This is a genomic window from Actinomadura physcomitrii (assembly GCF_008923205.2).
Classification (GTDB): Bacteria; Actinomycetota; Actinomycetes; order Streptosporangiales; family Streptosporangiaceae; genus Spirillospora; species Spirillospora physcomitrii.
Map to the genome: position 1 here is coordinate 1 of NZ_WBMS02000061.1, position 54,609 is coordinate 54,609.

52 protein-coding genes and 2 pseudogenes are annotated in these 54,609 nt (G+C 69.6%); 28 read left to right on the plus strand and 26 right to left on the minus strand.

The features are described from left to right. On the plus strand, window positions 1–223 hold a 223-nt coding region (locus tag F8568_RS42905; protein ID WP_268896533.1), incomplete at its 5' end, for an acyl-CoA dehydrogenase family protein. 224 nt (window positions 224–447) lie between these two features. Here the strand turns inward: F8568_RS42905 and F8568_RS42910 are convergent. The 6 genes from F8568_RS42910 to F8568_RS42935 all read right to left on the minus strand — a co-directional run bounded on the left by F8568_RS42910 (window position 448) and on the right by F8568_RS42935 (window position 6,411). Beyond that, window positions 448–960, minus strand: a complete 513-nt coding sequence (locus tag F8568_RS42910; RefSeq protein WP_151599908.1) for a DoxX family protein — start codon at window positions 958–960, stop codon at window positions 448–450. A gap of 82 nt (window positions 961–1,042) precedes the next feature. Then, window positions 1,043–1,852 carry an enoyl-CoA hydratase/isomerase family protein gene (locus F8568_RS42915; RefSeq protein ID WP_151599909.1) on the minus strand — a complete coding sequence of 270 codons (810 nt, stop codon included), beginning with the start codon at window positions 1,850–1,852 and terminating at the stop codon, window positions 1,043–1,045. 33 nt (window positions 1,853–1,885) lie between these two features. Continuing rightward, window positions 1,886–3,460 carry an acyl-CoA synthetase gene (locus F8568_RS42920; RefSeq protein WP_151599910.1) on the minus strand — a complete coding sequence of 525 codons (1,575 nt, stop codon included), beginning with the start codon at window positions 3,458–3,460 and terminating at the stop codon, window positions 1,886–1,888. A 112-nt stretch (window positions 3,461–3,572) separates the two neighbouring features. Continuing rightward, on the minus strand, window positions 3,573–4,559 hold the full coding sequence (locus F8568_RS42925; protein WP_151599911.1) for an aldo/keto reductase: 987 nt from the start codon (window positions 4,557–4,559) through the stop codon (window positions 3,573–3,575). After that, window positions 4,556–5,434, minus strand: coding sequence for a sugar phosphate isomerase/epimerase family protein (locus F8568_RS42930; RefSeq protein ID WP_151599912.1), 879 nt, complete (start codon window positions 5,432–5,434; stop codon window positions 4,556–4,558). Before F8568_RS42930 ends, F8568_RS42925 begins: the two co-directional genes overlap by 4 nt. Continuing rightward, a complete protein-coding gene (locus tag F8568_RS42935; protein ID WP_151599913.1) occupies window positions 5,431–6,411 on the minus strand; it encodes a TIGR03621 family F420-dependent LLM class oxidoreductase in 981 nt (326 codons plus the stop codon). Before F8568_RS42935 ends, F8568_RS42930 begins: the two co-directional genes overlap by 4 nt. Window positions 6,412–6,730: 319 nt before the next feature. Here F8568_RS42935 and F8568_RS42940 point away from each other — a divergent pair, with 319 nt between their 5' ends. Next, a complete protein-coding gene (locus F8568_RS42940) occupies window positions 6,731–7,906 on the plus strand; it encodes an LLM class flavin-dependent oxidoreductase (RefSeq protein ID WP_151599914.1) in 1,176 nt (391 codons plus the stop codon). Between the two features lie 162 nt (window positions 7,907–8,068). Here the strand turns inward: F8568_RS42940 and F8568_RS47345 are convergent, their stop codons facing one another. The 5 genes from F8568_RS47345 to F8568_RS42960 form a co-directional block, all read right to left on the minus strand. Next, complete coding sequence (locus F8568_RS47345) at window positions 8,069–8,425, minus strand: GMC oxidoreductase (RefSeq protein WP_202126032.1); 357 nt, start codon at window positions 8,423–8,425, stop codon at window positions 8,069–8,071. After that, entirely contained in the window at window positions 8,422–9,744 is a 1,323-nt protein-coding gene (locus F8568_RS42945; RefSeq protein WP_202126033.1) for a GMC family oxidoreductase, read from the minus strand. Before F8568_RS42945 ends, F8568_RS47345 begins: the two co-directional genes overlap by 4 nt. Before the next feature lie 21 nt (window positions 9,745–9,765). Next, a complete protein-coding gene (locus F8568_RS42950) occupies window positions 9,766–11,031 on the minus strand; it encodes a cytochrome P450 (protein ID WP_151599915.1) in 1,266 nt (421 codons plus the stop codon). A gap of 70 nt (window positions 11,032–11,101) precedes the next feature. Beyond that, complete coding sequence (locus tag F8568_RS42955) at window positions 11,102–12,646, minus strand: class I adenylate-forming enzyme family protein (protein ID WP_151599916.1); 1,545 nt, start codon at window positions 12,644–12,646, stop codon at window positions 11,102–11,104. 134 nt (window positions 12,647–12,780) lie between these two features. Then, window positions 12,781–14,007 carry an amidohydrolase family protein gene (locus tag F8568_RS42960; RefSeq protein WP_151599917.1) on the minus strand — a complete coding sequence of 409 codons (1,227 nt, stop codon included), beginning with the start codon at window positions 14,005–14,007 and terminating at the stop codon, window positions 12,781–12,783. A 148-nt stretch (window positions 14,008–14,155) separates the two neighbouring features. Between F8568_RS42960 and F8568_RS42965 the strand changes: the two genes are divergently transcribed. From F8568_RS42965 to F8568_RS42975, 3 genes are read left to right on the plus strand one after another with little or no spacing between them, the layout of a single operon-like run. After that, the gene (locus tag F8568_RS42965; protein WP_151599918.1) at window positions 14,156–14,518 is read left to right on the plus strand and encodes a Zn-ribbon domain-containing OB-fold protein; all 363 of its coding nucleotides are present in this window, start codon (window positions 14,156–14,158) and stop codon (window positions 14,516–14,518) included. Then, window positions 14,515–15,669, plus strand: a complete 1,155-nt coding sequence (locus F8568_RS50825) for a thiolase family protein (RefSeq protein WP_202126034.1) — start codon at window positions 14,515–14,517, stop codon at window positions 15,667–15,669. The genes F8568_RS42965 and F8568_RS50825 overlap by 4 nt, the downstream gene beginning before the upstream one ends. A 37-nt stretch (window positions 15,670–15,706) precedes the next feature. Beyond that, a complete protein-coding gene (locus F8568_RS42975) occupies window positions 15,707–17,275 on the plus strand; it encodes an acyl-CoA mutase large subunit family protein (RefSeq protein ID WP_151599919.1) in 1,569 nt (522 codons plus the stop codon). 165 nt (window positions 17,276–17,440) lie between these two features. Here the strand turns inward: F8568_RS42975 and F8568_RS42980 are convergent, their stop codons facing one another. The 5 genes from F8568_RS42980 to F8568_RS43000 form a co-directional block, all read right to left on the minus strand. Next, window positions 17,441–18,583, minus strand: a complete 1,143-nt coding sequence (locus F8568_RS42980) for an acyl-CoA dehydrogenase family protein (RefSeq protein ID WP_160573970.1) — start codon at window positions 18,581–18,583, stop codon at window positions 17,441–17,443. Next, window positions 18,580–19,848: an acyl-CoA dehydrogenase family protein gene (locus tag F8568_RS42985; RefSeq protein WP_151599921.1), complete on the minus strand. Its 1,269-nt coding sequence runs from the start codon at window positions 19,846–19,848 to the stop codon at window positions 18,580–18,582. Before F8568_RS42985 ends, F8568_RS42980 begins: the two co-directional genes overlap by 4 nt. 54 nt (window positions 19,849–19,902) lie before the next feature. Beyond that, window positions 19,903–21,555: a flavin-containing monooxygenase gene (locus tag F8568_RS42990; RefSeq protein ID WP_328601299.1), complete on the minus strand. Its 1,653-nt coding sequence runs from the start codon at window positions 21,553–21,555 to the stop codon at window positions 19,903–19,905. Continuing rightward, window positions 21,539–22,516: an alpha/beta hydrolase gene (locus tag F8568_RS42995; protein WP_151599922.1), complete on the minus strand. Its 978-nt coding sequence runs from the start codon at window positions 22,514–22,516 to the stop codon at window positions 21,539–21,541. Before F8568_RS42995 ends, F8568_RS42990 begins: the two co-directional genes overlap by 17 nt. 89 nt (window positions 22,517–22,605) lie before the next feature. Beyond that, window positions 22,606–22,980 carry a helix-turn-helix domain-containing protein gene (locus F8568_RS43000; protein WP_151599923.1) on the minus strand — a complete coding sequence of 125 codons (375 nt, stop codon included), beginning with the start codon at window positions 22,978–22,980 and terminating at the stop codon, window positions 22,606–22,608. Between the two features lie 293 nt (window positions 22,981–23,273). Between F8568_RS43000 and F8568_RS43005 the strand changes: the two genes are divergently transcribed. From F8568_RS43005 to F8568_RS47375, 10 genes and pseudogenes are all read left to right on the plus strand, one after another. Beyond that, window positions 23,274–23,711 carry a hypothetical protein gene (locus F8568_RS43005; protein WP_151599924.1) on the plus strand — a complete coding sequence of 146 codons (438 nt, stop codon included), beginning with the start codon at window positions 23,274–23,276 and terminating at the stop codon, window positions 23,709–23,711. A 317-nt stretch (window positions 23,712–24,028) separates the two neighbouring features. Further along, a pseudogene (locus F8568_RS51345) lies at window positions 24,029–24,319 on the plus strand (amidase family protein); the annotation flags it as partial. Between the two features lie 32 nt (window positions 24,320–24,351). Then, entirely contained in the window at window positions 24,352–24,747 is a 396-nt protein-coding gene (locus tag F8568_RS51350; RefSeq protein WP_407924519.1) for an amidase family protein, read from the plus strand. After that, window positions 24,651–24,926 carry a hypothetical protein gene (locus F8568_RS47350; RefSeq protein WP_202126044.1) on the plus strand — a complete coding sequence of 92 codons (276 nt, stop codon included), beginning with the start codon at window positions 24,651–24,653 and terminating at the stop codon, window positions 24,924–24,926. Before F8568_RS51350 ends, F8568_RS47350 begins: the two co-directional genes overlap by 97 nt. Window positions 24,927–25,074: 148 nt before the next feature. Continuing rightward, complete coding sequence (locus F8568_RS47355) at window positions 25,075–25,650, plus strand: hypothetical protein (protein ID WP_202126036.1); 576 nt, start codon at window positions 25,075–25,077, stop codon at window positions 25,648–25,650. A 295-nt stretch (window positions 25,651–25,945) separates the two neighbouring features. Beyond that, entirely contained in the window at window positions 25,946–26,359 is a 414-nt protein-coding gene (locus tag F8568_RS47360) for a hypothetical protein (protein WP_202126037.1), read from the plus strand. Then, the gene (locus F8568_RS47365; RefSeq protein ID WP_202126038.1) at window positions 26,356–27,513 is read left to right on the plus strand and encodes an enoyl-CoA hydratase-related protein; all 1,158 of its coding nucleotides are present in this window, start codon (window positions 26,356–26,358) and stop codon (window positions 27,511–27,513) included. The genes F8568_RS47360 and F8568_RS47365 overlap by 4 nt, the downstream gene beginning before the upstream one ends. Window positions 27,514–27,613: 100 nt before the next feature. Then, window positions 27,614–28,867 carry an ISAs1 family transposase gene (locus tag F8568_RS43025; protein ID WP_202126039.1) on the plus strand — a complete coding sequence of 418 codons (1,254 nt, stop codon included), beginning with the start codon at window positions 27,614–27,616 and terminating at the stop codon, window positions 28,865–28,867. A 446-nt stretch (window positions 28,868–29,313) separates the two neighbouring features. Next, window positions 29,314–30,063, plus strand: a complete 750-nt coding sequence (locus tag F8568_RS47370) for a site-specific integrase (protein WP_202126040.1) — start codon at window positions 29,314–29,316, stop codon at window positions 30,061–30,063. A gap of 178 nt (window positions 30,064–30,241) precedes the next feature. Beyond that, window positions 30,242–30,493, plus strand: a complete 252-nt coding sequence (locus F8568_RS47375; protein ID WP_202126041.1) for a tyrosine-type recombinase/integrase — start codon at window positions 30,242–30,244, stop codon at window positions 30,491–30,493. A gap of 411 nt (window positions 30,494–30,904) precedes the next feature. Here F8568_RS47375 and F8568_RS43035 read toward each other — a convergent pair whose 3' ends face one another. Next, window positions 30,905–31,969, minus strand: coding sequence for a nitrate- and nitrite sensing domain-containing protein (locus tag F8568_RS43035; RefSeq protein WP_151599927.1), 1,065 nt, complete (start codon window positions 31,967–31,969; stop codon window positions 30,905–30,907). A 442-nt stretch (window positions 31,970–32,411) separates the two neighbouring features. On the opposite strand from F8568_RS43035, the gene F8568_RS43040 reads away from it, so the two are divergent. The 3 genes and pseudogenes from F8568_RS43040 (at window position 32,412) to F8568_RS51360 (ending at window position 33,678) form a co-directional block, all read left to right on the plus strand. Further along, the gene (locus tag F8568_RS43040; protein WP_151599928.1) at window positions 32,412–32,621 is read left to right on the plus strand and encodes a hypothetical protein; all 210 of its coding nucleotides are present in this window, start codon (window positions 32,412–32,414) and stop codon (window positions 32,619–32,621) included. A 324-nt stretch (window positions 32,622–32,945) separates the two neighbouring features. Continuing rightward, window positions 32,946–33,290, plus strand: a pseudogene (locus F8568_RS51355) (class I SAM-dependent methyltransferase); the annotation flags it as partial. A gap of 70 nt (window positions 33,291–33,360) precedes the next feature. Next, a complete protein-coding gene (locus F8568_RS51360; protein WP_407924520.1) occupies window positions 33,361–33,678 on the plus strand; it encodes a ricin-type beta-trefoil lectin domain protein in 318 nt (105 codons plus the stop codon). A 1,494-nt stretch (window positions 33,679–35,172) separates the two neighbouring features. Here the strand turns inward: F8568_RS51360 and F8568_RS43050 are convergent. The 7 genes from F8568_RS43050 to F8568_RS43080 form a co-directional block, all read right to left on the minus strand. Beyond that, a complete protein-coding gene (locus F8568_RS43050; RefSeq protein ID WP_151599930.1) occupies window positions 35,173–36,069 on the minus strand; it encodes an alpha/beta hydrolase in 897 nt (298 codons plus the stop codon). Between the two features lie 196 nt (window positions 36,070–36,265). Further along, the gene (locus F8568_RS43055) at window positions 36,266–36,874 is read right to left on the minus strand and encodes a TetR/AcrR family transcriptional regulator (RefSeq protein ID WP_151599931.1); all 609 of its coding nucleotides are present in this window, start codon (window positions 36,872–36,874) and stop codon (window positions 36,266–36,268) included. Window positions 36,875–37,287: 413 nt separating this feature from the next. Next, a complete protein-coding gene (locus tag F8568_RS43060; protein WP_151599932.1) occupies window positions 37,288–38,217 on the minus strand; it encodes an SDR family NAD(P)-dependent oxidoreductase in 930 nt (309 codons plus the stop codon). Next, window positions 38,193–38,648 carry a MaoC/PaaZ C-terminal domain-containing protein gene (locus tag F8568_RS43065; protein WP_151599933.1) on the minus strand — a complete coding sequence of 152 codons (456 nt, stop codon included), beginning with the start codon at window positions 38,646–38,648 and terminating at the stop codon, window positions 38,193–38,195. The genes F8568_RS43060 and F8568_RS43065 overlap by 25 nt, the downstream gene beginning before the upstream one ends. Window positions 38,649–38,729: 81 nt before the next feature. Next, window positions 38,730–39,767: an MBL fold metallo-hydrolase gene (locus F8568_RS43070; protein WP_160573972.1), complete on the minus strand. Its 1,038-nt coding sequence runs from the start codon at window positions 39,765–39,767 to the stop codon at window positions 38,730–38,732. A 692-nt stretch (window positions 39,768–40,459) separates the two neighbouring features. Further along, window positions 40,460–41,116, minus strand: a complete 657-nt coding sequence (locus F8568_RS43075; protein ID WP_151599935.1) for a TetR/AcrR family transcriptional regulator — start codon at window positions 41,114–41,116, stop codon at window positions 40,460–40,462. A gap of 330 nt (window positions 41,117–41,446) precedes the next feature. Beyond that, window positions 41,447–42,064 (minus strand): LysE family translocator, encoded by a 618-nt coding sequence (locus F8568_RS43080; RefSeq protein WP_151599936.1) that lies wholly within the window; start codon window positions 42,062–42,064, stop codon window positions 41,447–41,449. 133 nt (window positions 42,065–42,197) lie between these two features. Between F8568_RS43080 and F8568_RS43085 the strand changes: the two genes are divergently transcribed. The 4 genes from F8568_RS43085 to F8568_RS43100 all read left to right on the plus strand — a co-directional run bounded on the left by F8568_RS43085 (window position 42,198) and on the right by F8568_RS43100 (window position 46,666). Continuing rightward, on the plus strand, window positions 42,198–42,650 hold the full coding sequence (locus F8568_RS43085) for an Lrp/AsnC family transcriptional regulator (RefSeq protein WP_151599937.1): 453 nt from the start codon (window positions 42,198–42,200) through the stop codon (window positions 42,648–42,650). A 353-nt stretch (window positions 42,651–43,003) separates the two neighbouring features. After that, a complete protein-coding gene (locus F8568_RS43090; protein ID WP_202126042.1) occupies window positions 43,004–44,488 on the plus strand; it encodes a FadR/GntR family transcriptional regulator in 1,485 nt (494 codons plus the stop codon). Window positions 44,489–44,785: 297 nt separating this feature from the next. After that, window positions 44,786–45,778 (plus strand): aldo/keto reductase, encoded by a 993-nt coding sequence (locus tag F8568_RS43095; protein WP_151599939.1) that lies wholly within the window; start codon window positions 44,786–44,788, stop codon window positions 45,776–45,778. A gap of 9 nt (window positions 45,779–45,787) precedes the next feature. Then, complete coding sequence (locus tag F8568_RS43100) at window positions 45,788–46,666, plus strand: SDR family NAD(P)-dependent oxidoreductase (protein WP_151599940.1); 879 nt, start codon at window positions 45,788–45,790, stop codon at window positions 46,664–46,666. Window positions 46,667–46,684: 18 nt separating this feature from the next. On the opposite strand, the gene F8568_RS43105 is transcribed toward F8568_RS43100, so the two are convergent. After that, a complete protein-coding gene (locus F8568_RS43105) occupies window positions 46,685–47,341 on the minus strand; it encodes a GntR family transcriptional regulator (RefSeq protein ID WP_151599941.1) in 657 nt (218 codons plus the stop codon). A gap of 142 nt (window positions 47,342–47,483) precedes the next feature. Here F8568_RS43105 and F8568_RS43110 point away from each other — a divergent pair, with 142 nt between their 5' ends. From F8568_RS43110 to F8568_RS43135, 6 genes are read left to right on the plus strand one after another with little or no spacing between them, the layout of a single operon-like run. Continuing rightward, window positions 47,484–48,635: an acyl-CoA dehydrogenase family protein gene (locus F8568_RS43110; protein WP_151599942.1), complete on the plus strand. Its 1,152-nt coding sequence runs from the start codon at window positions 47,484–47,486 to the stop codon at window positions 48,633–48,635. Continuing rightward, entirely contained in the window at window positions 48,632–50,737 is a 2,106-nt protein-coding gene (locus F8568_RS43115) for an acetate--CoA ligase family protein (protein WP_151599943.1), read from the plus strand. The genes F8568_RS43110 and F8568_RS43115 overlap by 4 nt, the downstream gene beginning before the upstream one ends. Next, window positions 50,734–51,114 carry a hypothetical protein gene (locus F8568_RS43120; RefSeq protein WP_151599944.1) on the plus strand — a complete coding sequence of 127 codons (381 nt, stop codon included), beginning with the start codon at window positions 50,734–50,736 and terminating at the stop codon, window positions 51,112–51,114. The genes F8568_RS43115 and F8568_RS43120 overlap by 4 nt, the downstream gene beginning before the upstream one ends. Beyond that, window positions 51,111–51,962, plus strand: a complete 852-nt coding sequence (locus F8568_RS43125; protein WP_151599945.1) for an alpha/beta fold hydrolase — start codon at window positions 51,111–51,113, stop codon at window positions 51,960–51,962. Before F8568_RS43120 ends, F8568_RS43125 begins: the two co-directional genes overlap by 4 nt. Beyond that, the gene (locus tag F8568_RS43130) at window positions 51,959–53,392 is read left to right on the plus strand and encodes an aldehyde dehydrogenase family protein (protein ID WP_151599946.1); all 1,434 of its coding nucleotides are present in this window, start codon (window positions 51,959–51,961) and stop codon (window positions 53,390–53,392) included. Before F8568_RS43125 ends, F8568_RS43130 begins: the two co-directional genes overlap by 4 nt. 60 nt (window positions 53,393–53,452) lie before the next feature. Then, on the plus strand, window positions 53,453–54,313 hold the full coding sequence (locus F8568_RS43135; protein WP_236010058.1) for an enoyl-CoA hydratase/isomerase family protein: 861 nt from the start codon (window positions 53,453–53,455) through the stop codon (window positions 54,311–54,313). A 48-nt stretch (window positions 54,314–54,361) separates the two neighbouring features. Here the strand turns inward: F8568_RS43135 and F8568_RS43140 are convergent. After that, the coding region (locus F8568_RS43140; protein ID WP_160573973.1) for an XdhC family protein at window positions 54,362–54,609 on the minus strand (248 nt) is incomplete at its 5' end.

Below are 54,609 nucleotides of genomic sequence, written 5' to 3' on the forward strand. Positions count from 1 at the left end.
TGAGAAGGTCGCGGACCTGACCTTGGTGTCCTCGGCGTGCAAGGCGCTGGCCTCGGATGTGGCGATGGACGTGACCACCGACGCGGTGCAGTTGCTGGGCGGGTACGGGTACACGCGGGAGTTCCCGGTGGAGCGGATGATGCGCGACGCCAAGATCACCCAGATCTACGAGGGCACCAACCAGATCCAGCGCATGGTCATCGCCCGCCAACTCCTCAAGTAACCCCGGGACGCACCGGGCCCCGCGTCCGATTCTCGGACGCGGGGGCGCGGGAGTTCGAGTATCTTCACGGCCCGTTGGGGCGTCGCCGCCGCGCTGCTGTGGTCGTCGGACGCCCTCGCCGCGGTCATCTCCTTCCGGCCCGCAGGACTTCTCCATGAACTCCGAACGATCCGCTGCCGCGCGGGCAGGTGCTGCAGCGCCGCGATGGGCTGCGGCAGCCGGCCTTAGTTATCGGGTTCGCGGTAGAAGGCGGTCAGCTGGGCGGCGGCGCCGGCGATTCCGAGAAGCGCCGCCAGCGCGGCGGCCTTTCCGCCGTGCGGCTTGCGGTCACCGCGGAGGCCGTGGTCGACGCTCCAACGGCCCGGCCCGATCGCGGCGAGCGCGATCGAGGCCGTCGCTACGTTGGCGACGTACTCCCAGCCCTCGGCGGTGATGAAGAACCCGTTGCGGCGGTGGACGGAGTAGGCGGCTACGCCCATCGTGCCGACGACGGCCGCCGCGGCGAGCGGCGTCGCCGCGCCCGCGAGGAGCGCGGCGCCGGCACCGATCTCCACGGCCGCGCTCGCCTGCGCCTGCAGCCGTGGCTGCCTGAATCCGATGGAGCCGAACCAGCCCGCGGTCCCGTCGAGGGTGCGGCCGTGCTTCACCCCGTGTGCGATCATCGTGCCGCCCACGGCGGCCCGCAGGAGCAGCGATGCCGCCGCCTTGCCCGCGCCGCCGTGCTCGCCCTTGCCCATGATGCGACTCCTTCGCCGTCGAAGATGGGAGGGCCACGGGCCGCGCCGGACCCGTGACCCTCCCCGTATGCGAAAAATCTACTCAGCGGCCCTTGTAGGCCGGCGTCTCCTCCCGGTTCGCGGCCGCGGCCCACGCCGCCTTCGTGTCCTCCGTGCTGCGCAGCAGGTACGCGAACGCGCGCTCGAGCTCGTAGTCCTCGTCGACGTGCATCGCCCGGTGGATCAGCCGCTTGGTGAGGGCCATGGTCAGCGGCGGACGCGCGGCGATCTCGTCGGCCAGGGCGCGCGCCTCCTTCATCAGCGAGTCCGCGGGCACGACCTTGTTGACCAGGCCGTACTCGAGCGCCTCCTGCGCGTTGATCTTGCGACCGTTGAGGATCATGTCCATCGCGCGATGCTTGCCGACCATCTTCGGCAGGTAGTTCGTCGACATCGCGAACGGGTTCACGCCCAGCTCGACCTCGATCGCGCCGAAGACCGCCTTCTCGCTGGCGATGATCAGGTCGCACAGATGCGCCAGCTCCCAGCCGCCGCCGAGCGCGTACCCGTTCACGGCCGCGATGATCGGCTTCTTGAAGTGCAGCAGCACCTTCCACATCAGGCCGTAGGAGTAGTCGTACGCGAGCCGCTGGGGCATGGTCGCGTTCTTGTCGTACTCGGTCTTGGGCTGCGGCTTGTTGCGCAGGTCCGCGCCGGCGCTGAAGGCCCGGCCGCGGCCGGTCACGATGACGACGCGCACCTCGGGGTCGCGTTCGGCCTCGGTCAGGGCGGCCGCGATCTCGCTCTCGGTCGACAGCGGGTCGATCGGGTTCAGCCGGTCGGGCTGGTTGAGCTCCAGCAGCGTCACGCCCTTGTCGTCGGTGGTGACGACGATGCGCTCGTACTCGGTCATTGTTCTCCTTGTCGGTTCCGGACTGCGCCGGTTTCAGATGCTCCGCGTGCGGTCGGCCCAGTAGGGAGCGCGGACCCGCCGCCGGAGAAGCTTGCCGTTGGAGCCGCGGGGCAGCTCGTCGACGAAGTCGATGCTGCGCGGCGTCTTGAACTTGGCGGTGCGCTCCCGGGTGTGGATGATCAGCTCCTCGGCCAGCTCGGGAGTGCCGGAGACGCCGTCGCTGAGCTGCACGACGGCCTTGACCTCCTCGCCCCACTCCTCGTTCGGCACACCGATCACCGCGGCGTCCTCGACGGACGGGTGCGCGAGCAGGGCCGCCTCGACCTCGGCGGGATAGATGTTCACACCGCCGGAGATGATGGTCTCGGCGGCGCGGTCGCACAGGAACAGGTAACCCTCGTCGTCGACGTAGCCGATGTCGCCGACGGTCACCCAGTCGCCGTGCCTTGCCGCGGCCGTCTTCGCCGGGTCGCCCTTGTACTCGAAGGGCGTGACGAGCTTGAAGTGCACCAGGCCCGCGGTACCGGTCGGCTGCTCGTTCCCGTCCTCGTCGAGGATGCGCAGCTCCGCCCCCGGGTAGGGGCGTCCCACGGTGCCGGGCCGGCGCAGCCACTCCTCCGGGCTGACCTGCGTGCCGCCCACTTCCGAGGAGGAGTAGTACTCCCAGACGATCGGGCCGAACCAGTCGAGCATCGCGCGCTTGACGTCGGGCGGGCAGGGAGCGGCGGCGTGTACGACGCCGCGCAGGGATGAGACATCGTAGGCGTCGCGCACCGCCTGCGGCAGGCGGAGCATCCGGTGGAACATGGTCGGAACGAAATGCGCGGCGGTGATGCGGCGCTCCTGGATCAGCCGCAGCGTGTCCTCGGCGTCCCACTTGTCCATCAGCACCACCGTCTGCCCGAAGTGCAGCGCCGCCATGCCGTAGCCGAGCGGGGACGGGTGGTACGTGGGCCCCGTGACCAGATGGGACTCGTCCTCGCCGGTCCCGAGTCCGGAGTGGCCGAAGAGGCGTTCGGAGAAGGTCGCCGCCGCGCTGTCCGCGTCGCCCTTCGGGCGCGGCTTGAGGACGGCCTTCGGCTTCCCCGTGGTGCCGGACGTGTAGTAGAGCCGGTGGCCGGGGCGGCGGTCGGCGGGCGCCGCCGGCGACTGCTCGGCCTTCCACAGCTCGTAGGAGGTGAACCCGTCCGCGATCCCGCCGGACAGCAGCCGACGCTCCACCGGAATGCCGGCCGCTTCTGCGGCCGGACGCACCACGTCGGCGAACTCCGCCTGCGTCACAACGGCCTTGGCGCCGCTGTCACGCAGGATGTAGGCGATCTCGTCGGCGTTGAGGTGCCAGTTGACGGGTGTGAAGTACCCGCCGACCTGGAGCACCGCGGAGAAGACCTCGTAGACGACGTGGCCGTTCTTGAGCACCATCGCCACCACGTCGTCGTCGCCCAACTCGAAGGCGGCGAGCCCGTTCGCGACGCGGTTCCCGTTCTCGTAGAGCTCGGCGAAGGTGGTCAGCGAGCCGTCCGGATCGATGACGGCGGGCTTGTCCCCCAGCGCTTCGGCGCGCTGCCAGAACGACCGCGCGGTGCGTTCTTCAGTCCCGACGCCCATGCACACCTCCATATTTCTTGGATCCAGGATTCCTGACGGCTGGCGGTCGTGTCAACGCATCCGCCCGGCGGTGTGCATCACATCGCCGCCCGGTCGTCGCGCGGACGGCGTCTCACGCGCCTTCTCCGCCGATCGCGTCGATCTCGGCCAGGACGGCGGCGGGCAGGTCGGCGACCGCGGTCGCCGTCAGATCGGCGAGCTGCTCCGGTGACGAGGCGCCGGCGATCACGGCCGTCACCCCCGGTCTCGAGAGCGCCCACGCCATGCAGGCCTGCGCCGGGCGGACGCCCGCCCCCTGCGCCACGGCGGCCAGCCGCTCCCCTCGGCCGGCGACCGCACCGGTTCCGTATCGCCGGGCGACGGCCGGCCTGGACGAGCGCGCCGACCCTCCGGTCAGCACGCCGCCCGCGAAGACCTGGAAGGCCAGGACCCCCACCCCGGCGGCGGCCGCGGCCGGCAGGAGCTCGGCCTCGGCGCCGCGGTCGACGAGGTTGTAGCGGACCTGCACGGAGTCGAACCGCGCGAGCCGTTCCCGCTCGCTGAGCCACAGCGCCCGGTACAGCTGCCAGGCGGCGAACGCCGAGCACCCGATATAGCGCACCTTGCCTGCGCGGACCAGATCATCCAGTGCGCGCAACGTCTCTTCGAGCGGAACGGCGGGATCGAACCGGTGCACCTGGTAGAGGTCGAGGTAATCGGTCCGCAACCGGGACAGGCTGTCCTCGACGGCCGCGATCACGTGCTTGCGCGAGAGCCCCGCGTCCGTCGGCGCGATGCCGCGCGACCACCGCTCCGCGTGGTCGGCGTGACCGGCCGCCACGGCGGCGTGCTCGGCGTCGGCGTCGCCTGGCCGGAGGCCGACCTTCGAGCACAGAACGAGCTGGTCGCGACGTGAGGGCGGCAGCGCCGCGCCGAGGATCTCCTCAGCCCTTGTTCCCGCGTAGACGTCCGCGGTGTCGAAAGTCGTGACGCCGGCGTCCAGCGCGGCCTTCACCACTCTCATGGCGGCCTCCGGGTCGACGGTGTCCCCGAAGGACGCCGTCCCCAGCACGAGGGAGGAGATCGTCAGACCGGACGCGCCGAGCCGGGTGTACCTCATCCGGCGCTCCGCGAAGCGCTCATCTCTTTCAGGACCGCGCCGGCGGAGCGGGCGGCCTCGGCGGCGGCCTTGTCGACCGGCAGCTCCTGGACGCGGGTGGACACCACCTCGACGCCGACCGGTGCGGACACACCCAGCTCGTCCAGTACGCGGAGCAGGCCCACGACGTCCAGGACGCCTTCGCCCGGCCAGAGACGGGCGCTGATCGATTCCTGCAGCAGGGGCAGTTCCGACTCGGCCGGGGCATCGCCGAGCTGGATGGCGACGATCTTCTCGCCGGGGACGTTCCGCAGCGCCTCGGGCCCGTCCGGACCGCGCAGGTGGTGCCACGCGTCGACGACGAGACCACCGTTCGGGCGCCCGGCCCCGCGCACGACCTCCCACGCCCGGCCCACGGTCGACAGGGCGAAGAAGGGCATGTACTCCAGGCCGACGAGGAGCCCGTGGGCGGCGGCGCGGTCGCAGATGCCCGCGAAGCGTTCGACGAGCAGGTCGAGCGGCGGTTCCTGGCCGGCCGGCACGCTCGCGCCGACGTTGAGGTGCCGGGAGCCGAACGCCTCGGCGAAGGCGTAGATGCGGTCCTCGGCGGCCCGGTCGGCGGCCAGCCGCTCCCCCTCGGCCCACCAGCCGTTGAGGAACTCGACCTCCGGCACTCCGATCCCGTGATCGTCGATGATGGTGCGCAGCTCGCGGTCGCTCGCACCCGACTCGCGAAGGTGGTCGTGGTCGAGCACCGTGAGCCCGATGCCCGTGAACCCGGCGGCCTGCGCGGCGGCGACCCGATCGGCGAACGCATGGCGGGCCGGCTCGTTGACGGGCGAGCCCGAGATCGTGTGGTGCGAGGCGATGAGCCCGGTGCCGGCCAGAGCGCTCATGAGCCCGCCAGCCTCTCCACCACCGGCGCGAAGGACTCGATGTCCGCCTCGCGCACCGTGACGTAGTTGAACCCGTAGCGCTCCCGGCGCTCGACGAGCGTGTCGCAGATGCGGGAGACGTCCCCGAGCAGGACGTGGGGATGCTCCAGCAACTCGTCCTTGGGCAGGTTCAGCATGCCACCGGTCTGCGCCGGCAGCGCCGCGGCGGCGCCGTCGACGTCGTCGGTGACGATCGTGAAGTAGCTTCCGATCTCCAGCTGCAGGTCGGCGAACCGGTCGCCCGCGGCCTCGCGGACCAGGCCGACCTTCTCCTCGGTCATCGCGGCGGTCGCTGACCGCGGCCCTTCCGGCCCGAGCTTTCCCGTCGCGTTGTTGAGGTTGAACGCCACGATGTCGGCGACCCGTGCGGCCAGTTGCAGAACCTTGGGCCCGCCGCCGCCGATGGCGATCGGCGGGCTGCCCACGGGCTTGGGGACGCCCTCGAAGCCGGACGCGTAGACGCCGTGCTCGCCCTTGACGTCCACGAGCCCGTCACCGAAGCACGCCCTGATCACTTCGACCACCTCGGCCAGCCGGGCGATGCGCACGCCGGGACGGTCGAACGGGATCCCCATGGCGGCGTACTCCGCCGCGATCCAGCCCGCGCCCAGGCCGATGTCGAGCCTGCCTTCGCTGAAGAGGTCGAGGGTGGCCAGTTCCTTCGCGAGCACGACGGGGTTGTGGTAATCGACGCAGAGCACGCGGAAGCCGATGACGAGTGTCTCGGTGGCCGCCGCCGCGAGCGTGGCGGCCGGGATCGGCGCGACCTCCTGCACGGGGTGCCGCGCCTCGGACATGGCCGGGCCGGGGCCGAGGTAGTGGTCGTTGTAGAGCAACGAGTGGTAGCCGAGCGCCTCCGCGCGAAGCGCGCGTTCGGTGATCTCCTTGGCGGAGCCGCCGCCCCGGGCCATGAGCCCGAACCGGAACGGGTGAACCATGAAGCCTGCCTTCCCATTCGTGTCCCGAGCCGCCGTGCGCGGAATCTCGAAGCACTGTTGACTCACAGAAATCCTGTATGCAGGATACATACACCCGGAAAGCGGGTAAAGGTCGATCGGCGCCCGGCGCGGACGCCACATCGACGCGAGGACGTGCACCTGAAGAACAAAAGTGCCAGGTCATGGATCCAAAAATCCTGGATCCATGTTATGGTCGGCGCACTACGTGAGAGAGAGCGCACTTTCCCGGCGGTAGCGAAGGGGCGCGGCGCCGCCCCGTGCGCACCGTCGTCGACCATCCCCCGAGAGGTGAGCCACCATGCCCTCAGCTCCGCTGCAGTTCGGCCTGTTCCTGCCGCCGTACCACAACCCCAAGCGCAATCCCACGATGGCGCTGGAGCAGGACCTCCAGCACGTCGAGCTGCTCGACCGGCTCGGCTACGCCCAGGTGTGGTTCGGTGAGCACCACAGCGGCGGCTACGAGTTCATCCCCTCCCCCGAGATCATGATGGCCGCCGCGGCGCAGCGCACCCAGCGCATTCAGCTCTGCAGCGGGGTCATCTCGCTGCCGTACCACCACCCGCTCATGGTCGCGGACCGAGTCGTCTTCCTCGACCATCTGACCCGGGGCCGGGTGCGGGTCGGGTTCGGTCCCGGCGCGCTCGTCGCGGACTCGCAGATGATGGGCATGGACTACAACCTGCTGCGCCCGCGGATGGAGGAAGCGCTCGACGCCATCCTCGAGCTGTTGGACACCCCGGGGCCGGTGAACCGCAAGACCGACTGGTTCACTCTCGACGACGCCCGCCTCCAGCTCCAGAGCTACACCCACCCCCGGGTGCCGCTCGCGGTGGCCGCGGCGATGTCCCCTTCCGGCCCGAAGCTGGCCGGCAAGTACGGCCTGGGCCTGCTGTCAATCGGGGGCACCTCCGAGCAGGCCATCGAGCTCCTCGGCAAGACCTGGGACATCACCACGAACGAGGCGAGGGAGCACGGCCAGACGGTCGACCGCTCGGAATGGGCGATCGTCGGCAACGTGCACATCGCCGAAACCGACGAGCAGGCCGTCGAGGACACCCGCTACGGGCTTCACGACTTCATGGCGTACCGGCACGTGGTCACCCCGATGCAGATGATCGCTCCCGGCGAGGTCGTCCCGCACGAGGAGCTCGTCCGCCGCGTCAACGACTCCGGCTACGGCTACATCGGCGGCCCCGAGGGGGCGACCGAGTACATCCAGAAGATCATCGACAAGACCGGCGGCTTCGGCACGTTCCTGCTCACGGCCCACGACTGGGGCAGCCCAGCCGCCACAACGGCGATGTACGAGATCTTCGCCCGTGAGGTCATGCCGCGGTTCACCGGGGTGACCGATGCGCTCAGCCGTTCCTACGAGTGGACCAAGACCCGCAAGGAGGGCTTCAGCGAGCGCTTCCACGCGGGCATCGACAAGGCCAAACAGGACTACGCGCGGAAGCAGCCGTCGGGCTCCTGACCGTGCGCTACCGCGACCCGGGCGGCACCGGCGCGCTGGTGAGGCGGTGCGGGAAGCCGTCGCGGAGCCAAGGTCCTGACGTGATCTCCTAAGGACGCAGAGAAGGCGAGGACGGCCGGCGAAGATTTCGCCGGCCGTCCTCGCCTTTCGGCATGTCGCCTTTCAGTGCGCCTCGCGGGCGAGCGATGGCTCCCGGATCAGGTCCGACGCCCGTTCCGCGACCGCGACCACGGCCGCATTGGTGTTCCCGCTGACCAGCGTCGGGAAGACCGAGGCGTCGACGACGCGCAGCCCGTCTACTGCCCGCACCCGCAGGTCCGGCGTCACGACCGCGCCGTCGTCGGAGCCCATCCGCGCGGTGCCCACGCCGTGCTCGGCACGGAACGTGTGCGTGCGCAGGTAGGCCTCCCACTCCTCGTCGGTCCGCACCGAAACGCCCGGCTTCAACTCGGCGACCACGTGGTGCGCCAGCGGTTCGGCCGCGTAGATCTCGCGGAGCAGCCGCGACGCTTCGATCATGCCAGCAGGTCCGAGCGTTCGCCCAGCAGCTCCATGGAGATGACCGGCCGGCCGCCGGGGTCGTCGGGGCGGAGCCGCACACTGCCGCGCGAGCCGGGGTGCAGCAGGCACGGGTAGGTCGTCACCGACGACTGCGGGAGGAGCTTCATCGCGTTCACGTCGTGGTTGATCGGGCCGTCGAGAGGGTCGCCGTCCGAACCGGCGTCCTCCACCCGGGTCGCGGACGGCTTCCCGACGACGCCGAACGGGCTGAACATCATCTGGTAGCGCGAGGCCCCCGTGTCCGACCGGCCCGCGTAGACCATGGCGTGGCAGGACGGGCTCGCGACCGCGCCGCGCCCGCGCAGCAGGTAGTCCAGTCCGTGCCGCAGCACGCGGCCCGGAGTCAGCTCCTGGTTCAGGGTGCGCATGTCCAGCTGGTGCAGGAAGAGCGTGATCGGGTGCTCTTGAAGGTTGGATCCGACGCCGGGCAGATCGGCGGCCACGTCGATCCCGTTGTCGCGCAGGTGCCCGGCCGGACCGATGCCGGAGAGCATGAGCAGCCTGGGTGTGGCAAGCGTGCCTGCGCTGAGCACCACCTCGCTCTCCGCGCGCACCCGCTGGAGGCGGCCACCGTGGCGATACAGCACGCCGGTCGCCCGGCCGTTCTCCACCAGGACCTTGAGCACCTCTGCGCCGGTGCGCACGGTGAGGTTGCGGCGGCGGCGCGCAGGGGCCAGGTAGGCGCGCGCGGTGCTGTGCCGCCATCCTCGCCGCTGGGAGACCTGCGAGTACCCGACGCCGGTCTGCACCGCGCCGTTGTAATCCTCGCGCAGCGGGTGCCCTGCCTTCTGGGCGCCCTCCAGGAACAGGTCGGTGACCGGATGGTCGACTCGCACCGGTGTGACGTGCAGCGGCCCGGAGTACCCGCGGGCCTCACTGCCGCCGACCTCGTAGTGCTCCGCGCGCCGGAAGTACGGTTCGAGGGAAGCGAAGTCCCACCCGGGGCAGCCCTCCGCGGCCCACGCGTCGTAGTCGGCGGTATGCCCGCGCACCCACATCATGCCGTTGATGGAGCTGCTCCCGCCGAGCAGCCGTCCGGCGGCCCAGGTCTCCACGACGCCGCCGCGGCTGGCGTCCGGCTCGGCCTCGTAGCGCCAGTTGAATCCGGCGTTGAGCTGCTTGACGCCGGCGGGCACCTGGACGAAGAGGTTCCGGTCCGCCGGTCCCGCCTCCAGCAGCAGCACCCGGCGTGCGGGGTTCTCGCTGAGCCTTGCCGCGAGGACGCAGCCCGCCGAGCCTCCCCCCACGATCACCACGTCGAAACCGGCCTTCGTCACGGGCTCCTCCCCGGGTCGGGTTCACCGAGACGCCTGCGCGGTGAACACCGCGGGCATGCTGATGTAGCCGTCCACGTTGCCGCTCGCCGCGTACCGGCGCGCCTCCTCGCGAACGATGCGGTGATCGGGGAATCGGCGGACGATCCGCTCGATCATGACCTCCAGTTCCAGCCGGGCGACGTGCAGCCCCGCGCAGCGGTGCACCCCCCAGCCGAAGGTGAGGTGGCGGTTGGGCGGACGATCGATGTTCACGGTGGTCGGGTCGGGGAACACGCCGGGATCGTGATTGGCGGCGAGCACCGAGAGCATCACGCGCTCGCCCGGTTCCAGGACCGCGTCGCCGATGACCGTCTGCTCTGTGACGCGCCGCGACAACTGCCACACCGGCGGGAAGGCGCGGAGCAGTTCATCGACGACTCGGGGGACTACTCTGGGCTCGTCCAGGATCCGCTGCCGGAGAGCGCGATCGCGATCGAGATAGTCCAGAGCGTGTGCGAGCGCGTTGGTCGTGGTGTCCACGCCACCGCCGACGAGCGTCATGAGGATTCCGATGCAGTCGCCCATCGGCACGGGCGCGCCCTCGACCTCGGCCGTGACGAGCCGGCTGATCGCATCGTCACCGGGCGAGGCGCGGCGTTCGCGGGCCGTGTCCTCCAGGAGGTCACGCACCCAGCCCATCTCGGCCAGGACACGCCTGAACTCGGGACTGTTCTTCGCAACCGACTCGAACGCATGGAACGGCCACGCGATCCGCTCGGCCAGCGACTCATCGAGCCCGAGCAGCTTCGTGACGACCATCGCGGGGACCGGGGCGCCGACGTCGGTGACCACGTCGAAGCGGCCGGCCGGGGCCATCTGGTCGAGCAGCCGGTCGACATAGGCGGTCACGACAGGGCGCAGCGGCTCGACCGCCGTGCGGCTGAGCCACGGCACGATCAGCGACCGGTAGCGCACGCCGAGCGGAGGGTCCATCTCCAATGGGAGCATCGGCGCCCGCTGGGTCGTGGGGATGGTGGACCCGCCGCTCCAACTTCCGTCGAGTTCCTGTGTCTTGGCCGAGGAGAACCGGGACGGCTCGACCAGCGCGTCCTTGATCGATTCGTAGTCGCTCATCACCCAGAAGCCGCCATGCGCCTCGCTCCAGCCCACCGGGCAGGCGGCACGAAGTTCGTCGTGCAGGTCTCGGGCAGTGGTGGGGTAGTCGGGCGAATGGTGGTCGACGGGGCACACCGGACGCTCCCCGGGGCGCACCGCCGCCGTCCACCCGCCCTCGGGCACCCGGCTCATCTGCTACCTCCCAGAAACCTGTGCCTTCGAAGACCTGCTCTGCCGACTCGCTCGGTCGTTGACCCGAGTCTCACCGCTTCGCGGCAAGGTCCCGCACCTCACGCTTGAGAATCTTTCCCGTCGATCCCTTCGGGAGGTCGTCGGCGAGCAGCACCTTGCGCGGCTTTTTGTAGCCGGCCAGCCTGTCGGCCACCCACGAGATCACCGCCTCCTCGGTCACGGCGCCCGGGGACTTCGGCACGACGACGGCGGTGACGAGCTCGCCCCACTTCTCGTCGGGCACGCCGACGACCGCGGCCTCGGCCACGCCCGGCAGTTCACGGAGCACCCGCTCGACCTCCGCCGGGTACACGTTGAGGCCGCCCGTGATCACGATGTCCTTCACGCGGTCGACCAGGGTGTAGAGCCCGTCGCCGTCGGCCGTCACCACGTCCCCGGTGCGGTACCAGCCATCGACGATGGACTCTTCAGTCGCCTCGGGGCGCCGCCAGTAGCCGGCCATCACATTCGGACCGCGTACCCACAGCTCGCCCGTCCGCACTCCGGCATCGTCGGAAGCGGCGTCCGAACCGTCCGTGCCCACCACTCGGACGTCGACGCCCAGGGCGGGACGCCCAGCCGGAATCACCGCGTGCTCGGACAGGCTCGGGTCGGATTCCTCGCGGTGCCGCAGCGCCAGCACCGGGTGCGGCGCTTCGCACGAGCCGTAGACCTGGGTCAGAACGCCGCCGAGCACTTCGGCCGCGGCGTCCAGCGTCTGCCGCGAGATGGAGGCGCCGCCGTAGGTCAGGTTCCGCAGGCCCCACGCCGTGGTCGTCGGGTCGGTCCGCGCGTGTTCGACCAGCATCTGGATCATCGTGGGCACGACGAACGACGACGTCCCGCCCTGCTCGCGGACGGCCTTAAGGAAGATCTCCGGTTCGAACTTCGGGATGACGATGTTCCGCGCACCGCGGACGAAGAACGTCAGCAGCTTCGAGGCCGAGCCGTGCGAGAGCGGGCCGGCGTGGATCATGCCGTCGCGCGGCGTGACGGCGAACTCCTCGACCAGCGACATCGTCGTCGCGGACACGCGGCACCGGTCCAGCAGCATGGCGCCCTTGGGCCTGCCCGTCGTGCCGGAGGTGTACAGGAACTGGCTCAGCCGTTCGGCATCCGGCTTCAGGACGGGCTCGAACGCGGAAGCGGCCGCGATGACGTCGTCGTATCCGTGCGCGCCGGTCGCGGGGCCGTCGACGCACACCACCTCGACCTTGCGCCCGGCGACGGTGTCGAGGACGCGGTCGAGTTCACTCGACTCCGTAAGCACGATGTCGGCCTCGGAGTCGTCGATGACGAAGGCGCGCTCGTCGTCGGACAGCTTGGGATTGATCGGGACCTTCACCCTGCCCGCGCGAGCGATGGCGAGGTCCGCCTCGACGTACTCGAGCCGGTTGCGCATCAGGATCGCGACCCGGCCGCCCTCGGCGGCGGACAGGCCGTTGAGGGCGTTGGCGAGGCGGGCGGTGCGCTCCCCCACCTCGCCGAAGGTGGCGGTCCGGTCGCCGTCGACGACGGCGACGGATTCGCGGTTCGCGGCCACCGCTGCCCGGATCAGCTCGGGAATCGTGGGCATGCCTGGACAAGCTCCTTAGGTGAACCGGTCACGCCGATTCCGGGTACCGGTGCGTGCGCGGAAGCGGTGCCGGGGCGCCGGCCGTCGCGGCCGGCGCCCCGGCACCGGTGAGCACGTGTGACGAACGCCGCCCGTCAGGCGCCGGTGGTGGCGGGGAAGTGGAACAGCTCGCGGGCGTTGGTCTCGCAGATCTTCTTCACGTCCTCGTCAGGCACGTTCGCGAACTCCTCCGCGGCGAGCTTGCGGGCGTCCGGCCAGTTCGAGTCGTTGTGCGGGTAGTCGCACTCCCAGAGCATCCTGTCGATGCCGATCGACTCGCGCAGCTGCACCGCGGTCGGGTCGCTGATGAAGCAGGTCCAGAAGTGCTTGCGGAACAGGTCGGACGGACGCTCGGTCCTGTCGACCTCCAGGCGCGTCCGCTCCCAGGTGTAGTCCATCCGGTCGAGGATGTAGGGCACCCAGCCGCTGCCGCCCTCGGACAGGGCGATCTTCAGCTTTGGGTGGCGGTTCAGCGTGCCGGAGAAGATGATGTCCACGGTCGCGCTCATGGAGTTCAGACCGCACAGGGCGATCGGCACCGCAGGCGAGGCCTCAGGGCTCGGCACGAACATCTTCGAGGACGAGCCGATGTGCATGCACAGCGGCAGGTCGGTCTCCTCGACCGCGCTCAGGAACGGGTCCCAGTAGTCGGTCGAGTAGGACGGGAGCCCGAGCGGCACCGGGTTCTCGGTGAACGACACGCACTTGGCGCCGCGGCCGGCGGCGCGGTAGACCTCTTCGGCGGCGAGCCGCGGGTCCCACAGCGGGATCAGGGCCATCGGGATGAACCGGTCCGGCGCCGCGCCGCACCACTCGTCGATCATCCAGTCGTTGTAGGCCTGGATGCAGGCGAGGCCCAGCTCGTGGTCCTTGGCCTCGTAGAAGGTCTGCCCGCAGTAGCGCGGGAAGGTGGAGAAGCAGATCGAGGCCTGGATCCCGTCCGCGTCCATGTCTCGCACGCGCGCCTTCGGGTCGTAGCACCCGGGGATCATGTCGTCGTAGTGCCGCGCGACGATCTCGCTGCCCTGGGCGGCGAGCTGCTCGGCAAGGGTGCCTCCGCTCGCGGTGTCCGCGGACTTCCCGCCAATGCCGGTGGCCGCGGTCTCCTCGTCCTTGTCATGGAAGATGCGGGTGCGGACGCTGCCCTGCATGGAGAGCGGGTAGTGCTTGCCGTCGTACACCCAGTCGAGCTTGCCCTTCTCGACCTCGACGATTCTCGGGCCACGTTCCTGGAACTTGGCCGGCAACCGGTCGACCCAGATGTTCGGCGGCTCGATCACGTGGTCGTCAACGGAGATCAACTGGACCGAGTCCTGCAGCATCTCTCGTGCACCTCCTTCTATACGGCCAGAACGCCATCGCCGATCGGCCGCGAACCCGCAACTTTCTGTGGCCTAATGTCCTGTTTCCCGTACACTACATCCTGGATTCAGAAAAGTCATCCGCCTCATCGGCAGGCGCGGAGGTCGCATGAAGCTCTTGTTCTTCCATACCGACGGCGGAGCCGTGCTGGTGCACGGCAGCCGCTGCGAGGACTGCCGGGCGGCCGCCTTCCCGGCGCGGCGGATCTGCGCGACGTGCGCGTCACGCAACCTCAGGCCGGAAAACCTGCCCGCCCGCGGCCGGGTTCGTGCGACCTCGCGCGTCAGCACCCCGCCTTTCGGATTCGACGAGCCGATCACGGTAGGCGTCGTCGAGCTCGACTCGGGACCGGCGTTGTTCAGCCTGTTCACCGAACCGCTCCCCCGCGGCGCGGCGGTTCGCGCGGTGCCCGGCCCGGTGCGTTCCGGCACCGACGGTTTCGTCTTCGAGCCCGCGAAGGAGCAACGGTGACCGGAGTGCACGTTGCCGGTGTCGGAATGACGCCGTTCGGCAAGTTCCCCGACCGCGGCCTTGAGGACCTGGGGCTGGAGGCCGTGCTCGCCGCCGTCGACGACGCCGGGCTGCACCAGCGCGAGGTCCAGGCCGTCTACGCCGGCCATGCCAGGACCGGCCGGCTGCTGGGACGCGAGAACGGCGTCGGCCAGCTGGTCATGGCCGCGGCCGGTGTCCGCGGCATCCCGGTGACCGGGGTCGGCAACTTCTGCGCCTCGGGATCGACGGCGTTCCGCGAGGCCGTCATGGCTGTGATGACCGGCCTCTACGACGTCGTCCTCGCGCTCGGCGTGGAGAAGCTCTCCGTCCGGCCGGAGAAGGGGAAGCCGCTGACCTCCGATGGCATGGAACTCGAAGGCGAGTTCGGTTTCACTCCGCCGGCCTTCTTCGCGCTCGTCGCGCAGGCTTACCTGGAGAAGACCGGCGCCTCGGCCGACGACCTCGCCCAGGTCGCGGTCAAGAACCGCGCGCATGCCGAGCACAACCCGTACGCCCAGTACCGCAAGCCACTCACAGCCGAGGAGGTCCTCGGCTCCCGCATGATCGCCGATCCGCTGACCCTGCTGTCGTGCTGCCCCACCGGGGACGGAGCCGCCGCCGCGCTCGTCGTGTCCGACCGGATGGCGCGGCGCCTGGACCGCAAGACGGTCAGGGTCGAGGCGACCTCTTTGCTGTCGGGGTGCGGCGACCCGACCGCGACCGGCGGCTTCGAGGTCGACAGGAAGACGGCGCACGCCGCTTACGAGCAGGCCGGAATCGACCCGGGGGACATCGACGTCGCCGAAGTTCACGACGCCTTCACCGTCACCGAGGTCATCCACTACGAGGACCTGCTGCTCTGCCCGCCGGGTGACGGCGTCAAGGCGCTGCTCGACGGTCAGACGGCGCTGGGCGGACGGATCCCCGTCTCGACGAGCGGCGGGCTGATGTCGAAGGGGCATCCGCTCGGCGCCACCGGAATCGCCCAGGTGCACGAGATCGTGACGCAGTTGCGCGGCGAGGCCGGCGCCCGCCAGGTCGAGCGCGCGACCGCCGGCCTCACCCACTGCGCCGGCGGCTTCCTCGACGGGGACGTCGCGATCAGCGCCGTGCACCTCTTCAGCGTCTGAATCAGCTCTTACCTACGAAACGACCGCAAGGAGCGTCATGTCTGGCACGACCCGCTCGGGTATCCCGCTCAGGGACGTCTACACAGCGACCGATGTGGCCGCCGAACCGGCGGCGCCGGGCATACCGCCGTTCACGCGCGGCATCTCGCCGGGCGGCTACAACGACCGGCCCTGGGTGATGGGGCAGTATGGTGGTTTCGGCTCCGCCGCCGAGACCAACGCCCGCTTCAAGCGCCTTCTGGAACAGGGCCAGACGGGCTTCTCGGTGGCGCTGGACCTGCCCACGCAGCTCGGCCTCGACTCGGACGACCCGTTCGCGCTCGGCGAGGTGGGACGTGTCGGGGTGCCGGTCGACTCCCTCGCCGACTTCGAGACGCTGTTCGACGGGATCCCGCTGTCGAAGGTGAAGCAGATCCGCACCACCGCGAACTCGATCGGCCCGCTCTGGGTGGCCCTGGTGACCGCGTTCGCCGAGAAGCGCGGCACGGACCCGAACGACATCGCGATCTTCATCCAGAACGACGTGCTGAAGGAGTACGTGGCCCGGGGGACGCAGATCTTCCCGCCCGAGGCCGGTCTGCGCATGGCGGCCGACGTCGTCGAGCACACCGCCGAGCACCTGCCCAACTGGACGCCGATGGCGCTGTCCGGCTACCACATCCGCGAGTCCGGCGCGACGGCGCCGCAGGAAGTGTCAATGACGCTCGCGAACACGATCGCCTACCTTGACGAGGTGGTGCGGCGCGGCGTGGACATCGACCGGTTCGCCAGCAAGCTGTTCATGTTCCTGTCGGCCGGGATGGACCTGCTGGAGGAGATCGCCAAGTTCCGGGCCGCCCGTACCGCCTGGTCCGAGCTGCTCGACGAGCGCTACCACGCCGGACCCGGGACACGAGCGCTGCAGATCTTCTCCTACACCGCGGGTTCCTCGCTCACCGCCCAGTCTCCGCACACCAACATCGTGCGCGTGACCATCGAGGCGCTGGCGGCCGTGCTCGGCGGGGTCCAGACCCTCAACACGTCCAGCTACGACGAGGCGCTCGGCACGCCGACCCTGGAATCGGTCACGCTGGCGCTGCGCACCCAGCAGGTCCTCGCCGAGGAGACCTCACTGGCCAAGGTGGCCGACCCGCTCGGCGGTTCGTATCTCATCGAGTCCCTCACGAGCGAGATCCTCACCCGCGTCCGGGAGGACCTCGAGGTCATCGAGGAGCACGGCGGGGCGCTGCGCTGCATCGAGTCGGGCTACTTCGCGGGGCGGCTCGCCCAGCAGTCCTACGACGACCAGCGGGACGTCGAGAGCGGTGCCCGCCGGGTGCTCGGGGTGAACTACTACGCCGACGACTCCTCGGTCACGGTTCCCGCCTTCTCCGTCGATCCCAGCGCCGAGGAGGAGCAGCGCAAGCGGGTCGCGCAGGTGCGGAGTGAGCGGGACCAGCGTGCCGTCGACGCCGCGCTCGAAGAGGTCGGCCGCGCGGCGCGGGACGGCGAGAACTGCGTGCCGTCGATCACCGGCGCCGTCCGCGTGTACGCCACGGTCGGCGAGATCTACGGGGTGCTCCGCGGGGTGCACGGCTCCTACACGCCGTCCGCGAGCCTCGGCTGACGCCCGCGGCCGGCCGGGCTGCAGCACCGGCCGGCCGTCACTTGTCGAGTGTTCCGCGCGGCGACCGCGACGAAGTTCGCGCGTGAGGGGCGACGTGTCAGCGCCGGCTGCGGCCGTATCGTCGTCCAGGCGTCGGCTGACTTCGCGGCGCGAGTGCCCGGGCGGTCAGAGGGCGAGGCGGTCGGCGAGCTCGGCGCGATACTGATCCGGCGCACCGAACAGGACCTCGGACGCCCGGGCCCGGCGGAAGTACAAGTGCGCCGGGTGCTCCCAGGTGAAACCGGTGCCGCCGTGAACGTGAATGGCGTCCGCGGTGATCGAGCCCGCCACCTCGCAGCAACGCACCTTGGCCGCCGCAGCGGCGGCCGGCAGGAGATCCGGCCGGTTGTCGGCGAGCCAGGCGGCGTGCTCCACCAGGGCCCGCACCGACTCCACTCCGACCAGCATGTCCGCGCACATGTGCTTGATCGCTTGGAACGACCCGATGGCACGGTCGAACTGGACACGGGTCTTCGCGTACTCGACGCTCATCTCCAACGCCCGCTCGGCGACGCCGAGTTGCTCGGCCACGAGCGCGAGGACCGCCCGATCACGTACCCGTGCCATGATCTGCGCTCCCCCGCCGGTCGAGAGCCGCTGCGCGGGAGCACCGTCGAGTTCGAGTCTCGCGTGCGAACGGGCGAGATCCAAGCCGGCAAGGGGACGCACCGTCACGCCCGGCCCCGGTCGCACCAGGTAGAGCGAGCCGCCATGGTCGTCGGAGGCCGCCAGCAGGACGACGTCGGCGGAAGCACCGTCGAGCACGTTCGTCAGCGTCCCGGAGAGGGTGCCGTCGCCGCCCGAGCCGCTCGCGGTGACGGCCGGTTCGTGCCCCAGAGGGGGCAGGGCCGCTGTCGCCAGGAGCGAGCAGTCCGCGATTCGCGGAAGCAGTTCGTGCTTGGCCCCGTCGTCGTCTATGGCCAGGAGCGCGGGGATCGCGAGTCCGACGGTCGACAGCAACGGGCCGCCGTAGAGCGACCGTCCGGCCTCCTGAAGGGTGATGGCCTGTTCCACCCAGCCGTAACCATGACCACCGAATTCGATCGGGATCGTCAGACCCGCGGCGCCCAGGTCACTGCCGAAGTCCCGCCACAGAGCCCGGTCGAAGTCCCCGTTGCGCCCGGCGCGTTCCCGCACCGCTTCCTCGGGGTTGCGATCGGCCAGCAGCGCCCGCACCGAGTCGCGGAGGTCCGCATGCTCCTGCTGGAGCTCCGCCCCGCCCGCGGCCACTTCGGCGGGAGTCAGCAACGCGCCCGTGGTGCTCTTCACTTCTCCCCCTTCGCGGGCGCCCGGCCGTTCACGCCCGGCTCCGTCGGTGCCACGCGCGGTTCCCGTGGCAGCCCGAGCACCCGTTCGCCGATGATGTTCTTGACGATCTCGTCGGTGCCTCCGCCGATGGCGAGACCGGGCGCCGCGCACAGGCGCAGTGCCCACTCGTCCGCCCCCTCCTCGTCGGCGTCCCACGTCGTGGCGTCCTCACCGTGGATGAGCACACCGGTCCGGGACGCCGACTGGATGTACCGGGAGGCCGCCAGCTTGCCCACCGCGCCCTCAGGTCCCGGTGTGCGGCCCGCCTCGATCGCCCGTTTCGTCCGTTCCCGCAGCAGGCTGAGCACCAGCTCGTCGATCCACGCGTCCGCCAGCCTCCCCCGCAGTCGCGGCTCCTGCTCCCGGCCGGCGCTCCGAGCAGCCGCCACCAGCATCGAGACGCTGCCACCGCGCAGGGCGGTGTTGCCCGCGACGGAGACCCGCTCGTTGAGCAACGTCGTCCGTGCCACGGTCCAGCCCTCGCCAGGCTCGCCGACCAACCGCTCATCGGGCAGGAAGACATCGTCCAAGAAGACCTCGTCGAACTTGGCGTGCCCGGTCATCTGCCGCAGCGGACGGACCTCGACTCCCTTGTCGGCCATGTCGACGATCGCGACCATGAGTCCGGCGTGTTTGGGGGCGGCCGGGTCACAGCGGAGGAGAGCAAGGCCGAACTGGCTGTGCCGACCGCCGGACGTCCACACCTTCTGCCCGTTGACCCGCCAGCCGCCGTCGACCCGCACCGCTCGGGAGCGCACACTCGCCAGGTCCGACCCGGCGCCGGGCTCGGAGAAGAGCTGGCACCAGATCTCCTCTCCCTTGACAAGCGGTGGGATGTACCGAGCGCGCTGTTCATCGGTGCCGTGCCGGAGCACCGTCGGGCCGCACATGCCGAAACCGACACCGAGCAGGGTCGTGGGCAGTTCGTATCCCGCGACCTCCTGCTGGAAAATGAGTTCGTAGCGGGAGGACAGCCCCTGGCCTCCGTACTCCACCGGCCAGGTCAGCGCGGCGAACCCGGCTTCGGCCAGCCGGCGCTGGAAATCGCGGGCGGCCCGAACGGACTCCTCGTCATACTCCTCCGCGGTGCGTCCCGCTCCGTCAGAGCCGGAGAGTACGGGAAGGTGCTGTTCCGCCAGCCAGGCGCGCAGTTTCTCCCGGAAGGAGGACTCCTCCGGCGCCTCGTCCTGCAGGCTGCGCTGCTCGGGCTCTACACTCGTCGACATGCAAGCATCCTACATCCAGGATACTCGACACGGAACGTGAGCGACGTCGCAGGGTCACCCGCCGGGCCGCTCGCCCTTCTCGAGCACGGCGTTGCGCCGGAAGCCGCGATATCCATCGCGAGCGACCTCGTCGATCTGCTGGCCGTACAACGCGTAACCGCCGACATAAGGCATGAAGACCCTCGGTTTGCCCGGCACGTTGGCGCCGATGTACCAGGAATTGCCCTGGGGGAACAACGTGAACGACGCGGCGGTATTGACCTGCTCGACCCAGGCGTCCTCGGCCTCGACCTCGGCTTCGACACGGGTGGCCCCGGCTGCCCGCAGGGCCTCCAGGTGCGCGGCGATCCAATCGACGTGCTGCTCGGCGGACGCGACCATGTTGGTCAGCACCGACGGACTGCCGGGTGCAGTGATCATGAACAGGTTCGGGAAGTCCGCAGTCGCCAACCCGAGGTACGTGCGAGGTCCCGCCGCCCACTTCTCGGCCAGGGTCCGACCTCCGACTCCGCGGAGACCGAGCTGCAGTAGCGGGCCGGTCATGGCGTCGTACCCGGTCGCGAACACGATCGCGTCCACTTCGTGCACGTGCCCGCCAACTTCGAGTCCCTTCGGCGTGACGCGCTCGATGGGCGAACCGCTGACGTCGACCAATGTCACGTTGTCACGGTTGTACGTGGCGTAGTAATCGGTGTCGACGCAGATCCGCTTGGCGCCGATCGGATAGGTCGTCGGGCAGAGCAGCCGGGCGACGTCCTGGTCCCTGACGATCTCGCGGATCTGCTCCCGCACGAAGTCCGCCGCGACGGCGTTGGCCTTCTCGTCCACCATGCTGTCGGCGAAAGCGAACATGTACCCGGGCCCGCCGAGTTCCCATCGCTTTCGCAGTTCGGCCCGCTGCTGCTCGGGGCTAAGGTCGCCCGCCTTCCCCGGCGGCAGCGGCAGGACGGATCCGCCGCCCGTCTGGCGCGCCTCGGCCCGCAGCGCCGGATACTCCCGCTTCAACCGCGCGATCTCGTCCTCGGCGAAAACGCGGTTCCGAGCCGGTACCGAGTAGCTCGGCGTGCGTTGGAAGACGGTCAGTGCGGCCGCCTGCTTCGCGATCTCCGGGATCACCTGGATGCCGGACGATCCCGTACCGATGACCGCGACCCGCAGCCCGGTGAAGTCCACGCCCTCATGCGGCCAGCGTCCCGTGTGGTACGTGGCTCCGGCGAAGTCGTCGAGCCCGGGGACGTCCGGGACCCGCGGACTCGCCGCGAGACACCCGACCGCGGTCACGAGGAAACGGGCCCGGCGCACGCCGCCGGACTCCAGACGCACGGTCCAGCGGTCGTCCGACTCGTCGAAGACGGCGCCGACGACGCTGTCCCCGAAGGTGATGTCGCGGCGCAGGTCGAAGCGGTCGGCGACGTGCCTGCAGTAGTCGAGGATCTCCGGCTGCGTGGCGAACCGCTCCGTCCAGGTCCACTCCTGTTGCAGGTCCGCGTCGAACGAGTACGAGTAGAAGATCGACTCCGCGTCGCAGCGGGCTCCCGGGTACCGGTTCCAGTACCAGGTCCCGCCCACGTCCTCGCCCCGCTCGACCACGTGCACGTCCATGCCCAGCTCGTCGCGCAGCTTGCGCAAGGCGTACATGCCGGAGAAGCCCGCGCCGACGACCAGCACGTCGCGGGTCGGGGCGTCGCTTTCAGCAGAAATCGGCACTGCTCTTCCCTTTCTTCGCTTCAGCGGCCGGCGCCGTGCACGACAACCGGTCCCGGATCCGGGCGGACACGAACGCGAGCCCGGTCTCCTGGCCTGGCAGGATGTTCACCATCGAGAAGAAGCCGTGCGTCTGACCGGGCACGACCTCCACCTCGGTCTCCACCCCGGCCCTCGCGAGCGCGGCACCGTAGGCGTCCTGCTCGGTGCGCAGCACGTCGTGCTCCGCCAGCAGCAGCACCGCGGGCGGCAGCCCGCTCAGGTCCTCCGCGCGCAGCGGGCTGATGTCCGGCCGACTCCGCTCCGACACTGCCGCGTAGTGGTCGAAGTACCAGTTCATGCCCTCGCGGGTGAGCAGCAGGGCGTTGGCGGGATCCGTGTAGGACGGGGTGTTCAGGTCGGCGTCCGTGACCGGGTACACCAGCACCTGCAGCGCGATCGGCGGTCCCCCCGCGTCACGCGCCCGCAGGGCGACGACGGCCGCGAGGTTGCCGCCCGCACTGTCCCCGGCCACGATCACTGGCAGCGCGCGACCGTCCCCGCCGCCCGACCCGGCCGCAGCCCAGCGGACGGCCTCCCACGCGTCAACGACAGCGGCCGGATACGGGTGCTCGGGCGCCTTCCTGTAGTTGACGAGGACGACGGTGCAGCGCGTCCGCTCGGCCAGCCGCCGAGCGAGCGTGTCGAACTGGTCGATGTGGCCGGTGACCCATCCCCCGCCGTGGAAGTAGACGATGATGCCTTCAGGTGCGGCGACCGGCACCAGCTCCCGAGCGAGGAACCGGGCGCCCGGCTCGCCCAGCGAGTGCTCGGCGACACGCCACATCTCCGGCCCCTTGCCGGCGAGCTCCCCAAGGGCGGCACCCATGGCACGGGCCTCCCCCGGCGTCCGCTCGTGGAGCGGCTTGCCGCCGGCCTCCGCCATCTGCTTCAAGAAGGCCTGCGTCGCCTCGTCCAACGCCACTACCGCCCACCTCGATCCATGGTCCGTCACAGGAGCCGGTTCGCCCCTGTGACATGGACACAGGATCCAGGATTTTGCGCCATAGGTCACTATCCAGATGGCTCGACCGGTAGCCATTCTTCGCCGACGCCGGCGACCACTGCCGCGCTGTCGCGCAGTCTTCGGAGCATCACGGCCATGAACATGCGGTTGCGCCCGTAGGGCTCGGTGATCTCGAAGCCGAGGTGACATTCGACCATCGCGACCCGCCGGACGACCGAGTTGTGGTGCAGGCACACCCGTTCCGCGGCCTGCCGCATCGATCCTGTTGCCACGACGGCGTCCAGGATGCGCACGAGCTCCGGCCCCTCCACCTCGACCAGCCGGTCCAGCCCCTGAACGTCGGGGATCTCGCCGATCCGTTCGGTACTGAGCTCGCGAGCGAGAATGCCGTAGCCGCCGACCGTCGCCACGTCCAGCGGCACCGACTCCTCCAACCGGTACGCCCCCGGGCGCGAGGACTGGGTTGCGTGAAGCGGATCGCGGCCAGCGCCTCGGTCCAGCCCGCCGCCACCTCGGTGACCGGACGGCGATCGCTCATCCCGATCCGAACTCCGACAGGGACATCGATCTCGGTGATCCCCGGCCGGTCGGGTACCACGGCCGCCACAACCGCCGCCGTCCGTCCCGCGACGAGCTGGCCGCGCCCCCGCTCGGCCTCTAAAAGGCCGCGCATCCCGTCGACCGGTCCTGCCATCACGAGCACGCGGATCGCCTTGTGGACCAAGAAGCCCAGCGCGGCCAGCACCGCTCGCGCACGGCCGTCGTCCGTCAGGAGCACCGCCAGGCGCTCGTGCTCGGCGTCCGGCACTGCTTCGCGCAATCGCACCCCACGCGCGACGATCGCGAGCTGCTCAAGGATCACCTCCGTCAACTCCGGCTGGACGCCCGGTTCGACCCACACCAGCTCCCCAGTACTCAGGCAGCGGGCCGCGGAGCCCGGAGCCGACGATTGGAAAATGGCGGCGCCGTCCGGCCACATCACTCCGACGGGCGCCCCCACCAGCTCGCGCAGCCGGCCGAGCAGCTCGGACAAGCCGAACTCGAGCCGGATGCCGCGCCCAAGGAGACGCACCACGTCGTCGACATGGACAGAGCGCGCGACCGCCGGAGGCAACAAGCTCGTATCAGCGCGCAAGCCATCCGTATGTCGTGAATCCTGCATCCTAGTATCTAGGATACGGCAATCCGTTCCCGGGTGTCGAGGACGCGCGCGGCCTCGACCGATTCCTCTCGGCTGGCATCGGAATCTGAACGGGCTCACCGGTTGCTGGACCTCAAGATCGTTGGGCTCCGCGCCACGGCGGGAAGCATCATGATCGTTTACCCCCGCGACCGCCCATCCGGGCGATGCTCCGGACGCGAAGGTGCGCTCGGAATCCTCGGCACACGCTCTCGCCCGAAGACATCAGCGGCGGCGAGGCGGCCCCTATGCGCACCCTTGCCGCTGACCTGATCGACCTTGCGCGGAAGATGCGCTCGGGCGAGGCATCCCCCGTCGAACTGCTCCAGGACACGCAGCTTCGGATCGTCCGGACCAACGGTGGGCCACCGACCACCGCCCGTGCGCCCGACGCGATCAACGCTTGGGTACGCCTTTATCCGGATCGGGCGCTCGAAGCGGCGGCCGCTGCGGACACACGTCTCGCGCGGGATCCTTCGGCGACTCCACTGCTCTGCGGCATCCCGATCGGTTTGAAGGACGTCCTCGGCGTGCGCGTTCTCCCGCTGACCGGATCCAGCGCGGTCCTCGCCGACCACAAGGCTGAGGAGGACACTGCGCAACATGGAAACGGCTGCGCGAAGCGTCAATGGTGCTGGTCGGGCATACGGACACCCACGAGTTCGCGGCCGGAAGCACCACGGACCAATGCGGAAACCCCTGGGATCCGACACGGACGGCGGGCGGCTCCGCGGCGGCCGTGGCTGCGGGCATGGTTCCTGCGGCACTCGGGACGGACACCGCCGGCTCACTGCGCATCCCCGCGGCCTTGTGCGGCGTGAGCACCCTCAAACCCAGCGCGGGCATGGTTTCCAACGCGGGCACCATCCCACTCGCTCCATCGCTCGACCAGGTCGGCAGATCGCGCGGACGGTGGCCGACTGGACCCTGCTGTTCACCACGCTCACCGGCCGGGAATCGGCAGGGATCCCGCCCACCACGTCGGCTCGCGGCGGCTCGGCACCCCTGAACGGCATCACCGTGGCGCTCACCGACCGAGCCGACGGCCATACGCTGGCACCGGACGTCGCCTCCGGGCTGCGCACGGCTTGCGACGCCCTATCCGACCTCGGTGCACAGGTACGAAAACCGAGGGCGCACCGACCAGCAAAGCCGAAGCTGGCCGGGAGCGCGACGGCGAGTCCATGACGATCCTGCTCACCGAGCTCTGGGCCCATCACCGCCGGTACGCATCTCGCCGTTCGCACTATGGCCAAGACGTCGGTGCGCTCGTCGACCTTGCAAGGGGGCGGGCGCCAGAACTCGGGAACGCCCATCCTCCGGCACAACTGGAAAGATGGACCTGACCGTGAGCTGGGACCGCTGGCTGCGAGAGCAGGACGTCGACTGCGTCCTCGAAGCAACGACCCCGGTCACCGCTCCCCCCAGAGGTTCCTTCGGCCACCCGGCCAAGACCACCACGAACCTGGCGGCATTCACCAGCCTCTGGAACCTTCTGCGCTCGCCCGTCGAGCTCGCGGCCGACGCCGCCCGCGAGGCCCTCACCGACACCGGCGCCGCCCCCGGCATCGTCGCGGCCGTCATCGACACCGCCGCCGGCATCCGCCAGTTCGAGACCTCGACACCCGGTGCGCCCGCGCCACTGGGCCGCTCCAACAACTACCCGCGCTCGGTCGCTCAACGCGTCGGCGCCGCCCCCGCGCGAGCGATCCTGGAGGTCGCCGGCGGTCAGGGCCCTCAGCACCTGGTCAACGAGCTCGCCGCCGCGATCGCTGCCGGCTCGTGCCAGGCGGCGCTGGTGTTCGGTTCGGAAGCCATCTCCACCGCACAGCGCCTGGCCAAGGACGCGATGACCGGCCCGACTTCACCGAACAGGTCGACGGCGACCTGGAGGACCGCGGCTACGGCCTGAAGGGGCTGACCTCCCGGCACTTGGCGACCCACGGTCTCACCGACGCTCCGAGCCAGTACGCCTTGTTCGAGAATGCGCGCCGTGCGCGGCTGGAACTCAGCTGCCAGAGCTACACGCAAGCGATGGGCGAACTGCTCGCCCCCCTCACCAACGTCGCCGCCACCAACCCGCACGCCTCGGCGCCGGTCCAGCGTCCGCCGAGGAACTGGCCACCGTCACCGAGAAGAACAGACTCATCGCCGACCCCTACACGCACTACATCGTCGCCCGAGAAAAGGTCAACCAGGGCGCGGCCGTGCCGCTGATGTCGGTCGCCACGGCCCAGATTCTCGGCATCCCGCAGGAAAAGTGGGTTTTCTTGCACGGCCACGCCGACCTGCGCGAACGCGATCTGATGGACCGCGAGGATCTCAGCCGCAGCCCCTCCTCGGTGACCGCTGCCCGGCACGCGCTGGAGGTCGCCGATGTCAGTGTGGACGACCTGGCCACCATTGACCTGTACAGCTGCTTCCCCATCCCGGTGTTCAACATCTGCGGCGGGCTGGGCCTGGATCCGGCCGACCCGCGCGGCCTGACCCTCACCGGAGGGCTGCCGTTCTTCGGCAGCGCGGGCAACAACTACTCCATGCACGCCATCGCCGAGACCGTCCACCGCTCGCGCGCCCTCCCTGCGCCTTCGGACTCGTCGACGCCAACAACGGAACCATGAGCAAGTACTCGGTCGGCGTCTACTCCACCACCCCCACCGAATGGCGCCCCGCCCGCAGCACCGACCTGCAAGCGGAGATCAGCTCCCTTGCCGCCCCCGAACAGGCTCTCCGGGCCGACGGCTGGGCCACGATCGAGACCTGGATGGTCAAGTACCACCGTAACGGCGCACTCACCGGCATCGTCATCGGCCGACTGGAGTCGGACGGACGGCGGTTCATCGCCCAGACCGCCGACGGCGACACCGAGCTGCTGCTCGACCGGCTCTCCACCGGCGACCCCGCGGAGACCCGTGTCTACGCGGGCTCCTTCGGGGTCGGCAATCGTGCCACCGTCTCCGACACCCGCATCGACCAGCTGTTCCCCGCGCGTCCGCCGGTGCTGCGGGACGACTATAAGCACATCCTGGTCCGCCGTGACGGGCACCTGCTGGAGATCACCATCAACCGGCCCGAGGTCCGCAACAGCCTGCACCCGGAGGCCAACGAGGAGCTCGACGAGATCTTCGACGCCTACTTCGCCGACCCCGACCTGTGGGTCGCGATCCTCACCGGTGCCGGCGACAAGGCGTTCTGCGCCGGGAACGACCTGGTCTACTCCGCCTCCGGCAAGCCGATGTGGGTGCCCAAGAACGGCTTCGCCGGACTCACCTCCCGCCGCCGGCTCCCCAAGCCGGTCATCGCCGCCGTCAACGGCTACGCGATGGGCGGCGGCTGCGAGATCGCGCTGGCCTGCCACCTCGTCGTCGCCGACACCACGGCGCGCTTCGCCCTGAGCGAGGTCAAGGTCGGCCTGGTCGCCGGAGCCGGCGGCCTGATCCGGCTCCCCAGGACCGTCCCGCCGAAGGTTGCCGCCGAGATGATCCTCACCGGCCGGCGCCTCTCGGCCGAAGAAGCGCGGGACTACGGGCTGGTCAACCGCGTGGTCGACGCCGGCACCGCGCTGGAGGGCGCCCGCGCGCTGGCGGCCGAGATCCTCGACGGCTCCCCCACCTCGGTCCGCCTTTCGCTGCAGGTCATGGCCGAGACCACCGCGGTAGCCGATCCCGTCGACGCCATCGAGGCGTCCTCCCCGGCCCTCGACGAACGCATGACCACCGAGGACGCCGTCGAAGGCCTGACCCAGGGCCCCGGAGTAGTGGAAGTCTCGGCCTGACTGTCCGGTTCTGACAGGGGTGGGCTGGGCTGGAGATGCGTGCAGGCACGACCTTCGTGATCATGAAGGTGTTGAAGCTCTCCGATCACATGAGAAGACCGTGCCTGCCCCCTCATCATCTCTGATCTCCGCTGTTCTTGGCGACCTGGCCGATCTGCCCGAAGCCGACCGTGATGCTCTGGCCAACAAGATTCCGCAGCTCATCGCCCACCTCGCGTGGGTGCCCGACCCGCGTGATCCTCGCGGGATACGGCATTCACTGACATCGCTTCCGGCCACGGCGGTCGCGGCCGTACTGACCGGAGCGACGTCGTTCACAGCGATCGGCGAGTGGGTCGCTGACTCGCCCGCCTCGGTCCTGGACGTGCTCGGCATCCGCTGCAACCTCTTCTTGCGTGTGCATGAGGTGCCGGACGAGGCGACCATCCGTGACCTGCTGGAGCGCGTGGACCCGGCGGCGCTCACCGCGGCGACCGGTGCCTGGCTGAACGACCTGACCAGGTTCGAGCCCACCGACCGCACCCGCGCCCGGGACCTGCGGCGGCCTCGGCGAGAACAAGTCGTGGTCGATGGCAAAGCGCTACGGGGCACACGACACCACACCGCCACCGGCCGAGCGCTGCACCTCCTGGCCGCCCGCACCAGCCGGGGAGCCGTCATCGCCCAGGCCGAGATCGGCGGCAAGACCAACGAGATCCCGGCGTTTGCGCCGCTGCCGCGCCCCCTGAACCTGGCCGACGTCGTGGTGACGGCAGATGCCCTGCACACCCAACGCGATCACGCGGTCTTCCTGGTCGAGGAGAAGAAGGCGCACTACATCCTCACGGTGAAGAAGAACCAGCCGTCACTGCACCGGCAACTCAAACAGCTGCCCTGGCGCAAGATCGAGACCGGGCACACCGAGACCCATCACGGACACGGCCGGACCGAACGCCGCTCCATCAAGGTCTGCGCGGTCGCCCAAGGACTGACCTTCCCGCACGCCGCCCAGGCCATCTGCGTCACCCGCCGGACCCGCCCCCGCCACGGCGGACGATGCAAGACCGTCACCGTCTTCGCCGTCACCAGCCTCGCCGCGCACCAGGCCGAACCCCAAGAACTCGCCGCCTGGATCCGCCGGCACTGGCAGATCGAGGCGCTGCACCACGTCAGGGATGTCACCTACCGCGAGGACGCCTCCCAGATCCGCGCCGGCCACGGGCCCGCGGCCATGGCCACTCTGCGCAACCTCGCCATCGGCATCCTGAAACTCTGCGGCTGGACCAACATCGCCGCCGCCAACCGCCACCACCAGCGAGACCCCCACCGCTGCCTCGCCACCCTCGGCCTCACAATCGGACATCACGATCGATAACACGAGAACGCCGGAGCCCTGGTCATCGGTGTCCAAGAACAGCCCGACAACCCCCGCCCCCGCCTGCGTCCGCGGTCGCTCCAGGGTGGCCACGGACGCCTGGAGCCAGCAGGCAAGCAAGGAGTTGCTGTGCGTGACGGCGCAGCAACTCAGCAAGGTGTCGGCACCGCGAACTGGGTCAGGACACATCCGGGCGTAGCAGTCGAGTTCGCACTGGTGGCGACAGGCATCTCCGACCGTGAGCCTTTACGTTGTAGATCAACATTTCCCCCGGGCGACACACCGCGCTGTGACGCTGGGTAAAGATTGCATTACTTTGTGCAGTAGCATGCTTGGTTCGCGTCGTCAAGAGCGCTGGCCGCTCTGGCGCGACACCGCGGGACCGTTCGCGGCTCGGATGCCCCGAATCGACCGCGACGTCCCTCAACGGACCGAGGAGGAGTTCATTGGCAAAGATCATGATTGGTAAGTACGAGGGGTCGATCTACGAGGAGGGTGACGGGTGGACCGGCGCCATCTCGCTCGGGTTCGCCTCGAACGGCAAGCGCAAGCGACTCAAGCGGAAGGGGAAGACCAAGACCGAGGTCCGCGACAAGCTCATCAAAGCAGCCAAGGAGCTCGAAGCCGGCGTCAAGACACTCGCGAACTACACGGTGGCCGACGCCGTCGAGGACTGGCTGACCAAGGGGCTCAAGGGCCGAGACGCCGGCACGGTCACGACCAACCGCATCCTCGCCGACAAGCACGTCATCCCCCTCATCGGCAAGGCCAAGCTCACGGAGCTGCGCGCCGACGACGTCGACGAGTGGCTCGACGGCCTCAGGGACAAGCTGTCCACCCGCACCCTGCAGAGCATCCATGCGATCCTCAAGCGCTCGATCCGACAGGCGCAGGCACGGGACCGGGTCACACGGAACGTGGCCGAGCTGGTCACCACGCCCAAGGGGAAGACCGGGCGGCCGAGCAAGGCGCTCACACTCCCCCAGGCCATGGCCGTCCTCGACGCAGCCAAGTCATCCCGGCTGCACGCCTACGTGGTGCTCAGCCTCATGGCCGGCATCCGCACCGAAGAAGCGCGAGCTCTTCAGTGGAATCACGTCGTCGCGTGGGACGAGGAGGCGGACGCCTGGCGGCCTGTCGGTGAGGCCGGCTTCGACCATGACAGGTTCGCTCTCTATGTCTGGCGGTCGGTGTGAAGACACGGTGACACCAAGACCAAGAAGTCTCGTCGGACTCTCGAGCTGCCTGCGCAGGCCGCGGAGGCTCTTCGCAAGCACCACACGCGGCAGGCCGTCCAGCGGCTCAGTGCCGAGCTCTGGCAGGACAACAACCTGGTCTTCTGCACGGGGGTCGGGACGGCGCTGGATGCCGCCAATGTGCGGCGCGGTCTTCCGGCGGATCACCTCGAAGGCCGGGATCGGGGAAGACTGGACTCCCCGGGAACTCCGTCACTCGTTCGTCTCGATCATGAGTGACAGCGGGGTGCCCCTGGAGACGATCGCCGACCTGGTCGGGCACGCGGGGACGGCCGTGACCGAGAAGGTGTACCGGCACCAGCTCAGGCCGGTCATCACCCAGGGAGCCGAGGCCATGAACACGGTCTTCGGTCGGAGCGAGTCGGCGTAGGTCTGGGAGCGGTGGCTCCCCGTTTGGCTCCCGGGCGGGCCTGAAGATCGAAAAAGGTCCCGGAATGATCTCCGAGACCCTTGCTGACCTGCTAAAACGGGGTGGGCGATACTGGGTTCGAACCAGTGACCTCTTCGGTGTGAACACGACCGATCATGCCCCGGCTACCCGGCCTTCCGGCATCGCCGCAGGTCAGGCACAGTTCTTTCACGCGATACAGCGCACGTCAAGGAAGATCAAGTCAGTTACGATCCCCCACGATTGACATCCCGGCCCCCATGGCAGACGTAGCGCTCAGTAGTCGTCCCCCCTCGGGCTCGCCGCCATGGCCAGCCCCGGCCCACCGCTCGGACCGCCACGCTGCGCGTCAACGCCCGTCAACCACAGCCACCGCCAGCGGGTTGCTGTCGATTACCCGACTGACGCACAGAGTCGTCTTTCCGGCGAGACGAACGAATTCCGATGTCCCAGTCGCTTTCCCCCGCCCATCCCGTGCGGAACTCTAGGCCGAGGCGGGTGGGAGGCAGCGGCAAGCAGGATGCCGTGCTCGATCGGCTCGATCCGCGTGCGGCGCAGCGCCTCGCCGCCCTTCTGCGCCACCTGCACCCACAACGGCGACAGAGTCGCGGTCGCCGAACGCCAGGCCTTCGGGTCCGGGAACGTTCTGTGCTCGACGACCCCGCTCTCCATGGCCAGGTAAGAGGCGAACGACGGGGAACCCGTCAGCTGCCGCAGGGGCGAGGCGATGTCCGGTTCGACGCCCTTGCCGCCGAGGTCGAAGTACTGCTCCCGAGCGCCCGCCCACCTGGCGAAAGCGGCCCGGTCGCCGGCGGTCAGGCGGCCGGCGCGCACACTGCTGAGCAGCTGGTCCTCGCGCTGCATGAAGTCGCCGGCCCAGTAGATCTGCAGGAGCGAGACCGCCTGCTGGTAGACACCGATGTCGTCGATGCTCGACAGCGTGGTCTCCAGCCGGTCGGTCGAGTCGATGACGCGGCTGTAGCCCTCGATCACCTCCAGCGGCGCCGTCCTGCCCGAGGCGATCTTCGGGCGCAGCGCGCGGAGGCCGTCGAGGGACGCGTTGAGCTCCTGCAGCCGCTGCGCCATCGCCCCCTTCAACGCGCCCGCCTTCAACGACAGCGTCTGGGACCGGAAGGCGCCGATGGACGCGTCGGTCTTCGGACCGGCGTCCCGGAAGGGCTTGAGGTCCTCGCCGCTCCGCGTCCTCAGCGCCGTCACGGCGGCGGCGCGCTCCGCCTGGACCGCGCCGATCATGGTGCCGGCGGGGCCGCCGACCCGGTCGTAGGCGGTGCCGAAGTCGAGCCGGTGCAGCGCGGAGGTCAGCGCCGTGACCGCGGAGAACGACCAGATCGCCACCAGCGAGGCCAGCGGGACGACCAGCAGCAGGCCGATCCGACGGCGGATGGGGCGCGTGCGCGGCCGGCCGTGGGAGCCATGGACGTGTTCGGGTTTCGCCACCGGTCCCTTCCTGCGGAGGAGGGGGTGCTCTCCTGCGGCCGCCCCTCAGCCGAGGAGGAGGCGGCCAGGGCGGATCCGCTGCACGAGGGGCGGCTACTCACGCCGTCCGGCGGTCCGAGACCGCGCAGCGAAGATTCATGTCGCAAGCCGCGAAAACACTATTCACGCCGCCAAAAATCGCAGTACCGGAACGGTCTCATCGCTACTTTGACCAGTAGTCCCGAGCGGCTCCGACGTCTTGCATCACCGGCAGACAGGAGGCGCCATCATTGCTTCGGAAGACCGGCCAAGGGCTCACGGCGGACTAACAACGGAACGCGCGGTCACGCTCCTCCGGAGGATCGACTCGGCGTCTGCGCGTTCCGCCCCGAGCCTTGCGTGACCGGGACGCACCGGTTGCGCCGTAGGGCATGTACGCGGCGACAAAAATCCTGTTCTGCACATGATGGACGCCCGCCTCACCCAGTTGCTATTTTATGTATCGGTTATCGCGATGGGACAGCAATCCGAAACGAGTGAGGTGCCTGTGAGCTATCTTATTGCCGGTATTCTCGGACTGGCCCTGGCCGTGGGTGGTGTCGTTACGGTCGTACACCAAGCGAACCAGAGCACACCCAAGTCCTCTGAACTCTACAATTACGGAAATCGCTGAAACTCTGCAACCTGGATCACTTTCGCCATTTTCGCCCGCGGACGTTGCTCCAGGCGGAACGGCCATCATGACGCCACCTGCCAGACGGGACTGGCCATGGGCTCTTACGGCCGAATACCGGGCGGCGAGTTCCGCACGTGCTCGCCGCCGTGACCCGTGGGGTTGCCTATGAATCGACCGGCAACCGGCGCGGACCTCCAGTGGAACCGCGCCGACCGGGCCCGCTCTACCGTCCAGGCCCACAACCCGACGCTGTTGCGGTGTGTCCGATTGCTCAGCGCCTTCCGGCGAGAACGAACCGACCCGGATTACTTCTACGAGTTGATGGCGCAGGACACAATCGCGCAGCTCCGCTCGTACACGTCCCTGGAGGGCGTGACCGCCATCGATGTGGAGACGGGCTTCGGCGAGTTCGCGCGCGCGATGACCGCGGCCGGAGCTCGCTGCACCGGCATCGACCACGACCTGAAAGAGCTGACGGCGCTCGGTCCCCCAGCGGCGAACGCGCTCGTCGCCAGCGCGCTGGACCTCCCGTTCCGAACGGGCTCCGTTGACGTGTGCTTTTCATCGAATGTCCTGGAGCACGTCTCCGACCCGTGGCGGATGGCCGATGAGATGGTCCGGGTGACGCGTCCGGACGGCATCGTGTTCCTAGCGTTCACCAATTGGCTCTCGCCCTGGGGCGGGCACGAGACGTCTCCTTGGCACTACCTGGGCGGAGAGCGAGCGGCCCGTCGCTATGCACGCCGTGTGGGACGCCCGCCGAAGAACCTCTACGGATGCAGCCTGCATCCGGTCTCGGTCTCAGCGGCGCTCGCCTGGGCCCGACGCAACGACGAGGTCGAGGTCCTGGACGCCATCCCTCGCTACCTTCCCCGGCCTCTGGACCTGCAACAACGGCCCAGAACAACAATGGCATCTGGACTCCGTCGGCATCATCTGGAACCCCAACGCCAACCGCTGCCTCGACGACCCCAGCGCCAGCACCACCCTGAAAACCCAACTGCAAACCTATGACTGCAACTACACCGACGCGCAGAACTGGATGGCACCCTGACCGCCCTCTCTCCTCGATGACCTGACCATAGGATCGGGTCGGCGCCGCTTGGCGGCGCCGACCGGCGTCGCCGAGCATGAGCAAGGCCCCGTCGGTCTTTCAGCCGATGACGTTGCCGCCGGCCAGGCGTATCGCAGCACCCTCGGTGAGCAGATCATTCGGGTTCACGGGCACCAACGGCCCCTACCGCCGTCGCACTCGGAAGCCTCGGGGATAGGTCCTACCGCGTAACCGAGCAGAGTGCGAGACGCGGAACAACCGGCCCCGCAGAAGGCGCGTTCGGATCTGATGGTGGAGGCAGGGTCGTGTTGGCGGATGCACGCAGCCAAGACTTCACGGACGGTGGCGCGGTCCCGAGAGGAGCCGGCAACCGATGCGCTGCACGTTCACGAGGTCTGTCAGCGACCGCATCCGTCCCGAGCGAGCCTGGGTGACCTCTTCGGGAATCGCGAAGCGGCTCCCCGATTGGCTCCCGAAACTACGAAGAGGTCAGCCGAAAACCGCTGAAGCCAACAACAAAACGTGCTCTGACCTGCGGGAACTTGGGGTGGGCGATACTGGGTTCGAATCAGCGACCTCTTCGGTGTGAAGCGATCAAGGGAAGTCGATCTAGGCCGATCCAAGTCGAACGGGGAGCCGCTGACTTGCAGAAACATCCTGACTAAGTCGCGGTGAGTCGATGGAGGCCTGAGGGCATTGGCTCCCGAAACTGGCTCCCGTGGCTCCCTCTGCCCAAGAACACCCTATGGAACAGCTTTCGGACCGACGCCCACCACGAACCATTGTCCTGGGGGTTGGGTTGACCGCGGGCGGTCACCGGATCGGCCTGATGCACGCGATCAATGGTGCGAGCGAGCCACCCGGCACCTGCGCGGCTGCAGCACCTGCAGGGCACTTGGAAAATCCGTGCTGCCGCGCCGCACCATCGTTGCTGTCGCGCCCCCGGTACCAACCGGTCCCTGGGGCGTCCACGCGGACACCGGCGCTCGACGTCGGCCGCCGCGGGCCTCTCGTCTTCGGCGGTCTGGCCGGCGCCGACCTCGCGGGTGCCGACCCGGGTCACCCTAAGTCGGCCGCTCTCACTCAGGATGCCGAACACACCGCGACCCGATTGCCCCTCAGCATTCTCGACAGGTGGGTAGCGACGGCATGGCTGTCAAACCGGTTTTGCTGCGACCACGCAGCACGGCGCGTCTGACCATGCACACCGGAAAGCCGCACGGATGGTCGACCGCCGAAACGCCGCCAGGCGCCTCGATCCGATGGCGGCACGAACGGTTCCGTCCCATGGGCACGAAGATCCGCCCCGTCTGCGACAGCGCCGCCCGGCTACGCGCTGCTAATCGGCGGCCTATATTCGCCTCTCGTTCGGCAACTGCAAGAGTCACCTGGCCTGGACTCGGCGCCGCTGTTCGAGCCGCCATGGACGGCGGCACGCACGGCGCACGCATGACCGGTGGCGGCTCCGACTCGGAGCGGTGCCAGCGCAGCCTCTTACCGGTTCAGTGAGCCGGATCGCGACGCGGCCTGCGCTTCTTTCCTGTACAGGTGCACCAGGCCACGGGTCACGGCGCCCGGCCATACGGTCGCGTGCTGTTCGTCGGGGATGACTTCGCTGCGGACGTCGACTTCCGGGCGGCCGCGCAGCCGTTCGGTGAAGGCGGCGAGGTCGGCGACCATGTTGAGTCCGGACAGCGAACGTCGCATCGCAGCAGGCATGACCGGCCAACTCCGGTCCGGGCTGTCCTCCCGCTCGCCCACGGCAAGGTAAACGTCACCGGCATCGCGGGTGACGAAGGGAGCTCGCCGGTCATCGAGCAGCAGGTGGTCGTCCCACCACAGCGACGGGCTCACCGCCAGGAACCTGCGGAACCCTTCCGGGCGGCGGACCAGCGCCCAGCAGGTGAACAGCCCGCCCAGGGAGAAGCCCGCGAGCCCCCGGTCGGCGGAGTCGAGCCCATGCGCCGGTTCGACACGAGGGGCGATCACCTCGCTGATGAGGTCGAGCATCGCGTCGGCGCCTCCTGTCCCGTGAGGCGTCCTGCCCTGGTGGTATCCGCCGGCCGCGCTGGTCGGCGTCAGGTCGCGCGCACGTCGGGCGGACAGCTCGTCGCGGTCTTCGATGGCCGGAGAGATGCCGACGATGGCCACGGGACGCAGCTGCCCCAAAGAGAAGGCCAGCGTGTTCTGCGCGATCTGCGCCGTGGTCAGAAACGTCAGGAAACCGTCGAGCAGATACAGCACGGGTAACGGGCCGGAATCCGCCCGTGAACCGGCTTGCGGAAGAGCCACGGAGACATCCCACCGGCCGGTCGGCGAGTCATCGGTGACCAGCGTGTACCGCACCGCACCCGGTAGCTCCACCGGACCGGTCGACCAGAATACGGCCATGGCAGCAGCACTACCACCGGATGGTCTCTTCAACACTTGTGATCGAGTAAGAAGGGGAATCCAATCTGAGTCTGCAACTCGCGGGCCGGTTGCGTCCCGCGCGGCGTAAGCGCGGCAACGAGAGATTTCCGCGGCGCTTGAGACGGTAGCCGCACCCGGCGCCGACAGTCCGAACCATGCGGGCTTGTGCCCAATTTCAGGGGGCGGCGTTTTCGGGGTGCTCGCGCAGCAGGTAGCAGCCCACCCTGATCTCGAATCGCGCCTCGGCGGCCGAGGAAACCCCCGCCAGCCACCGGCCCGCAGCGGCAACGAAGACGTCGATCACGATCCGGAGCCGGCGGCGCAGCTCGCCATCGACCGGACCGCCCGCCATCGCGACATGCTCGATCACCTGAAGGTGGAGCTGCTGGGTCTGCAAGATGATCGGTGCGTACTCGGGCCGGGTGTCGCCCAGCACTCTGTTCAAGGCGGTCGTGAGCCGCTGGTCGCGCTGTGCTGCGCGGAACTCGCGGAGCAGGTGGTTGGCGACGCGTTCCTGAACCGTGGTTCCTTGTGGCGTCTCACTACGGACGCGCCGCAGGGCGTTCTCGTATCTGCTCTGCGAGATCGCTAGAAGCAGGTGGTCTTTGGACGGGAAGTATCGGTAGAGCGTGGCCAGTGAAACAGCCGCGCGCTCGGCGAGCTCCTTCATTTGCAGCGCATCCTCGCCCCCGCCGGCCAACATCGCTGTGGCCGCCTGGAGCATGCGCTGGTAGCGGTCGTGCTGCGAAGGAGTCACAGGGGCCGGGAGCGTCGTGGGGGTCATCGCCTTTCGCACGTGTCCGTGTTCCTCGTCCAGAAGAGATTCTTGTCCTGGGCTCAAGGATCGCACGCATGTGTGTCTAGACCGTGGTAGGCCGTGGGCACTGACCGGGGCGGCCTTGGGTGCGCGCAGTGCGACAGTTCTCTCGTGCGGGCTAAGGCCACGCGCCGGTTGGCGAATCCGACCTGGGGTGTCGGCGAGGTTCACCGGCACGCCATGTACGGCCCGGTCGACCACGCTCGGCTCGCCGGCCTCTGCATGATCGAAAAACCCTGCTCGCGGCTCAGCAGCCCGCTCGACCTTGCCGTCGAGCGGGCTGCACGGGATGCCGAGCCCAGTCCTGATCTCCCCGCATCCTGGCCCGGGGGACGCGTGCGCTTGTTCATCCAGCAGATGTCGCCTGGCTCAACAGAACCTCAATCGGTGCTGAGCTGGCTGGCGAAGAGGCTGCGCGGCAGGCCGTTGGCCGCCGGGCGGAAGCTGCCCTCGATCGCCGTGGCGAGCCGGTCGTACTCCCACGGCGCGGGGGCGCTGAGCTGCCTGATGATCTGCGGGTTCTCATACAGGCCCACCTCGAACCCGGCGGATGAGATCACCCGTCCGGTCAGCCAGTCCGACCGCTCGCTGGCGAGGTACAGAGCGACCGGCGCGATGTTGTCCGGGGACCTCTGCAGGTCCCCGTCCGAGGGACGTTCCTCGTGCTGCACCCGCTTGTCCGACGGCACGGTGGCGGTCAGCCGGGTGGCCGCGCCGGGGGCGATCGCGTTGGCGGTGACGCCATAGCGAGCCAGGCCTTGGGCCAGGGAGTAGGTGAGGCCGACGATGCCCATCTTGGCCGCCGCGTAATTCGGCTGGCCCGGCGAGCCGTCGAGGCCGGACACTGAGGTGAAGTTGATGACACGGTAGTGGCCCCCGGGGTTGCGCTGCTCGCGCCAGTAGGCGGAGGCCGGGCGGACCGTGGAGTAGTGCCCCTTCAAGTGGACCCTGATCACCTCGTCCCAGTCCTGCTCGGTCAGGTTGAAGATCATCCGGTCGCGGAGGATTCCGGCCACGTTGACGACGATGTCCAGCTTGCCGAACTGCTCCACGGCGGTGCGTACGAGCCGCTCGCCGGTTGCGACGTCGCCGATGTCGCCACCGTCCGCGATGGCCGTGCCGCCGCCGGCGGCGATCTCCTCGGCGATCTGCTTCGCCGGCCCTTCCCCACCACCGGTACCGTCTGGCGCGCTGCCGAGGTCGTTGATGACCAGCGACGCGCCCTCTGCTGCGAACAGTCGGCTGATCGACGCGCCGATACCGCGCGCGCCGCCCGTGATGATGGCTACCCGTCCGTCGATGACGCCCATGTGCTGTCCCTCTTTCCCGTGTTCGTGGTGAGTGTCGGTCGGCTGACTCGTGCAGGCGGCCCCGGTCTGGGACCGGCGTACCGTTGCTCGTGGTTCGATCTACGCGGCTTTTCCGTCGGCCAGATGGAGATCGTAAGTTTGTCGCCGGGGATCACCGGCCGAGTGAACCGGCCTTTCGTCGACAGGAACCGAGCCGGATCAGCCCCGCGGACAGTGTGCAGCGGCGCTCGTCTGCCATTGCCGTATGAGCACACTCCGTGCAGTATCGGCCGTGGGAAGTTGCCCGCGAGGTCGGAGTGCAGTGGGTTCCGGCCACCGGCGAGTCGGTAGAGGAGCGCGAGTGCGGCGCCGCCCTTGTCGAAGATCCCGATAGGGCGCGACACCGTCCAGGATGAGCCCGCCATCTGCAACACGCATGCACATTGCGCCATTGCACGCTCCGGAGGAGATTGCACCGTCGAGCCTCATACTGACAGTCGATTGCCAAACTGGTTTCTCGTCTTGTTAGGCTTTCAGGCCGACCGGGGCAGTGACTGCCACAGTCCGACTCCGCTCACAGTGGCGCACGTGACCGTTCCTAGTGACTGCAGGTGCCGCAAGTGGGCGACGACTTCGCCCAGTGCCGCTTGATGCTGGACGGCGGACAGTTGGCTCCACTGGCGGGACCACGTCACCCGCCTGGCCACCTGCCAGGCCGTATGCCGGCCGGGAGCGGAACCGACGATGACCGCCGCTTCCTCCAGCCGCTCGATGTGATGGTCCCTGAGGTCGTCAAGTCGGGCGTCCAGTCCGGCGAACCGGTACTCATGAGCGGGAAGCACCTCCTTCGCCGCTGTCTTGCGCAGTTCCTTCAGCGACTCCAGGTAGTCGGCGAGCGGGTCGGAGTCCGGGTGGGAGGCGGAGATGTTGGGTGTGATGCGCGGCAGCACGTGATCACCGGTGAGCAGCAGGTCGTGCGTCTCGTCGTGGAAGCAGAGGTGACCGGGCGAGTGGCCGGGCGTCCAGACCGCACGCAGCCGCACTCCCGGCACGTCGACCAGGTCACCGTGCGCGAGCAACCGGTCGGCCCTGGCCATCGCCGCGGCGGCGCCGCCGTAACCGTCGGCCGTCATCCACCTGATGTGCTCCTCGGGGGAGCCGCACCAGCGCATGTAATGGGCGGTGGAGTCGTTCCAGTCCGGGCGGGCGAACCTGGCGAGTTGCGCGTCCTCGTGTTCGTGCATGCCGATCCAGGCGCCGGACTGACCGCGCACCGCATCAGACAGGCCGTGGTGGTCAGGGTGCACGTGCGTAACGAGCACGGCGGTCACCGCGCTCAGCGGAACCGAGCAGGCGGCAAGACCTTCTGTCAATGCCTGCCAGCTCACGGGGGCATTCCACCCCGGGTCCACGAGGACGAACCCGGAGGCATGCTCGATCAGATAGCTCAGCACGTACCGCAGCGGGCTGCCCGGAATGGGCACGGGAATCGACCAGACGCCGGGAACGACCCGTTCCACCGGCGGAATCTCCGTGCGCAGCCAGGCCTCCCGCTGCAGCGTCCCGGTCACCCGCATCCGTGGAGCCTCCCCACCTTCAGAGTCTGATGACACCCGCACCCTCCCGTGGTTCACTCACTCAAAAAAGCATAACCGACTCTCATTCCTGTCAGCCGTGCCGGGGTCGGCGATGAGCCCTGCACTGTCGGATCGGGGCGGTACGAGCGATCGATCCAGAGGCAGATTTCCGTAACCACGTCCGAGCCGCGGGGAGCAGGTCTCCGCGAAGCGATGGAGCGGCGACAGCTCGGCCGGCGGCCATCGGCAGCATTACGCGCGCCGCGACGAGCCCGGCCTCGTCGGCCGCCTCGCAGTTGGCGCGCTGGAAGCTAGTGGGACTCCATACACGCAGACACTCCATGCAGCCCGTCAAGCAGCCGCTTGGCGAGGAGGCAGTGCTCGGACACGATCCGGGAGCCTGGTGGTTCGGCGGCCAAGCTGACCCGCGCCGGATTGGGCGTCTTGGGTTCTCTTCTGGACGCCGAGGTGACCCGCGCGGCGGTTGTCGGCTCCGACGGTGGGGAGGGCAAGGCGGCCATCACGGCGATCGGTGGCGCTCCAGGCGAAACGTTCGCCGGCGCGCCAACGAAGCTCAGGTGGGGACATCATCAGCGAGAGTGCACCCGGTCGACTCGACGACCCCGGGTGTCGATCGCGACGCACCGATTAACCGGTTGCGCGTGGAAATCCTGAGGAAGAGCGTTCTATCTCCCGCGCGTGAGCGCGGGATCGGGTGCCACCCGCTCTAGCTCGGCATCGATGACGTCGTCGGAGAGTTCAAGCAGCCGGCAACCGATCTCGATCTGCGCCTCCACGTCGGTGACGGAATAGAGGCCGGCCAACCAGCGCCGCGTCGCCATGCCGGAAATGTCAAGGACGACGGTCAGTAGCTTCTCCTGCTGCTCGCTCAGCCTGCCTCCGCCTGCGGCGACATGACGTACGACCTGCATGTGCGTGTGCTCGACCGCCTCGATGATCGCGCTGTGACTTCGCCTGCCGCCTGCCAGCGCGGCTGCCAGCGCGGCGGTGAGGCGTTGGCTCCGCTGCTGGGCGAGGAACTCCCGCTTCAGGTAGGCGGCTACTCGCTCGCGGGGCGTGTCACCCGGCGGAACCTCCGCGGACACCTGGCGGGCGGCCGCCTGGCACTTGGAGAGCGCCACGACGAGCAGCAAGTGATCCCTTGAGGGAAAGTACCGGTAGAGCGTCGACAGCGACACCTCCGCCCGCTGCGCCAGGTCCTTCATCTGCACGGCCTCCTGCCCCTCTTCGGACAGGATCTCGATCGCGGCAGCGATCACTCGGTCATACCGGGCCTGCCGCGCCGGCGTCTCCACAACCGTCGGCAGATCCTCCTGGCTCATGTCGCCAATGTAGCCGAGCGACCTGGCGATTCATCGCGCGCCAGCGAAGCTGGAGACAGGCATCAAGGAGACAGGTTCTCGCCGCTACACGCCTGTCGGAAGTCGCTGAGAATCCACCGCGCGTTTTGCCGGGCCGCGCTGTTCAGGTCATGGCCCAGGCGCTGGGCGTGGCATGGAAGTCGGCGGAGATCAACCGGACACGGGTAGCAGCACTTCCCGGGTCAGGTCGGACAGCCTCTGCAGCCCGCCCAGGACGGCATCTGGTCGTTCCGAAGGGCGCAGCCCGTGAACGAGGGCCTGCTGGAGTCTCCTAACCAGTTGGGGGCTCATTTATGTGATCAGCTTTTCCAGGAGCAGCAATGCGCCGATCCCGACCATCGCCAGGCCGGAGACGCGGGTCACCGCCCGTGCGGCCGTGGGGCGCGCGGCCAAGACCACGCGCGCCCCCGTACCGACCCCGGTGTAGACGACGGCGCAACTGGCCACATGGACCAGCCCCAGCGCCGTGATCTGCATCGCCGCAGGCCAGGCCGCGTCCGGATCGGTGAACTGCGGCAACAGCGCCAAGAACAGCAGGAACACCTTGGGGTTGAGCCCGCTGACCCCGGCTCCCTTCGCCGCCTGCCGCACCCAGGATCCGGCCGCTTCTTCCGCGCCTGTCCGCAGCTGTGCGGGGCGGGTGATCGCGCCGATCCCGAGCCACACCAGATACGCCGCGCCCACCACCGTCAGCGCGGTCAGGACCGACGGTGAGCGCTCCACCAACGCGGCGACGCCTGCGGCCACCACCATGGTGGCCGCCAGATGCCCGGCCAGCATCCCGCCCACCGCCGGCAGCACCGTGCGATGCCGCAGCCCCGCCGCGATCGCGTACGCCCAATCCGCCCCCGGTGTCAGCACGAACAGCAAAGACACCGACCAGAACGCGGCGACGGCGCCGATCGCCATGACCTCGCACCCCCTTCGCACATCCAGGACTCAGCGGATCTGACGTCCCGAGAGGGAAAATTAGTGGCTTTTGACGGAAATGTGCTTCCAAGTTCTTCCCCGCATGCGGCCGGTATGGGGAAGGATCTGCCTCATGGACGACGTAGACCGCGCAATCCTTGCCGAGCTCCAGCGGGACGGCCGCCTCACCGTCACCGAACTCGCCGAGCGGGTTCGTCTCAGCCTCTCGCCCTGCCACCGCCGGTTGCGCGCCCTTGAGCGCTCCGGCGCGATCAGCGGCTACCACGCGCGCCTCGACCCCGCCGTCCTCGGCCTCACCTTCGAAGCCCTCGTCTTCGTCACCATGCGCGGCGCGGACCGTGACACCATCGCCGCCTTCGAACAGGCCGTCGCCGACATCCCCCACGTCCTGCAGGCCCAGCGCCTCTTCGGCGATCCCGACTACCTCCTACGCGTCGTCATCCGCGACCAGCCCGCCTTCCAACAGCTCTACGACGAGCGCCTTTCCACACTCCCCGGCGTCCAGCGCCTCACCTCAACGCTCATCATGAAAAGCGTCGTGGAGAACCGTCCTCTCCCTCTATGAGCCGGCCGGCACCGCCCGTCCGGCGCTCGGGACGAGAGCCGATGTCGAAGCCGATCATGTCGGCGCAGCAGCACAGAGGACCGTTGCGCCCGTGCACCGCTCAGGTGCGGGCCCGCCGCTCGCCTCATGGAAGGCGTCACGACGGGCATTGAGTGCATTCTTAACGGAGCATGTCACTCAGTGCTCTAAGTTCCGTGCATTTGCTCCCGTCCGCGTGGATCAGCCCGATGACCGGGAGAACAGGGGACGGTTGGGAGATCACTTTTCGGCGCTATGTGTCGCGCAGAGCGCGTTGGGCGGCTGAACGAAAGCGTCTCCTATACTTGGTTGGCCGGAAGCGGAGGGAGCGCCACGTGACAGCGAAGGCCGGCAGGCCGGCGCCGTCGGCGGCCCGGGACGTCAACAGCCGCGGCAGGCCGCACGAGGTGAAGCTCGCGCGGCGGGTGGCGCGCCGGCTCGAGCAGGAACTCCTGGAGGCCGCCCCGCCCGTCGGCACGGTCTACGCCTCCGAGAGCGAACTCCTCGAGCGTTTCGGCGTGAGCCCCGCCGTGCTCCGCGAGGCGATCCGGCTGGTGGAGCACCACGGTCTCGCTCTCATGCGGCGCGGGCCGTACGGCGGTCTCATCGTCCAGGCCCCCGACGCGCGGCCGCTGACGAACGCCGTCGTGGTCTACCTCGAGCACATCGGGACCACGATCGAGGACCTGCTCGGGGTGCGGAAGCTCATCGAACCCCTGGCCGCCAGGCTCGCCGCTCAGAACCTCACCGAAGAGCACATCGAAGACCTGCGGGCCGCCCTGGCCGAGGAGCGCTCCCGCGGCGACCTGAGCCAGGGCATGCGGAACGTCATGCACGTCCTCGTCGGCCGGATCGGCGGCAACCGGGTCCTCGGGCTGTTCGTCGACGTGCTGGTGCAGCTGACGGAGCGCTACGCCCGGATCCCCCCTCCGCCCGGCGAGGACGCCGTCAAGGAGCTGACCGCGGCGTCGGACCATGCCCACGAGCGGATCACCGACGCGATCGTCGGCCGCAACGCGATGCTGGCCGAACACCGGACCGTCCGGCATCTCGACGCGATGCGCGAGTGGCTCCTGTCGACTCGGCAGGAGCCCATCCGCAGCCGTCCCGTCGGGTCCGAGGACGAGCTTCAGGTGGGGCACGGCAAGCAGAAGCTCGCCGAAGCCGTCGCGCGCAGGCTGATGGCCGAGATCGCGGCCAGCGGCAAGGGCGTCGGGGAGATCTACGGCTCGGAGGCCGCCCTCCAGGCGCGTTTCGACGTCAGCCGGGCGGTGTTCCGGGAGGCCGTCCGGCTGCTGGAGTTCCACTCGGTGGCCCGCATGCGCAGGGGGCCGAACGGCGGGCTCGTCATCACCCGGCCCGACCCGTCGGCGAGCGCCGAGGCGATGGCGGTCTATCTGAAGTACGAGCGGGTCGACGCCGGGGAGCTGCGGACCGTCCGCGACGTCATCGAGCTCGGCGTGCTGGAGACGCTGAACGAGCGGCTCGACCCCGCGCTGGCCCAGCGGCTGCGCGAGGCGAACCGGGTCCGGTCGGACACCCCCGGCGACGAGGTCGCCGATCTGTCCTTCGACTTCCACATCAGGCTCGCCGAGCTGACCGGCAACCCTGTCCTCGTCCTGTTCCTGCACATCCTTTTCGCGGTGTGGAAGGACCACGCGACCGGCCAGGTGAGTTCGGAGTCCGAGCGGGCGGAGGCCACCGCGATGGTCGCCCACGTGCACGACCGGATCCTGGAGGCGGTCCTCGCTGGCGACCTGCCGCTCGCCCGCCATCGGATGCACCGGCATCTCGAGGCTCTCGACGCCTGGTGGCACTGAGCACGGCTCTGCGGGCGGTGTCGGAGGGCGCCGCCCCATGTGTCAGCAGCGGACGGAAGAAGTCTCGCGTCTCTCCGGCGAGCGGCTCTGGTGTCTCGAGCGCCGGAAAGTGCCCGCCGACCGGGGTCTCGGTCGAGCGCCGGACGAGAAGGGCCCCGACTGCGGCCGTCGTCATCTCTCGCCTTCCTCCGTCCCGCCTGGGGCACGCTGGAGTCTCCAGAGGGGGCTTCCGCCGACGGGCAACCAAATGAGTATTATTTAGAAATTATCTCCGAGTCCGTGAGGGCGGAGGAACGTATGGAGCACGTGCGACTCGGGCGAACCGGGTTGAAGGTGTCGCGGCTCTGCCTCGGCACGATGACGTTCGGCCTGCAGTGCGACGAGGACGCCTCGCGCGCGATCCTCGACCGGGCGGCCGAGGGCGGCGTCACGTTCATCGACACCGCCGACGTCTACCCGCTGGGGGGCTCGCTGGAAACGGTCGGCCGTACCGAGGAGATTCTCGGACGGTGGCTGGCCGGGCGCCGGGACCGCTTCGTCGTCGCCACCAAGTGCGTCGGCCCGACCGGCCCTGCCCCGTGGGACAGGGGCGCGAGCAGGCGCCACATCCTGGACGCCGTGGACGCCTCGCTGCGCCGGTTGAACACCGACTACATCGACCTCTATCAGTTGCACGGCCGCGACCCCGACACGCCCATCGACGAGACGCTGGAAGCACTCGACCATCTGGTGCGTTCGGGCAAGGTCCGCTACGTCGGGTGCTCGAACTTCCTGGCCTACCAGGTGGCCCGGGCCATCGGTCGCAGCGAGGCCCGCGGCCTGATCCGCTTCGACAGCGTCCAGCCTCGGCACAACCTGCTCTTCCGGCAGTTCGAGCGGGAACTCTTCCCCCTGTGCCGCGAAGAGGGGCTCGGCCTGATCCCCTACAACCCCCTGGCCGGCGGGTTGCTGTCGGGCAAGTACGACCGCACTCGCCCGCCTCCTGAGACCGGCCGGTTCTCGCTCGGCACAGCCGCGGACGTCTACCGCAGGCGCTACTGGAACGACCATCTCTTCGATACCGTCGACACCCTCGCCGGCGTCGCCGACGAAGCCGGCCTGGCGCTGCCGACGCTCGCCGTCGCGTGGTCGATGGCGACACCCGGTGTCACCGCGCCCATCATCGGAGCAAGCCGTCCCGACCAGCTCGACGCGACGCTCGCGGCGGCCGACACCACGCTCGACGGAAGCCTTCTCGAACGGCTCAACGAGCTCACCCTCCCCTACCGGACCGGCGATGCGAAGCGATGAGGAGTCCTCATGCGTGATCTGAAGGGCAAGGTGGCGGTGGTCACCGGGGCCGCCGAGGGGATCGGTGCCGGCATCGCGCGTGCGCTGGCCGCGCACGGCGCCCATGTCGTCATCGCCGACATCAACGCTCAGGGCGCCGAAGCGCTGGCCGATGAACTGGCGGCCGCCGACGTGCGGACCTTGGGCCTGCACTGCGACGTCAGCGACCGAACCGCCGTGGAGGCTCTCGCCGACCAGGCGTTCGACGCCTTCGGCCATGTGGACATCGTGGTCAACAACGCCGGCGTGCTGCCACCGATCAAGCGCGTGGTCGACATCGACGAGCGCGACGCCCGCTGGGTGCTGGAGGTCAATGTCCTAGGCGTCTTGCACGGCTGCTCGGTCTTCGGCAGGCGCTTCGTCGAGCAGGGGTCGCCCGCGCACATCCTCAACACCGGCTCGGAGAACAGCCTCGGCCTGCCGCACACGGGCGCCGGGATGTACACCGCCAGCAAGCACGCCGTCCTCGGCCTCTCCGACGTCCTGCGCAACGAACTGCCCGACCACATCGGCGTCAGCGTCCTGTGCCCCGGTATGGTCGCCACCCGCCTCGCCGGCAACGTCCGCAACCGTCCCGAACGCTTCGGCGGCGCGATCACTCCTGCCCGCGACGGCGCGCAGCACGGCATGGATCCCGACGAGGTCGGCCGCCGAGCGGTGGAGGGCATCCGGCGGGGCGACTTCTACATCGTCACCCATCCGCCGGTCATCGAGCTCGCGAAGGAACGCTGGCTGGAGATCTCCGCCGCGTTCGCCGCCCAGGCGCCGCGTTTCGAGGGCGACGAGTCCCTCGACACGCGCGCCCAAATCCGCCGGTTGCGGAGACCGTCGGCCACGAATCCCGGGTGACCCGCGTGGGCCGGCCGGTCAACGCGCCTGGACCGACAGGGTCAGCCGGATATCCCTGGCGTCGTCCATGTGCCGTCGTGCGACGCGTCCCGCGTCGGCGCGCCGGCCGGCCCTGACATGTTCGAGAATCTCGGCGTGCTGGCGGTGCGCGGCCGGCCAGCGGCCGGGGGCGCTCAGGGTCGTCTCCGCCAGCCGCGCGACCTGCATCGTGAGCCGGCCTTGCAGGTCGAGGAGGACCGCGTTGTGGGCGGCCTGCCCGAGCGCGTCGTGGAACAACCGGTTCGCCGCCATGAGGTCGGACGGGGACGCCGTCGCCGGGTCGAGCTCGGCGCCGGCCTCGAGCGCGTGCTGAAGGCGGAGCAGGTCGAGTTCCCCGTGGCGGTCGGCGGCGTCCTCGGCGATCGCCTGCTCGAGCCAGGCGCGGGCCCGGTAGATGTCGTTGATCTCTTCGGCGGTCCGGATCCGCAGCCGGGCCGTGGCGCCGTTCCGTTCGATCAGGCCGTCCTGCTCGAGGCGGACCAGCGCCTCCCGGACCGGGGTCCGGCTGACGCCGTAGCGGGCGCTGAGGGCGTTCTCCGACAGCCGGTCCCGCTCGGTGAGCCTGCCGGTCAGGAGGTCGTCACAGATCCGGAGATGCAGGGGACGCCCTGCCTCCTGGCCTGCGATCGTCATCATTACCTCCCGGAAGCACGATTTTAGCGACAGCGTTCACGGGCAGCGCCGGCCCGCTTCGTCGTCCTGAGGCGATTGAACTGCCGCCACTCCGACCTGTATACAAGTGCATGGCATACCACACATTACGAAGGAGGGCGGTGCCGTGCTGACCGAGCTCGATGAGGCGCAGCGAGACTTCGCGGAGGCGGTGCGAGCCTTCGCCGCGAAGCACCTCGCCGATGGGGCTCTCGAGCGGGCTCATGACTCCGCGTTCCCCTGGGACGTGGCCCGGTTGCTCGCCGATCAGGGACTGCTCGGCCTCGCCCTGCCGGAGGAGGACGGAGGCCAGGGCGGCACCCTGATGGACGCCGTGATCGCCATCCAGGAGGTGGGAGCCGTCTGCCCGAAGAGCGCGGACATCGTCCAGGCGGGCAACTTCGGCCCCCTTCGCACCTTCGCCGAGTACGCCACCACCGCGCAGAAGGAGCGCTGGCTGGGGGACCTGCTCGCCGGACGGAAGCTGATCGCCCTGGGGATGAGCGAGCCGGAGGCCGGCTCCGCGGTGACCGACCTGGCGACCAGCGCGGCCGAGGACGGCGGCGAGTACGTGCTGAACGGCACGAAGATCTGGTCGACCCACAGCGTCGACGCCGATCTGTTCCTGGTCTACGTGCGGTTCGGTCCCGGCGTCGGCGGCATCGGCTCGGTGCTCGTCGAACGGGGCGCGCCTGGACTGAGGCTCGGGGAGCCCTCGGAGTACATGAGCGGTGAGCGCTGGGCCCAGCTCTACTTCGAGGACTGCCGGATCCCGAAGGAGAACGTCCTGCTCGGGGCGGGCGGCTTCAAGCGCCAGATCAGCGGCTTCAACGTGGAGCGGCTGGGCAACGCCGCGCGTTCGCTCGCCGTGGGACGGCTCGCCTTCGACACGGCGAAGGCCCACATCCTCGAGCGGGAGCAGTTCGGGCGTCCCCTCGCGGAGTTCCAGGGACTGCAGTGGAAGGTCGCGGAGGTGACGGTCGCCCTCGACGCGGCGCAGATGCTGCTGGCCCGTGCCGCCCGGCCGCGCGGCGGGGGCCTGCCGGACGCCTACGAGACGGCCGTGGCGAAGCTCGCCGCCAACGAGGCCGGGTTCCGTGCCGCCAACGAGGCGATGCAGATGATGGGAGCGATGGGGTACAGCAAGGAGAGCCTCGTCGAGTACTGCCTCCGCCGCACTCGCGGCTGGATGATCGCGGGGGGCTCGGTCGAGATCCTCAAGAACCGCGTCGCCGAGCACGCTCTCGGGCGCCGGTTCAGCCAGCGGGCCGCGCGATGACGGGGACCGCGCCGGCTCCGCTGACAGGCGCGCCCCTCGCGCAGGCGCTCTTCGCGCCGCGCAGCGTCGCCCTGGTGGGCGCCAGCACGGACCCGGTGAAGGCGTCCTCTCGGCCGCTCGGCTACCTCCGCCGTTATGGATTCGGGGGCGACGTGTACCCCGTCAACCACCGCGGCGGGACGATCGCGGGCGACTCGGTGTACCGCTCGCTGGACGAGCTGCCCGGCGTGCCTGACCACGCCTTCCTGATGACGCCGACGGCGGCGACGGCGCAGGCGGTCGAGCAGTGCGGGCGGGCCGGCATCGCGGTGGTCACGGTGCTCAGCGGAGGCTTCGCCGAGAGCGGGCCGGAAGGCGTCGAACGCGAGCGAGCCTTGTGCGAGACGGCGCGCTCCTACGGGATGCGGATCCTCGGCCCGAACAGCCTCGGCGTGGTGAACCCGTACCGGCGGCTCGTGCTGACCGCCAACGCCGCGTTCAACGAACCGGATCTGCCCGCCGGGGGCGTGATGGTGGCGTCGCAGTCCGGCAGCCTGCTCGGCGCCCTGCTCTCCCGGGGCCGCGGCAGAGGAGTGGGCTTCGCCAGGATGGTGTCGACCGGCGGGGAGACGGACCTGTCGCTCGGCGAGATCTGCGCCTCCACTGTCGACGACGACGAGGTCACCGGCTACCTGCTCTTCCTGGAGTCGCTGCGGCATGCCGACCGGCTGCGCGAGTTCGCCCGCGCCGCGTCCGATCGGGGGAAGCCCGTCGTCGCGTACAAGCTCGGCCGTTCGGAGGCGGCGGCGGAGCTCGCACAATCCCACACGGGCGCCCTGGCGGGCGAAGACGACGTGGCCGAAGCGTTCCTGGCCGACTGCGGCGTCGCCCGGGTGTCCACGCTCGAAGGCCTTCTGGAGGCCCTGCCGCTGCTCGAACGGGTCGGGCCGCGCGAACCGGGTGCCTCGCCGCGGAGCGTGGGAGTCGTCACCACGACAGGGGGCGGTGCGGCGATGGTCGTCGATCAGCTGGGGGTGAGAGGAGTCCCCCTCGCGGCCCCGGCCGAGGCGACCCGACGCAGGCTCAGCAATGCCGGGATCGTGGCCGAAGAGGGCACGATCGTCGATCTGACACTGGCCGGCACGCGTCCGGAGGTGATGGGGGCCGCGCTGGACGTCCTCGGGAGCGCTCCGGAGATCGACTTGCTGATCGCGGTGATCGGGAGTTCCGCCCGGTCCCGGCCCGATCTGGCCGTCGCACCGCTCGTGGAACGTGCCGACCGCGACCTTCCGGTTGCGGCCTTCGTCGTTCCCGAGGCGCCGGAGGCGCTCTCCATGCTGGCCACCGCCGGAATCCCCGCGTTCCGGACCCCCGAGTCCTGCGCCGACGTCGTCGCCGCCGCGCTGGCGCGCAGGCGCCCCTCCCCTTACTCGGCCGGAAGCCGGCCCTCCGAACCGGGTGCGGCACTCGACGAAGCCGGCTCCTACGAGCGGCTGTCGACGCTCGGCGTTCCGGTGGCACCGTTCACCGTGGTCCGCGTCGGCGAGCCGGGGCCCGACGGGCTGGTCTATCCGGTGGCCGTCAAAGCACTGTCGGCCGAGCTGCCGCACAAGTCCGACGTCGGCGGAGTCGTCCTCGCCGTTGAGGACGCCGACGGCGTCGCGGCGGCCTCGCGGCACATCCGGTCCGCCGTCGCCGCAGTGGGCATCGAGGTGCGCGACGTCCTCGTCCAAGAGATGCGGCCCGCGCTCGGTGAGGTGCTCGTCGGCTACCGGACCGACCCGCACGTCGGACCGCTCGTCCTGGTCGGCGCCGGCGGGGTGCTGGCCGAACTGCACCGGGACCGTGCCCTGCGCATGGCGCCGGTGGACCGGGCGTCGGCCCGGGAGATGCTGAGCGAGGTGTCCTCGTTCGGCGCGTTCCGGGGGTTCCGGGGTTCTCCCGAGGGGGATCTCGAAGCGCTGGCGGACCTGATCGAGCGCTTCTCGGCACTGGCCCACGATGACGACGTCGTCGAGGCCGAACTCAACCCGGTCCTGGTCGGTCCGGCCGGCGAGGGAGTCGTGGTGGTGGACGCCGTCGTCCGCGTCCGCAGTGGTGGAAACGGAAAGGAGAAGCGATGACACCCGCAGTACTTCGGGACCTGGTGAACGCGGACGAGGCCCTCGTACGCCGGGGACGCCTCGTCCGAGGAACGGTCCGCATCGACGTGGGCGGCGAGCGGTGGTACCTCACCATCGAGCAGGGCCGCATCGCCGAAGCGGGCACCGAGGTGCCCGGCGGAGCGCAGACTCGGCTGAGCTTGTCGGCCGGTCAAGAGGAATGGGACGCGTTCTGGGAAGCGGAGCCGCGGCCCGGCCACCATGACCTGATGGCGCTGCTCCGCCGGCGGGTCCTGACCGTGGAAGGCGACACGCACCTGTTCATGTCGCACCTGCGCTACATCAAGGACGTCCTGGAGAAGCCCCGCAGCGTCGCCACGAGGAGGATCCCGTCATGACCGCGTTCGTCGAGCCGATCAGCGGACGCTACGTGCACATGGACCTCCCCGCGGGCCGCTCGCGGATCTACGTCGAGGAGGCCGGCGATGGTCCCGTCCCGCTGCTGTGCCTGCACACGGCGGGCTCCGACAGCCGCCAGTACCGCCACCTCCTGAACGATCCCGACGTCACGTCGCGGTTCCGCGTCATAACGTTCGACATGCCCTGGCACGGGCGTTCCTCTGTTCCGGCGAACTGGCGGGACGCCGAGTACACCCTCACCTCCGACGACTACTCGGCGATGGTGCTGACGGTCTGCGACGTCCTGGATCTGGGCCGTCCGGTGGTGATGGGCTGCTCCATCGGCGGACGCATCGTCCTGCGGCTGGCCCGCGAGCACCCCGACAGGTTCAGAGCCCTCATCGGCCTGCAGTCCGGCGCCGCGGTCGCCCCGTATTACGACCGCGAGTACCTGCACAGGCCGGACGTGCACGGCGGCGAACTGTCCGTCGCGCTGATGTCCGGACTGGTAGGCCCGGCCGCCCCCGCCCAGGACCGCGCGGAGACGCTCTGGCACTACGCCCAGGGCGGGCCAGGGGTCTTCAAGGGCGACCTGCACTTCTACAAGGACGAGTCACTCGACGCCGAAGACCTCGCCCGGATCGACACCACGCGGTGTCCGCTCTACCTGCTCACCGGCGAGTACGACTACTCCTGCATGCCCGAGGACACGCTCGCGCTCGCCGAGATCATCCCAGGAGCCGAGGTAGTGATCATGCGCGGTCTCGGCCACTTCCCGATGAGCGAGGACCACGCCGCGTTCATGCAGCACCTCGGCCCCGTCCTCGAGCGTATCCAGGCATCATGACCGGCGACCCCGATCTGGCCTCCCTCATCGGCGGGAAATGGACGCACGGCAGCGGCTCGAGATCCGTGACCGTGGTGAATCCCGCCACCGGAGGCGACCTCGGAGAACTGCCGCTCCTCACCGAGAACGACCTCGACCTCGCGCTGGACGCGGCGGACGCCGCCTTCGCGGGCTGGCGTGCCACGCCGCCGCTCCGGCGCGCCGAGATTCTGCGGGATGCCGCCGGGCTCGTCCGCGAGCGGTCGGAGACCATCGCCGCCGCCGTCTCCCGCGAACTCGGCAAGCCGCTGCGGGAGTCGAGGGCGGAAGCGCGGACCGCCGCGGAGCACATCGAATGGGCCGCCGAGGAGGGACGGCGCGCCTATGGCCGCGTCATCCCAGGCCGGAGTCCCGGCGTCCACGCGAGCACTCGGGTCGAACCCCTCGGGCCCATCGCCGGCTTCGCGCCGTGGAACGCACCCGCGATCACATCCGCCCGCAAGATCGGCGGCGCGCTCGCCGCCGGGTGCACGATCGTGCTCAAGCCCGCCGAGGAGACCCCCACCGCGGCACTGCACCTGGGGCAGGCCTTCATCGACGCCGGGCTGCCGCCCGGCGTGCTCAACATCGTTTTCGGCGATCCCGCCCAGGTGAGCGCGCGGCTTCTCGGCTCTTCCCTGACGAAGGGGGCCACCTTCACCGGTTCGACCGCGGTCGGCAAACTCCTGCTGGCCCAAGGAGCGGCCACGGTGACGGCCATGACCATGGAGCTGGGCGGCTATGCACCGGTCTTCGTGCTGCCCGACGCCGACCCCGTCGCGGTCGCCGACACCGCCGTGACCGCGGCGATGCGGAACTCCGGCCAGGTCTGCACCTCCCCCAGCCGCTTCTACGTCCACGCGGACCTGCACGAGCGGTTCGTCGCGAGATTCGCCGAACGGGCCGAGGCGATGCGGCTGGGCGACCCCTTCGACGAAGAGGTCCAGATGGGGCCGGTCGCCACCGCGGCACGGCTGCGGTCCATGGCGCGGCTGACCCATGACGCCCGGGACCGGAACGTCACGATCGCGGCCGGCGGGACCGCCGTCGACCGGCCGGGCTTCTTCTGGCGCCCCACTCTCCTCGCCGGCGTGGACGACGACGCGGAGATCGCCAATGTCGAGCCGTTCGGCCCGATGGCGGCGACGACGCCCTACACCGACCTCGACGCCGCGATCAGGTCCGCCAACCGGCTGCCCTTCGGCCTGGCCGCCTACGTCTGGTCGACCGACCTGCGGTCGGTGCGTCGGATCACCGACGAACTCGACGCGGGGTCGGTATCGGTGAACCATTGGCAGGCCTCGCTTCCGGAGACTCCCTTCGGAGGGTTCGGCGAGAGCGGACTCGGCTCCGAAGGGGGCGTCGAAGGGCTGCGGGCCTTCCAGCGCATCAAGTACGTCAGCCAGGCATGAAGCAGGCACCCGGTGGCCGATCAGTCTGAGGAGAAGACCCTGCCCGCAACAGAGCCGACCATGGCCGCAGCCGTGAGGTACGACCTGATCGAGGACGTCGCCGTCCTCACACTCGACCGGCCGCCCGTCAATGCCAGTTCGGCCGGTCTCCGCAGGCAGCTGGCCGCCGGTCTGGATCGGGCGGCCGCCTCCGCCGCCGTCGGGGTCGTCATCATGGGCGCCCATGACACCTTCATCGCGGGCTCCGACCTGACCGAGTTCGACGAGGAAGTCCTACCGGAGCCTCAACTCCCCGCCGTCATCAGAACCATCGAGGCCCTGCCGGTGCCCGTCGTCGCGGCACTCGACGGACACGCCCTCGGAGGCGGGCTCGAACTGGCCCTCGCGTGCGACGCGCGCGTGGCCACGGCACGGGTCGTCCTCGGTCTTCCCGAGGTCACCCTCGGTATGGTCCCCGGAGCCGGCGGGACGCAACGCCTGCCACGTGCGATCGGGCGGGCGGCCGCGCTCGACATGATCGTCTGCGATTCCCGGTGCGACGGCGTGACCGCCCGCGAGCGGGGACTGGTCGACGAGATCGCGGAGCCTGCGGACCTGCTCTCCCGAGCCTGTGCTCGTTCGCAGGTCATCGGCAAGCGCGCGCTGCTTCGAGAGCCCGTGCCGGCGGATCCGAGGGACGTGCTGTCCGACGCCGTCGCCCGCGCGACCGCAGTGACCCGGATCCACCCGAACGCGGGGGAAGCGATCCGACTCGTCCAGTGCGCCGGATCGGGCGACGCCGACACGATGCTCGAGGACGAGCGGGCGACGTTCCAGCGCTTGCGGCTCTCCGATGAGGCCCGCACGTTGCGCGAACGCTTCTTCGCTGAACGGCGAGCCGCCCGCCGCCTGAGGGAGAACTGCCCGGCTCGACGACCGTGACACCGAATCGGGCGACCTTAGCGGTCATCCGCCGAGGGTAGCCCGCGGCTAGCCGCCGGCGTGGATCCGGCCGCTGGTGTCGGTGAGCGGCCGGCCCGACCCGCCCCAGCGCAGCTGCACCAGCTCCGCCGCGATCGACACCGCGGTCTCCTCCGGCGTCCGCGCGCCCAGGTCCAGCCCGATCGGCGAGCGCAGCCGCGCCAGCTCGGCGCCGGTGAGGCCGGCCTCGCGGAGCCGGGCGAGCCGGTCGTCGTGGGTGCGCCGCGACCCCATCGCGCCGACGTACCCGGCGCGTG

What these genes read in the sequence shown, in the direction of transcription:
- F8568_RS42910 (WP_151599908.1), bottom strand. Translation starts at nt 960, where the DNA reads ATGGGCAAGGGCGAGCACGGCGGCGCGGGCAAGGCGGCGGCATCGCTG.
- F8568_RS42915 (WP_151599909.1), bottom strand. Translation starts at nt 1,852, where the DNA reads ATGACCGAGTACGAGCGCATCGTCGTCACCACCGACGACAAGGGCGTG.
- F8568_RS42920 (WP_151599910.1), bottom strand. Translation starts at nt 3,460, where the DNA reads ATGGGCGTCGGGACTGAAGAACGCACCGCGCGGTCGTTCTGGCAGCGC.
- F8568_RS42925 (WP_151599911.1), bottom strand. Translation starts at nt 4,559, where the DNA reads ATGAGGTACACCCGGCTCGGCGCGTCCGGTCTGACGATCTCCTCCCTC.
- F8568_RS42930 (WP_151599912.1), bottom strand. Translation starts at nt 5,434, where the DNA reads ATGAGCGCTCTGGCCGGCACCGGGCTCATCGCCTCGCACCACACGATC.
- F8568_RS42935 (WP_151599913.1), bottom strand. Translation starts at nt 6,411, where the DNA reads ATGGTTCACCCGTTCCGGTTCGGGCTCATGGCCCGGGGCGGCGGCTCC.
- F8568_RS42940 (WP_151599914.1), top strand. Translation starts at nt 6,731, where the DNA reads ATGCCCTCAGCTCCGCTGCAGTTCGGCCTGTTCCTGCCGCCGTACCAC.
- F8568_RS47345 (WP_202126032.1), bottom strand. Translation starts at nt 8,425, where the DNA reads ATGATCGAAGCGTCGCGGCTGCTCCGCGAGATCTACGCGGCCGAACCG.
- F8568_RS42950 (WP_151599915.1), bottom strand. Translation starts at nt 11,031, where the DNA reads ATGAGCCGGGTGCCCGAGGGCGGGTGGACGGCGGCGGTGCGCCCCGGG.
- F8568_RS42955 (WP_151599916.1), bottom strand. Translation starts at nt 12,646, where the DNA reads ATGCCCACGATTCCCGAGCTGATCCGGGCAGCGGTGGCCGCGAACCGC.
- F8568_RS42960 (WP_151599917.1), bottom strand. Translation starts at nt 14,007, where the DNA reads ATGCTGCAGGACTCGGTCCAGTTGATCTCCGTTGACGACCACGTGATC.
- F8568_RS42965 (WP_151599918.1), top strand. Translation starts at nt 14,156, where the DNA reads ATGAAGCTCTTGTTCTTCCATACCGACGGCGGAGCCGTGCTGGTGCAC.
- F8568_RS42975 (WP_151599919.1), top strand. Translation starts at nt 15,707, where the DNA reads ATGTCTGGCACGACCCGCTCGGGTATCCCGCTCAGGGACGTCTACACA.
- F8568_RS42985 (WP_151599921.1), bottom strand. Translation starts at nt 19,848, where the DNA reads ATGTCGACGAGTGTAGAGCCCGAGCAGCGCAGCCTGCAGGACGAGGCG.
- F8568_RS47355 (WP_202126036.1), top strand. Translation starts at nt 25,075, where the DNA reads ATGGACCTGACCGTGAGCTGGGACCGCTGGCTGCGAGAGCAGGACGTC.
- F8568_RS47365 (WP_202126038.1), top strand. Translation starts at nt 26,356, where the DNA reads ATGAGCAAGTACTCGGTCGGCGTCTACTCCACCACCCCCACCGAATGG.
- F8568_RS47375 (WP_202126041.1), top strand. Translation starts at nt 30,242, where the DNA reads ATGTGCGGCGCGGTCTTCCGGCGGATCACCTCGAAGGCCGGGATCGGG.
- F8568_RS43040 (WP_151599928.1), top strand. Translation starts at nt 32,412, where the DNA reads ATGATGGACGCCCGCCTCACCCAGTTGCTATTTTATGTATCGGTTATC.
- F8568_RS51360 (WP_407924520.1), top strand. Translation starts at nt 33,361, where the DNA reads ATGCACGCCGTGTGGGACGCCCGCCGAAGAACCTCTACGGATGCAGCC.
- F8568_RS43050 (WP_151599930.1), bottom strand. Translation starts at nt 36,069, where the DNA reads ATGGCCGTATTCTGGTCGACCGGTCCGGTGGAGCTACCGGGTGCGGTG.
- F8568_RS43055 (WP_151599931.1), bottom strand. Translation starts at nt 36,874, where the DNA reads ATGACCCCCACGACGCTCCCGGCCCCTGTGACTCCTTCGCAGCACGAC.
- F8568_RS43060 (WP_151599932.1), bottom strand. Translation starts at nt 38,217, where the DNA reads ATGGGCGTCATCGACGGACGGGTAGCCATCATCACGGGCGGCGCGCGC.
- F8568_RS43065 (WP_151599933.1), bottom strand. Translation starts at nt 38,648, where the DNA reads ATGGCGCAATGTGCATGCGTGTTGCAGATGGCGGGCTCATCCTGGACG.
- F8568_RS43075 (WP_151599935.1), bottom strand. Translation starts at nt 41,116, where the DNA reads ATGAGCCAGGAGGATCTGCCGACGGTTGTGGAGACGCCGGCGCGGCAG.
- F8568_RS43080 (WP_151599936.1), bottom strand. Translation starts at nt 42,064, where the DNA reads ATGGCGATCGGCGCCGTCGCCGCGTTCTGGTCGGTGTCTTTGCTGTTC.
- F8568_RS43085 (WP_151599937.1), top strand. Translation starts at nt 42,198, where the DNA reads ATGGACGACGTAGACCGCGCAATCCTTGCCGAGCTCCAGCGGGACGGC.
- F8568_RS43095 (WP_151599939.1), top strand. Translation starts at nt 44,786, where the DNA reads ATGGAGCACGTGCGACTCGGGCGAACCGGGTTGAAGGTGTCGCGGCTC.
- F8568_RS43100 (WP_151599940.1), top strand. Translation starts at nt 45,788, where the DNA reads ATGCGTGATCTGAAGGGCAAGGTGGCGGTGGTCACCGGGGCCGCCGAG.
- F8568_RS43105 (WP_151599941.1), bottom strand. Translation starts at nt 47,341, where the DNA reads ATGATGACGATCGCAGGCCAGGAGGCAGGGCGTCCCCTGCATCTCCGG.
- F8568_RS43115 (WP_151599943.1), top strand. Translation starts at nt 48,632, where the DNA reads ATGACGGGGACCGCGCCGGCTCCGCTGACAGGCGCGCCCCTCGCGCAG.
- F8568_RS43120 (WP_151599944.1), top strand. Translation starts at nt 50,734, where the DNA reads ATGACACCCGCAGTACTTCGGGACCTGGTGAACGCGGACGAGGCCCTC.
- F8568_RS43125 (WP_151599945.1), top strand. Translation starts at nt 51,111, where the DNA reads ATGACCGCGTTCGTCGAGCCGATCAGCGGACGCTACGTGCACATGGAC.
- F8568_RS43130 (WP_151599946.1), top strand. Translation starts at nt 51,959, where the DNA reads ATGACCGGCGACCCCGATCTGGCCTCCCTCATCGGCGGGAAATGGACG.
- F8568_RS43135 (WP_236010058.1), top strand. Translation starts at nt 53,453, where the DNA reads ATGGCCGCAGCCGTGAGGTACGACCTGATCGAGGACGTCGCCGTCCTC.